General features: G+C 44.9%; 52 protein-coding genes and 1 pseudogene (1 of these 53 running past the window's edge). 18 read left to right on the top strand and 35 right to left on the bottom strand.

Annotated features, from left to right (window positions below):
* The 6 genes from JC606_RS12545 to lrp all read right to left on the bottom strand — a co-directional run.
* On the bottom strand, positions 1-145 hold part of the coding region annotated (locus tag JC606_RS12545) for an IS4 family transposase (RefSeq protein WP_198778680.1) (this coding region is incomplete at its 3' end). 798 nt of the annotated region lie to the left of the window's left edge; 145 of 943 annotated nt are visible.
* A 155-nt stretch (positions 146-300) separates the two neighbouring features.
* Positions 301-1,608, bottom strand: a complete 1,308-nt coding sequence (serS, locus tag JC606_RS12540; protein ID WP_137409009.1) for a serine--tRNA ligase — start codon at positions 1,606-1,608, stop codon at positions 301-303.
* A 143-nt stretch (positions 1,609-1,751) separates the two neighbouring features.
* Positions 1,752-3,101 (bottom strand): replication-associated recombination protein A, encoded by a 1,350-nt coding sequence (locus JC606_RS12535; RefSeq protein WP_137409010.1) that lies wholly within the window; start codon positions 3,099-3,101, stop codon positions 1,752-1,754.
* A 70-nt stretch (positions 3,102-3,171) separates the two neighbouring features.
* Positions 3,172-3,768, bottom strand: a complete 597-nt coding sequence (lolA, locus tag JC606_RS12530) for an outer membrane lipoprotein chaperone LolA (RefSeq protein WP_004741992.1) — start codon at positions 3,766-3,768, stop codon at positions 3,172-3,174.
* Between the two features lie 83 nt (positions 3,769-3,851).
* Complete coding sequence (locus tag JC606_RS12525; RefSeq protein ID WP_137409011.1) at positions 3,852-7,022, bottom strand: DNA translocase FtsK 4TM domain-containing protein; 3,171 nt, start codon at positions 7,020-7,022, stop codon at positions 3,852-3,854.
* Between the two features lie 163 nt (positions 7,023-7,185).
* Positions 7,186-7,680, bottom strand: coding sequence for a leucine-responsive transcriptional regulator Lrp (gene lrp, locus JC606_RS12520; protein WP_004734558.1), 495 nt, complete (start codon positions 7,678-7,680; stop codon positions 7,186-7,188).
* Positions 7,681-7,836: 156 nt separating this feature from the next.
* Between lrp and ald the strand changes: the two genes are divergently transcribed.
* Positions 7,837-8,961 carry an alanine dehydrogenase gene (gene ald, locus JC606_RS12515; RefSeq protein WP_008224299.1) on the top strand — a complete coding sequence of 375 codons (1,125 nt, stop codon included), beginning with the start codon at positions 7,837-7,839 and terminating at the stop codon, positions 8,959-8,961.
* A gap of 164 nt (positions 8,962-9,125) precedes the next feature.
* Here the strand turns inward: ald and JC606_RS12510 are convergent, their stop codons facing one another.
* Together JC606_RS12510 and cysB are read right to left on the bottom strand one after the other, a co-directional pair.
* Positions 9,126-10,325: a methyltransferase gene (locus tag JC606_RS12510; protein WP_198778679.1), complete on the bottom strand. Its 1,200-nt coding sequence runs from the start codon at positions 10,323-10,325 to the stop codon at positions 9,126-9,128.
* A 149-nt stretch (positions 10,326-10,474) separates the two neighbouring features.
* Positions 10,475-11,449 carry an HTH-type transcriptional regulator CysB gene (cysB, locus tag JC606_RS12505; RefSeq protein ID WP_004741986.1) on the bottom strand — a complete coding sequence of 325 codons (975 nt, stop codon included), beginning with the start codon at positions 11,447-11,449 and terminating at the stop codon, positions 10,475-10,477.
* A 320-nt stretch (positions 11,450-11,769) separates the two neighbouring features.
* Here cysB and JC606_RS12500 point away from each other — a divergent pair, with 320 nt between their 5' ends.
* Both JC606_RS12500 and miaE read left to right on the top strand, forming a co-directional pair.
* Positions 11,770-12,537, top strand: coding sequence for a hypothetical protein (locus tag JC606_RS12500; RefSeq protein WP_008224295.1), 768 nt, complete (start codon positions 11,770-11,772; stop codon positions 12,535-12,537).
* Between the two features lie 101 nt (positions 12,538-12,638).
* Complete coding sequence (miaE, locus tag JC606_RS12495; protein ID WP_275245645.1) at positions 12,639-13,433, top strand: tRNA isopentenyl-2-thiomethyl-A-37 hydroxylase MiaE; 795 nt, start codon at positions 12,639-12,641, stop codon at positions 13,431-13,433.
* Between the two features lie 89 nt (positions 13,434-13,522).
* Here the strand turns inward: miaE and pyrF are convergent, their stop codons facing one another.
* The 11 genes from pyrF to JC606_RS12440 form a co-directional block, all read right to left on the bottom strand.
* Positions 13,523-14,218, bottom strand: a complete 696-nt coding sequence (gene pyrF / locus JC606_RS12490) for an orotidine-5'-phosphate decarboxylase (protein ID WP_198778678.1) — start codon at positions 14,216-14,218, stop codon at positions 13,523-13,525.
* 126 nt (positions 14,219-14,344) lie between these two features.
* Positions 14,345-15,520, bottom strand: coding sequence for a lipopolysaccharide assembly protein LapB (gene lapB / locus JC606_RS12485; protein WP_198778677.1), 1,176 nt, complete (start codon positions 15,518-15,520; stop codon positions 14,345-14,347).
* Between the two features lie 12 nt (positions 15,521-15,532).
* Entirely contained in the window at positions 15,533-15,805 is a 273-nt protein-coding gene (locus tag JC606_RS12480; RefSeq protein ID WP_004741981.1) for a LapA family protein, read from the bottom strand.
* 129 nt (positions 15,806-15,934) lie between these two features.
* A complete protein-coding gene (gene ihfB, locus JC606_RS12475; RefSeq protein ID WP_004741980.1) occupies positions 15,935-16,219 on the bottom strand; it encodes an integration host factor subunit beta in 285 nt (94 codons plus the stop codon).
* Between the two features lie 121 nt (positions 16,220-16,340).
* A complete protein-coding gene (rpsA, locus tag JC606_RS12470) occupies positions 16,341-18,011 on the bottom strand; it encodes a 30S ribosomal protein S1 (protein ID WP_061031784.1) in 1,671 nt (556 codons plus the stop codon).
* A 106-nt stretch (positions 18,012-18,117) separates the two neighbouring features.
* Complete coding sequence (gene cmk / locus JC606_RS12465; protein ID WP_004741977.1) at positions 18,118-18,798, bottom strand: (d)CMP kinase; 681 nt, start codon at positions 18,796-18,798, stop codon at positions 18,118-18,120.
* 255 nt (positions 18,799-19,053) lie between these two features.
* Positions 19,054-19,800 (bottom strand): 3-deoxy-manno-octulosonate cytidylyltransferase, encoded by a 747-nt coding sequence (gene kdsB, locus JC606_RS12460; RefSeq protein WP_198778676.1) that lies wholly within the window; start codon positions 19,798-19,800, stop codon positions 19,054-19,056.
* Positions 19,800-19,979, bottom strand: coding sequence for a Trm112 family protein (locus tag JC606_RS12455; protein WP_137406940.1), 180 nt, complete (start codon positions 19,977-19,979; stop codon positions 19,800-19,802). Before JC606_RS12455 ends, kdsB begins: the two co-directional genes overlap by 1 nt.
* Positions 19,960-20,967 carry a tetraacyldisaccharide 4'-kinase gene (gene lpxK, locus JC606_RS12450; protein ID WP_137406941.1) on the bottom strand — a complete coding sequence of 336 codons (1,008 nt, stop codon included), beginning with the start codon at positions 20,965-20,967 and terminating at the stop codon, positions 19,960-19,962. Before lpxK ends, JC606_RS12455 begins: the two co-directional genes overlap by 20 nt.
* 15 nt (positions 20,968-20,982) lie before the next feature.
* Positions 20,983-22,731, bottom strand: a complete 1,749-nt coding sequence (gene msbA, locus JC606_RS12445; RefSeq protein ID WP_061031786.1) for a lipid A ABC transporter ATP-binding protein/permease MsbA — start codon at positions 22,729-22,731, stop codon at positions 20,983-20,985.
* 31 nt (positions 22,732-22,762) lie between these two features.
* Positions 22,763-25,066: a DNA internalization-related competence protein ComEC/Rec2 gene (locus JC606_RS12440; protein ID WP_198778675.1), complete on the bottom strand. Its 2,304-nt coding sequence runs from the start codon at positions 25,064-25,066 to the stop codon at positions 22,763-22,765.
* A 17-nt stretch (positions 25,067-25,083) separates the two neighbouring features.
* Here JC606_RS12440 and JC606_RS12435 point away from each other — a divergent pair, with 17 nt between their 5' ends.
* Positions 25,084-25,593 (top strand): DUF2062 domain-containing protein, encoded by a 510-nt coding sequence (locus JC606_RS12435; RefSeq protein ID WP_198778674.1) that lies wholly within the window; start codon positions 25,084-25,086, stop codon positions 25,591-25,593.
* A gap of 172 nt (positions 25,594-25,765) precedes the next feature.
* Here the strand turns inward: JC606_RS12435 and lolE are convergent, their stop codons facing one another.
* From lolE to lolC, 3 genes are read right to left on the bottom strand one after another with little or no spacing between them, the layout of a single operon-like run.
* Positions 25,766-27,010: a lipoprotein-releasing ABC transporter permease subunit LolE gene (gene lolE / locus JC606_RS12430; protein ID WP_137406943.1), complete on the bottom strand. Its 1,245-nt coding sequence runs from the start codon at positions 27,008-27,010 to the stop codon at positions 25,766-25,768.
* Positions 27,011-27,703 (bottom strand): lipoprotein-releasing ABC transporter ATP-binding protein LolD, encoded by a 693-nt coding sequence (gene lolD / locus JC606_RS12425; RefSeq protein WP_061031789.1) that lies wholly within the window; start codon positions 27,701-27,703, stop codon positions 27,011-27,013.
* Positions 27,696-28,904, bottom strand: coding sequence for a lipoprotein-releasing ABC transporter permease subunit LolC (gene lolC, locus JC606_RS12420; RefSeq protein ID WP_198778673.1), 1,209 nt, complete (start codon positions 28,902-28,904; stop codon positions 27,696-27,698). Before lolC ends, lolD begins: the two co-directional genes overlap by 8 nt.
* Before the next feature lie 227 nt (positions 28,905-29,131).
* Here lolC and JC606_RS12415 point away from each other — a divergent pair, with 227 nt between their 5' ends.
* The 4 genes from JC606_RS12415 (at position 29,132) to JC606_RS12400 (ending at position 34,695) form a co-directional block, all read left to right on the top strand.
* Positions 29,132-29,701, top strand: a complete 570-nt coding sequence (locus JC606_RS12415; RefSeq protein WP_008223874.1) for a hypothetical protein — start codon at positions 29,132-29,134, stop codon at positions 29,699-29,701.
* Between the two features lie 6 nt (positions 29,702-29,707).
* Positions 29,708-33,169, top strand: a complete 3,462-nt coding sequence (mfd, locus tag JC606_RS12410) for a transcription-repair coupling factor (RefSeq protein WP_198778672.1) — start codon at positions 29,708-29,710, stop codon at positions 33,167-33,169.
* 63 nt (positions 33,170-33,232) lie between these two features.
* Positions 33,233-33,997: a peptidoglycan binding protein CsiV gene (locus JC606_RS12405; protein ID WP_137406947.1), complete on the top strand. Its 765-nt coding sequence runs from the start codon at positions 33,233-33,235 to the stop codon at positions 33,995-33,997.
* A 152-nt stretch (positions 33,998-34,149) separates the two neighbouring features.
* Positions 34,150-34,695, top strand: a complete 546-nt coding sequence (locus JC606_RS12400) for a GNAT family N-acetyltransferase (protein WP_008223879.1) — start codon at positions 34,150-34,152, stop codon at positions 34,693-34,695.
* A gap of 119 nt (positions 34,696-34,814) precedes the next feature.
* Here JC606_RS12400 and JC606_RS12395 read toward each other — a convergent pair whose 3' ends face one another.
* The 7 genes from JC606_RS12395 to hinT form a co-directional block, all read right to left on the bottom strand.
* Entirely contained in the window at positions 34,815-36,104 is a 1,290-nt protein-coding gene (locus JC606_RS12395; RefSeq protein WP_004741956.1) for an NAD(P)/FAD-dependent oxidoreductase, read from the bottom strand.
* Between the two features lie 486 nt (positions 36,105-36,590).
* Positions 36,591-37,130: an alpha/beta hydrolase YcfP gene (gene ycfP, locus JC606_RS12390; RefSeq protein WP_137406948.1), complete on the bottom strand. Its 540-nt coding sequence runs from the start codon at positions 37,128-37,130 to the stop codon at positions 36,591-36,593.
* A gap of 108 nt (positions 37,131-37,238) precedes the next feature.
* Positions 37,239-38,093, bottom strand: coding sequence for a phosphotransferase (locus JC606_RS12385; protein ID WP_137406949.1), 855 nt, complete (start codon positions 38,091-38,093; stop codon positions 37,239-37,241).
* A gap of 153 nt (positions 38,094-38,246) precedes the next feature.
* Complete coding sequence (gene lpoB / locus JC606_RS12380) at positions 38,247-38,837, bottom strand: penicillin-binding protein activator LpoB (RefSeq protein WP_004741952.1); 591 nt, start codon at positions 38,835-38,837, stop codon at positions 38,247-38,249.
* Between the two features lie 125 nt (positions 38,838-38,962).
* Positions 38,963-39,346, bottom strand: coding sequence for a YcfL family protein (locus JC606_RS12375; RefSeq protein ID WP_004741950.1), 384 nt, complete (start codon positions 39,344-39,346; stop codon positions 38,963-38,965).
* Positions 39,346-40,737 (bottom strand): COG3014 family protein, encoded by a 1,392-nt coding sequence (locus JC606_RS12370; RefSeq protein WP_137406951.1) that lies wholly within the window; start codon positions 40,735-40,737, stop codon positions 39,346-39,348. The genes JC606_RS12375 and JC606_RS12370 overlap by 1 nt, the downstream gene beginning before the upstream one ends.
* Positions 40,738-41,047: 310 nt before the next feature.
* A complete protein-coding gene (hinT, locus tag JC606_RS12365) occupies positions 41,048-41,398 on the bottom strand; it encodes a purine nucleoside phosphoramidase (protein WP_004736268.1) in 351 nt (116 codons plus the stop codon).
* Positions 41,399-41,674: 276 nt separating this feature from the next.
* Between hinT and JC606_RS12360 the strand changes: the two genes are divergently transcribed.
* Both JC606_RS12360 and JC606_RS12355 read left to right on the top strand, forming a co-directional pair.
* Entirely contained in the window at positions 41,675-43,666 is a 1,992-nt protein-coding gene (locus JC606_RS12360; protein WP_137406952.1) for a methyl-accepting chemotaxis protein, read from the top strand.
* A gap of 196 nt (positions 43,667-43,862) precedes the next feature.
* A complete protein-coding gene (locus tag JC606_RS12355; protein WP_061031798.1) occupies positions 43,863-45,029 on the top strand; it encodes a DUF1887 family protein in 1,167 nt (388 codons plus the stop codon).
* A 187-nt stretch (positions 45,030-45,216) separates the two neighbouring features.
* Here JC606_RS12355 and udp read toward each other — a convergent pair whose 3' ends face one another.
* The 4 genes from udp to JC606_RS12335 all read right to left on the bottom strand — a co-directional run bounded on the left by udp (position 45,217) and on the right by JC606_RS12335 (position 50,792).
* Positions 45,217-45,975 (bottom strand): uridine phosphorylase, encoded by a 759-nt coding sequence (gene udp, locus JC606_RS12350; RefSeq protein ID WP_008221668.1) that lies wholly within the window; start codon positions 45,973-45,975, stop codon positions 45,217-45,219.
* A gap of 281 nt (positions 45,976-46,256) precedes the next feature.
* Complete coding sequence (locus JC606_RS12345) at positions 46,257-48,602, bottom strand: zinc/cadmium/mercury/lead-transporting ATPase (RefSeq protein WP_137406953.1); 2,346 nt, start codon at positions 48,600-48,602, stop codon at positions 46,257-46,259.
* A 165-nt stretch (positions 48,603-48,767) separates the two neighbouring features.
* Entirely contained in the window at positions 48,768-50,231 is a 1,464-nt protein-coding gene (locus JC606_RS12340) for an MATE family efflux transporter (protein WP_198778671.1), read from the bottom strand.
* Positions 50,232-50,375: 144 nt separating this feature from the next.
* Entirely contained in the window at positions 50,376-50,792 is a 417-nt protein-coding gene (locus JC606_RS12335) for a CBS domain-containing protein (protein ID WP_008221675.1), read from the bottom strand.
* A gap of 304 nt (positions 50,793-51,096) precedes the next feature.
* Here JC606_RS12335 and JC606_RS12330 point away from each other — a divergent pair, with 304 nt between their 5' ends.
* Together JC606_RS12330 and JC606_RS12325 are read left to right on the top strand one after the other, a co-directional pair.
* Positions 51,097-51,330: a hypothetical protein gene (locus JC606_RS12330; protein ID WP_137406956.1), complete on the top strand. Its 234-nt coding sequence runs from the start codon at positions 51,097-51,099 to the stop codon at positions 51,328-51,330.
* A gap of 128 nt (positions 51,331-51,458) precedes the next feature.
* A complete protein-coding gene (locus tag JC606_RS12325) occupies positions 51,459-51,731 on the top strand; it encodes a hypothetical protein (protein WP_137406957.1) in 273 nt (90 codons plus the stop codon).
* 91 nt (positions 51,732-51,822) lie between these two features.
* Here JC606_RS12325 and JC606_RS12320 read toward each other — a convergent pair whose 3' ends face one another.
* Positions 51,823-52,809, bottom strand: coding sequence for a glycosyl transferase family protein (locus tag JC606_RS12320; protein ID WP_137406958.1), 987 nt, complete (start codon positions 52,807-52,809; stop codon positions 51,823-51,825).
* A gap of 167 nt (positions 52,810-52,976) precedes the next feature.
* Between JC606_RS12320 and JC606_RS12315 the strand changes: the two genes are divergently transcribed.
* The 5 genes from JC606_RS12315 to JC606_RS12295 all read left to right on the top strand — a co-directional run bounded on the left by JC606_RS12315 (position 52,977) and on the right by JC606_RS12295 (position 56,807).
* On the top strand, positions 52,977-53,588 hold the full coding sequence (locus JC606_RS12315) for a TetR/AcrR family transcriptional regulator (protein WP_137406959.1): 612 nt from the start codon (positions 52,977-52,979) through the stop codon (positions 53,586-53,588).
* A gap of 148 nt (positions 53,589-53,736) precedes the next feature.
* Positions 53,737-54,069, top strand: a complete 333-nt coding sequence (locus JC606_RS12310) for a hypothetical protein (RefSeq protein ID WP_137406960.1) — start codon at positions 53,737-53,739, stop codon at positions 54,067-54,069.
* Positions 54,070-54,155: 86 nt separating this feature from the next.
* Positions 54,156-54,755: a thiol:disulfide interchange protein DsbA/DsbL gene (locus JC606_RS12305; RefSeq protein ID WP_137406961.1), complete on the top strand. Its 600-nt coding sequence runs from the start codon at positions 54,156-54,158 to the stop codon at positions 54,753-54,755.
* A 210-nt stretch (positions 54,756-54,965) separates the two neighbouring features.
* Positions 54,966-55,460 (top strand): peptidylprolyl isomerase, encoded by a 495-nt coding sequence (locus JC606_RS12300; RefSeq protein ID WP_137406962.1) that lies wholly within the window; start codon positions 54,966-54,968, stop codon positions 55,458-55,460.
* A gap of 327 nt (positions 55,461-55,787) precedes the next feature.
* Positions 55,788-56,807 carry a BamA/TamA family outer membrane protein gene (locus JC606_RS12295; RefSeq protein WP_332873236.1) on the top strand — a complete coding sequence of 340 codons (1,020 nt, stop codon included), beginning with the start codon at positions 55,788-55,790 and terminating at the stop codon, positions 56,805-56,807.
* A gap of 107 nt (positions 56,808-56,914) precedes the next feature.
* On the opposite strand, the gene JC606_RS12290 is transcribed toward JC606_RS12295, so the two are convergent.
* Positions 56,915-57,337 (bottom strand): c-type cytochrome, encoded by a 423-nt coding sequence (locus tag JC606_RS12290; protein WP_137406964.1) that lies wholly within the window; start codon positions 57,335-57,337, stop codon positions 56,915-56,917.
* Positions 57,338-57,486: 149 nt separating this feature from the next.
* On the opposite strand from JC606_RS12290, the pseudogene JC606_RS12285 reads away from it, so the two are divergent.
* Positions 57,487-57,618, top strand: a pseudogene (locus JC606_RS12285) (cytochrome b/b6 domain-containing protein); the annotation flags it as partial.
* Positions 57,619-57,671: the final 53 nt, after the last annotated feature.

The raw sequence follows: 57,671 nt of genomic DNA, 5'->3' as shown, positions 1-57,671 counted from the left end.
AAATGATGAGCTTCGAGATTGACACGCCTGGCTGCTCGGCAAGTGAAGCCGCTAGAGCGACGAGTCTTTGAGTTCGTCTAGGATCATTGAGGTCGGCTTGGCCGAATTGTTTTTGTGCCCAGAGGGTTGGCTCTATATAAGTCATAATCATCATCCTTGTCGTATATGGATGATCAGATCACGAAACATAAAATTAGTTCAAAAAAAATCCCTAAGCTGTAGCTTAGGGATTTCTGTATAAGAGACAGGCCAATAGGCTGGGTTTTCAATATTTTACGGACTCATTAAATCGTAAAACGATTAGCCGATGTGCGTTACGCCGCCCATGTATGGCTGAAGTACTGCTGGGATAGCAATACGGCCATCTGCTTCTTGGTTGTTCTCAAGAATCGCAACCATAGTACGACCAACAGCAAGACCAGAACCGTTTAGTGTGTGCACAAGTTCAGGTTTCTTCTCGCCTTTACGACGGAAACGAGCCTGCATACGACGAGCTTGGAAATCCCACATGTTTGAACAAGAAGAGATTTCGCGGTAAGTCTCTTGTGCTGGAACCCATACTTCTAAGTCGTAAGTTTTCGCAGCGCCGAAGCCCATGTCACCAGTACATAGAACCACTTTACGGTAAGGAAGCTCTAGAAGTTGAAGTACTTTTTCAGCGTGACCTGTTAGCTCTTCAAGAGCAGCCATAGAGTCTTCTGGCTTAGTAATTTGTACTAGTTCAACTTTGTCGAATTGGTGCATACGGATAAGACCACGAGTGTCACGACCGTAAGAACCTGCTTCAGAACGGAAACATGGTGTGTGAGCTGTCATCTTAAGTGGCAGTTCAGCTTCGTCTGTAATGGTATCGCGAACCATGTTCGTTACCGGTACTTCCGCAGTAGGGATAAGTGATAGCGTCTTAAGAGGAACATCACTTACTTGCTCAGTTAGCGGGCTTGTGTGGAACAAGTCTTCGCCAAACTTAGGAAGTTGACCCGTGCCGTATAGGCTATCGTGGTTCACTAGGTACGGTACGTACATTTCTGTGTAGCCGTGCTCATCAGTGTGAAGGTCCAACATGAACTGAGCAATCGCACGGTGTAGACGTGCAAATTTGCCTTTCATCACGATGAAACGAGAACCTGAGATTTTTACTGCGCTAGCAAAATCAAGACCGCCAGACATTTCGCCAAGATCAACGTGATCTTTCACTTCGAAGTCGTATGTCTTAGGTTGACCCCAACGAGAAACTTCAACGTTATCATCTTCGTCTTTACCTTCTGGCACAGACTCGTCTGGCAGGTTTGGAATAGACATAGTGATCGTTTCTAGATCAGATTGAAGCTCAGCCAATGCTGCTTTAGCTTGGTCTAGTTCTGCGCCTAAGTTGCCTACTTCAGCAAGGATACGCTCAGCTTCTTCATGGTCGCCTTTTGCTTTCGCTTGACCAATGGACTTCGATCGAGAGTTACGTAACGCTTGTAGCTCTTCAGTTTTCATCTGAAGGGACTTACGCTTTTCTTCAAGTTCACGAATTGTCTCTACATCAAGGTCAAAGCCTCGACGTGCTAATTTTGCCGCTGTTTCATCCAGCTCAGCTCGAAGTAATTTAGAATCCAGCATTGCTAATCCTATGCTTTAGTTATTTGAATATTCAGTAGCTTGGCTACCGAATCACCACTAAACCCCTAAAACTGGTGCTATTTCAACCAATTTGTAACGATTTAATCTGAATTTTATGACTAGGTAAAGATATCCAAAAAAGACTACTTTTCATAGCGTTTTTGTGGGCTTTTTGCGTCCAAATCCGCCAGATAATCTAGCTTCTCGCCAATTTTGGTCTCTAAGCCTCGTTTTGTTGGGAAATAGTATTGTTTCTCGCCCATCTCAGGAGGCAGATACTTTTCACCCGCCGCGTAGGCACCTGGTTCGTCGTGAGCATAACGGTATTCTTGCCCATAGCCCATGTCCTTCATCAAACTTGTCGGTGCATTTCGTAAATGATGAGGCACTTCATACTCAGGAAGATTATGAGCATCGGTTAAGGCTTGCTTCCAAGCTGTATAAACCGCATTACTCTTTGGTGCACACGCTAAATAGACAACCGCCTGTGCGATCGCACGTTCACCTTCTGCAGGGCCAATGCGTGTAAAGCAATCCCAAGCAGACATAGCAACCTGCATAGCACGAGGGTCCGCGTTACCAATATCTTCAGAAGCTATCGCCAATAAGCGCCTAACGATATAAAGCGGATCACAGCCTGCTGCAATCATTCGAGCCGACCAGTACATGGCTGCATCAGGTTTTGAACCACGAATCGATTTATGAACAGCTGATATTAGGTCGTACCAAATATCACCCTTGTTATCAAAGCGAGCCACTTTCTCACCCGCCACTTCAGCAAGCAGTTGTAAGGTGATCGCTTTCTCGCCTTTGTCGTTGTCTTCTGCCATGTCGTACAGCAGCTCAAGGTAGTTGAGCGACATACGCGCATCACCGTTCACTAACTCAGCTAAGCGATCCAAAACATTATCAGCAAAGTGTGCAGGTACATCACCAAGGCCACGCTGCTTATCTTCAATCGCTTGACGTATTACCGTCGCAATATCATCGGTATTGAGAGATGTCAGCTTGTACACTCGCGCACGAGATAACAGAGCATTGTTTAACTCGAAGGAAGGGTTTTCTGTGGTTGCACCAATGAAGGTAACCGTGCCGTCCTCTATATGAGGCAGAAAAGCATCTTGCTGGCTTTTATTAAAGCGATGGACCTCATCCACAAACAAGATGGTTCTGCGCCCTGCTTGCTTGTTTTCACGCGCTTTTTCAATAGCGATGCGAATGTCTTTCACACCCGATGTCACGGCGGACACACGCTCCACTTCTGCATTGGCATAATTGGCGGCAACTTCTGCGAGCGTGGTTTTACCAGTACCAGGAGGCCCCCACAAAATCATCGAGTGGATATGCCCCGCTTCCAGAGCTCTACGAAGGGGTTTACCTGGACATAATATATGCTGCTGACCAATATACTGCTCTACAGTTTCTGGTCTCATACGAGCAGCAAGGGGACGAAAATCTTCGTCCCCTGCAAAATCTAAGCTGTAATTACTCAATTGCAATCTCTTGATTCGTTGATGGCATTAATGCCTATCGACGTACTACCAAATGATCGACTTGATTCGATCAGTTTCTTTGGTCGTCGACCTCGACACCTTCCGGTGCCACAAAAGTAAAGCGGTCTGCCGCTGGTTTACCCAAATTCACATTACTGAAAGTAAACTCGCCTTTTTGACCGTCTTGTTCAATCACATTAAAGCCCTGAACAATGCCTTTTTCATTGATATTAATCTGGAAGTCACCCTGATTAGAGTCAACCGCCGTTGGTGTCAGCGTAAATTGGTTACCCGATTGCGCTACATTGTAGTTATCCCAATCGCTCTCTTGGTTGCGTGTCAGCAGCACAAAAGGCGTTTGCGATGTCGCTTGTTCTTGCCAGTAAATACTGACTTGCTCAATGAACGGGCTGTAATACCACAAACTCTGACCATCAGAGACCAATAGGTTCTCATCCGGGAACGTGGTTTCCCAGCGGAATAAGCTTGGGCGTGCAATTTCAACCGTGCCTTCACCTTCCATTACAACATCGCCATCAGGGCTTGTGACCACTTGTTTAAAGTCAGCGCTAAACCCTGCGTTTAATGCCAAGCGGCTACTCAACTCTTCTTTCGGAGAAGCAAACACTGAGAAGCTCATAAATAAAAGTGCGAATACTTTTTTCATTAATAATCCTGTTACGAGGTAAATCGGTCATAAAGCTATGACCGATTATTAAGGGTTGAGTTCCTATCTACACAATTAAGCGATTACTCTTTCGGTGGCGCTGGTGCTAAGACTTCTCGGTTACCGTTATGGCCTGGAGCACTTACAATGCCTTGCGCCTCAAGCTGTTCCACAATTCGTGCCGCTCGGTTGTAACCGATCTTGAATCGACGTTGTACACCAGAAACTGAACCGCGACGTGAATGAACAACGTGCTCGACTACTTGATCAAACAGTGGGTCAACCTCTTCATCACCTTCCATCTTCTCACCCGGAAGCAAGGTTTCAGGCGTTTGCTCACCATTAGTAATTTCATCAATGTAGTTTGGCTTACCACGTGCTTTCCAGTTGTTTACCACTGCGTGTACATCATCATCTGACGCAAACGCACCATGAACACGGATTGTATGGCTAGAACCTGGCGGTAAGTAAAGCATATCACCCATACCAAGCAGTGATTCTGCACCACCTTGGTCAAGAATCGTTCGAGAGTCAGTCTTAGTTGATACCGTAAAGGCAACACGCGTTGGAATGTTAGCTTTAATCAGACCTGTAATCACATCTACAGATGGGCGCTGAGTTGCAAGAATCAAGTGAACACCAGCTGCACGCGCTTTTTGTGCCAAGCGTGCAATCAGTTCTTCAACCTTCTTACCTACCACCATGATTAAGTCGGCAAATTCATCGACGATAACCACAATGTATGGCAGCTTCTCTAACAATGGCGCTTCTTGGTCCATGCTATCGCCCGGTTTCCACAATGGGTCGTGGATTGGGTGACCTGCATCGGCAGCCATCTTAAGCTTGTCGTTGTAGCCTTTGATGTTACGAACACCGAGTGCTGACATCAGCTTGTAACGACGTTCCATTTCGCCAACACACCAACGAAGTGCATTCGACGCATCTTTCATGTCGGTAACGACTTCAGATAGTAGATGAGGAATACCCTCATATACTGAAAGCTCTAGCATTTTCGGGTCGATCATAATGAAACGAACGTCTTCAGGCGATGCTTTATACAGCATACTCAAAATCATTACGTTCACACCAACCGACTTACCAGAACCCGTAGTACCCGCAACTAGGACGTGTGGCATCTTAGCTAGGTCAGCAATCACAGCTTCACCTGCAATATCTTGTCCTAACACCACCGTTGTTGGTGATTTCGCTTCTTGGAACTGCTCGCTGCCCACTACGTCTGAGAAGAATACGGTTTGACGGCTCATGTTTGGCAACTCCAAACCAACATAAGGTTTGCCCGGAATTACTTCAACTACACGTACCGCCAACGCAGACAATGAGCGAGCCAAGTCCATAGATAGGCCAGAAATACGGCTTACTTTCACACCAGGTGCCAAATCCAACTCAAATCGAGTGATGACTGGACCAGGGAAAATATCAACAACGTCCGCTTTAATCTTGTAGTCCGCTAGCTTGGATTCAACCAGACGCGCAATTGCTTCTAGTGCATCACGGTCGATAAATGTTTCACGTTTCTCAGGGTGGAACAAAAGCTCAAGTGTCGGTAGTGGCTCCGCCGGTTTCGGCAAATTAACTTCCTGCTGAACCAAGAATGGGTTTTGTGCAGCTGCCATGTTTGCTTGCGCTTCAGAAACAATGTTCTGGAAAGCCGCAACGTCTTTATCCTGATTCAGGTCTTCATCTTCCGAGACTTCTTCCCAAGGCAGATCAATCGCAGGCTCTTCATCCACAACGGCAGGTTGTGCAGCTTGCTCTTGCTGATATGAGAATGGTTCGTGTTGTTCTTCGATATCACTCTCTACTGTTTCAGAATCAAACTCAGAAGGCTGCTCGTAGCCTTGCTCTTCAGGCGCATCAAATGGTGCACGGTGCGCTGAGAAATCATCTTGAGTATCAGCATCTGGCTCGCCCATAGGGGAGACATACAAAGATTCAGGCTGAACGTCATCAGCATCAAACTCTGTAGACTCGTGAGCTTCACAATCAACCTCTGGTTGTGCATATTGATCATCAAGAGCTGTTTCTGTTGTCGCATCCACAATAGGTTCAGTAGGACGAACAGGCTCCTGTTCTTGCTGCATGTATTGCTGATAAGCCGCTTGAGATTCATGTGCATCTGTCTGATCTTGCTCAGCAAGATCATCTTCATACATTGCAGCACTTTCTAGCTGCTCTATGGTCGCATTTAACTGCTTAGAACGCTCAACGCCCTCTTCCAATGGCTCTTGTGGCGCTTGATAAACCGGAGCGACAGCAATTGGCTGCTCTGGTTGAGGAGCAACAGGCGGTTGAGTCACTCGATAAACTGGATCTTGAGAAACAGGCGCTTGCTGCTTAACCGGCGCTTCTGTTGGCATATGAATATTGTAATGACGCTTCTCTGCAACACTCTCTTTAGATGTGTTTGTTGCAATACCAGAAGGCTCATTGGTCGCTGAGAAGCTCATTGCAGGATCGAGAGCTTCTTCTCGCTCAGCATATTGCTCTTTCACTTCGTCATCGCGGTACGTTGGCTGTTGACGTAGCTCTTGCTGTGGAGCTCGGTCTGCTGACTCTTTCAGTTCTGGCTCAAGCAATTCTTGGTCTTGACCACGAGCTTTGTTAACCGTTGAAGTAAAGAGTTTGATTGCGCCTTCACCCAACCATTCAACAATTCTTAACCAAGAAATACCAGTAAGAAGCGTAAAACCTGCCCCCCAAAGGAAAAGAAGCACAAGCGTACTGCCTAAAATGTTCAACGTTGGAAGTGCGAGGCTCGTTAAAACGTCACCAACCACACCACCTGACGAGAAGTACCAAATATCATCAAAGTTAATGTCTGCCAAACCACAGCTGGTCAGAATGAGCACTGTCAAACCAAGTAAACGAGTACCCCACAACATAAAGTCGATCTGCTCATCTTCATTACGCTTACGGAATAAGACCCATGCGGCAACGGTCACTAAGATCGGCAGTGGATAAGCCAGAGAGCCAAACACAAAGAAAAGCGTATCTGCTAGCCATGCTCCTAGATAGCCTCCCGCGTTTTGAATGTCACCACCCCACGCCGTTTGCGACCATGATGGATCGGCTGGACTAAAGGTTAATAACGCAACGGCAAGTAGAATAGAGAAAAGAACGCCCAGTATCAGGCTGCACTCTTTAAGGCGTTGAGAACCATTTAAACGAGAAGACTGGGGCTCTTCACTCGTTTTAATGATTGTTTCTACTTTATTACTGCTCTGCTTGAACATAAACCAACTTAATAATTAAACGAGATAAAAACATAGCGAGCGGCACAGGCCGCCCGTTTCAATGAAACTACTGTTGATTTAACCATATCAAACCAAAAAACCCAATTCCAGAAAGCAAGAAAGCGGAACAAATGTCCGCTTTCTTTCATTTCACCAATTATGACTAACGAGTTTTAATCACAAGTTGGTTGGTTTGTTTCACTTCTTCCATTACTACGTAAGTTCGAGTGTCGTTTACGCCCGGTAGACGAAGTAACGTATCACCCAGTAGCTTACGGTAAGCACCCATATCAGATACACGTGTTTTTAGAAGATAGTCAAAGTCACCCGACACTAAATGACACTCTTGGATGTCATCCAGTTTCTGCACAGCGGTATTGAATTGTTCGAACACATCTGGCGCACCACGGTTCAACGTAATTTCAACAAACACTAAAAGTGAAGCATCAAGGTACTGTGGGTTCAGCAACGCTGTGTACCCAGTAATGTAACCTTGACGTTCTAAACGACGAACACGCTCAAGACACGGAGTCGGAGAAAGTCCTACTCGTTTTGAGAGTTCAACGTTCGAGATACGACCGTCTTTTTGCAACTCATTAAGAATGTTGCGGTCAATACGATCTAGTTCCTTGGACGGCTTCTTATAATTGTCTGCCATTTTTTATTCCACCTTATTACTTCCTTGCAAAAAAATATACTACAACTTTTTAATATTCAGTATCAAATTTTATCTGAACATATCTATACTAGATATTAATTCGACAGAATTACCCTACACATAGATAAAACAACCAAAATAAAATAAGGAGTCAGGATGATCATTGGCGTACCTAAGGAAATCAAAAACCACGAATACCGCGTTGGTATGACCCCAGCTAGCGTGAGAGAACTAATCTCACACGGCCACCAAGTTTTTGTTGAAACCAATGCCGGTACTGGTATCGGTTTTTCAGACGATGATTACATCGCTGTAGGCGCATCCATTCTTCCTACTGCTGCTGACGTTTTCGCGAAAGCAGAGATGATTGTAAAGGTTAAAGAACCTCAAGCTGTCGAGCGAGCTATGCTTCGCGAAGGGCAAATATTATTTACTTATTTACACCTTGCACCAGATTTTCCACAAACTGAAGAGCTTATCAAGAGCAAAGCTGTCTGCGTAGCCTATGAGACTGTAACAGATAATATGGGTCGCTTGCCACTATTAGCACCAATGTCTGAAGTAGCTGGTCGCATGTCTATTCAAGCAGGTGCACAAACATTAGAGAAATCTAACGGTGGTTGTGGTCTTCTTCTAGGCGGCGTTCCTGGTGTTGAACCAGCGAAAGTTGTTGTTGTTGGCGGCGGTGTTGTAGGTGCTAACGCAGCACGTATGGCTGTTGGCCTTCGCGCTGATGTAACGATTCTTGACCGTAACGTGGACACGCTTCGTCGCCTTGATGAAGAATTCCAAGGTCGCGCAAAAGTAGTTTATTCTACTGAAGACGCTATCGAGAAGCATGTTCTAGAAGCAGACCTAGTGATTGGTGCAGTACTGATCCCTGGTGCAGCAGCACCTAAACTGGTTACAAAAGAGCACATCGCTAAGATGAAACCAGGTTCAGCGGTTGTTGACGTTGCAATCGACCAAGGTGGTTGTTTCGAAACTTCGCACGCGACGACACACGCAGATCCAACTTACATCGTTGACGACGTAGTTCACTACTGTGTTGCAAACATGCCTGGTGCTGTTGCTCGCACTTCAACCTACGCACTAAACAATGCAACACTTCCTTACATTGTTAAGCTAGCGAACAAAGGTTACCGCGAAGCACTTCTATCAGACAAAGGCTTCCTAGAAGGTCTTAACGTGATTCACGGTAAAGTGACTTGTAAAGAAGTTGCAGAGAGCTTTGACCTAGAATACGTAGATCCAGCTGAAGCTATCGCGATGTTCAACTAATGATGTCATGAGTCACTGAGCGTCAAATTTTCTCGTTGAGGCGCTCAGTTGAATCATACGCATCAAAAAAGCCAGTCCGATTATGTCGAACTGGCTTTTTTGTCTCTGTAACACTAACGTTCGAAAGCTGTGAGGAGCATGCTTTCTACTAGACGCATCGTCTATCAGTCGTTCTTAACGCCATGTATCAACAGGTTTCTAGGCGTAACACTGCGCTCACAAAACTCTTCGATGCTTGCCTCATAGCCTTGCTCTTGTAGGTAAATCGCTCTATCTAAAGCTAACCATATCTCCAATGGTCGTCTGAAAACTTGTTGAACCAAACTCAGCTTCTCCATTTCCCAGAAAAGTTTCTCGCCTTGAGCAAAATAGGATTCAAAATCGATATCCAAACCAAGTGTTATCTCTTTCACTTCAGAAGCCCACTGACAAAACGATTCAAACCCTTCAGATAATTCTGACTTTTTGATGCTCGGTACTGGGATGTATTCATCAATCCCCATTTCAGTCTTAAGTAACCGGCTGAAGCCTAGGCGATAACTCATCTCCAATTGACGGTGTCGCTTTACCCTTTCACCACCAGTAACCGTTTCCTGGAGTGGGATTCGTAAATCACTCTTGCTTAATGTTAACGCTGAGGCTTTTGCCACTGAAGACATAGCTTGGTAGCTGTCGTCTCGAATAAGGTGGTAACAACAAGGGGATATAGTCACCGCAGAAAGCCCATGCGATACGGACTTTTTAACTAACTCAACATGGAGATCGCCACAAGCATGCAGTGCTACCGCATGTTGATTGGCATTAAACACCTTGTCAGCACTCTCAGAAAAAGCGTCACCTTGCACAAAGGTCATTTCTAGATGTTGTGCATCCGCTATTTTTTGGCCACTCTCACACAGTGATTGCTGCCATTCGAAACTGGTCACCTTTTGGTTAGATTGCTGAGACAAAATTCGCCCTAAGAATCCTTTACCAGAACACCACTCCAACCACTCTTCACCCTGGTGATGTTCAAGCGCCGCTTCACCCATCGATATGATTTGCTGCAACTTTCTTCCAGGAATACCGTCTTCAGTTCCTCTAGGAAGCTGCAATCCTTTGAGATTTGTATTCGTAAATTGAGTGCTTTGGTGAGCGTCCGCAAGCTGAGGCATAAAATAGCTGAGTTCAGTAAGCAGCAGATCAGGCAGTTCTTTCAGCGTCTGAATATTTTCAATCGTTAAGCTATTTAACCAGTCCACAAGGGGTGGGTTAACTTCTTTCCATGGCTGCTGTTGTGTTTGGCATAGGTGAAAAGGCTCAGAGCGCCAATAAACTTGGTGCTCAAGCAGAAATGAGTCGAGTATTTTAAATCGTGAATGCATGCTTCCCCCTATGATGCGTGGATTGTAGGGGTAACCGGCGTAAATGAAAAGGTGGGAGACAAAGAGAGCTTAGAGGTGAAAGTTAAAAAGCTGATAAAAAACGGCCTGTCACTACAGGCCGATTAAGAATCTTGTTTTTCGAGATAGAATTAACGAACTGGCAGCTCGATATCTTTAAACATCTCTTCGATTTCTTCATTCGATTTCAGAGAGATAGCTTGCTCTACCACTGGGCGAGTTAAGTGAGGTGCAAAACGTTCCATGAAATCAAACATGTAAGAACGCAGGAACGTACCTTTTCTAAAACCAATACTGGTTGTGCTCGCACCAAATAGATGGCTCGCATCAATGGCAACCAAGTCGGTATCTTGTTCATGGTCAATCGCCATACTCGCAATCACACCAACACCGATGCCCATACGAACGTAAGTTTTGATTACATCGGCATCTGTAGCAGTAAACACAACACGTGGTGTTAGACCTACTTTATTGAAGGCCGTATCCAGCTCAGATCGGCCAGTAAAGCCAAAGACGTAAGTCACCAGAGAATAAGCAGCCAGATCTTCGATGGTGATATTTTGCTTTTGAGCCAGCGGGTGATCTTTTGTTACCACGATAGAACGGTTCCAATGGTAACAAGGCAGCATTATCGCATCTTGGTAAAGGTGAAGTGCTTCTGTCGCAATCGCGAAGTTTGCTGTGCCCTTAGCTACTGCCTCAGACATTTGGCTCGGTGTACCTTGGTGCATGTGAAGCGACACTTTAGGGTAACGCGCGGTAAAGCCTTTGATGACATCTGGCAATGCGTAACGAGCTTGCGTGTGAGTCGTTGAAATATTCAATGTACCCATCTCAGGGTGAGTATGTTCGCCAGCGACCGCTTTAATGCTTTCAACACGAGCAAGGATCTCCTGAGAGATACGAATAATATCTTCACCAGCTTGAGTAACTTGAGTCAAATGCTTGCCGCTTCGCTCAAATATCTGAATACCCAATTCATCTTCAAGCAGTCTAACCTGTTTACTGATGCCTGGCTGAGATGTGTATAAACTCTCTGCTGTTGCAGAAACATTTAGGTTATGGTTTACAACCTCAACAATGTACTTCAGTTGCTGTAACTTCATATCTAACCTCGTAATCCTTTACTCATTTCTGTGCTAACTTATTTGCAAAGAGAGCATTCTAGTCTCGTGTAATATAATTATTAGTTATAACGCTTCAAGCGCTAAAAAGACAGAAAAATTGAGTTTTTCTCGATGAACAAATAAAAATGCCACGATGGCTTTGCAAGCTAGTCCTCATTCCCATAAATTAGTTGATAGTTTTGATTGCTGATTACGCTCAATAAGAGATAATCAGAAATTGCATTTTACGAGTGCCGATACACAATGGAATCGTGTATCCTCTCTAGCTAGCTCAAGAAAACATAAGCAGACATAAATATATGAATAACCCTGGTTTAATTATTGCCTTAGTTGCGATTCTTTTGGTGTTGGTATTAGGTTACAACATCATGCTTCAGTACAAAGTTAAGGTAGAAACAGCGAAGAAACAGGAAGCTTCTCGTTATTTGACCATTATTGATGGAACCGAAGAGCTTATTGGCAACGCGCACCACATGCCGTTTAGCCAAGATCTTCTTGTATGCTTAAATAATCGAATTCTTGATGCATTAGAAAACATGTATCAGCTCGACCCCAAAAATAAGCAACTTGCCCAGCGCATTGAAAGCGTAAAACAGCAAATCACCCAGCTTAAAGAGAACTACCAAGGTGGCGAAAGCACGGCCTTTAGAGTTCCTAGCAGCGATAAACAAGCAATCATGATGCTCAAACTGGTTAAGCGCCTACGCGATACGGTACGTAACGAACACAATAAAGGCCGTTTTGAAACCCAAGCTTATGTGGTAGAAAACGCACGTTTAGAGACTATTCAGATTCGAATCAACATTGAGAACGTGATTAAACGTGCTAACGATTCAATTTCACGCGGCCAACCAGGTACCGCTATTCAATTGCTTCGTAAAGGTATTGATGCACTGGCAACCAAGAATGACGCATACTCAATGAGAGCAAAAGAAAAGCTTCAACAGATGCTGAACGAGCTTGACCAAAAACGCCAAGACAAAAACGCGCAAGATTTACAGCAAATGGAATCTAAAGAACGCGATGACGATATGGATGCCCTATTCGGTCAGAAGAAGAAGTGGTAACCACTTAATCAAGTCACCGAGAAGGCCACCTCAGTTCGCTAAGGTGGCCTTTTTTGTCACTAATGAATTTCCTTCCTCCGTATAGGGAGATCTCATTAGCTGTGATAAAATCCCGCATTATCAACAAACCTGCTCCGACCATGTATCAAGAATTACTCGCTCCAATCCACTCTTTTCTTAAAGCTGAAACGCCAGATTCATGGATCGATGAAGCCAAAAAGCCTGAAAACCTCCACATCATTTTGCGCGACCACATGTTGTGTGAACTCAAGGCTGCTCAAAGTGCTTTATTCCTTATCCGTAAATACGCGGTAGATAAAGAAAGTGCCAAGCAATTAAACGAATGGATCTTGCCATACGAGCAATTTGCTTACCGTCGCATTGGTGATTTAGAGTCACTTCGTGGCAAGAGCAACGTTTCAAAACAGATCACAGCAAAAGAAGGCTGTAATTACGGCGCTGACCTTATCGATAAGATGGTGCTGTTGATTAAAGAGGAACTCCACCACTTCTATCAAGTAATGGAATTAATGGAGAAGAAAGGCGTGACTTACCAGCCGATCGAAGCCGGTCGTTACGCGAAAGGATTGATCAAACAAGTAAAGACATACGAGCCTGATGCTCTGGTCGACAAACTGATCATCGGCGCCTTTATTGAAGCACGCTCTTGTGAACGTTTTGCGAAACTGGCCCCTTTCTTAGAAGAAGACATGGAGAAGTTTTACGTATCCCTACTTCGTTCAGAAGCTCGTCACTACCAAGATTACCTCGAATTAGCAGAGCAAATCGCAGGTAAAGATATCTCGGAACGTATCGCCCACTTCGCTCAAGTAGAAGCAGATCTGATCACCTCAGACGACAGCGACTTTAAATTCCATAGTGGCGCACCAGTATAATCCCGCTAAGAAAGCAGCTCCAATCCAAACAAAGAAGGCCAGCTAACTGCTGGCCTTCTTATTTGTTTCACGCTAGCTATAAGAGAAAGTTAAGCTAGTGTGCCGTTGATTTCAGCAAGCACAGCTGCAGGGTCTACAGCCTGAGTAATTGGACGACCAATAACCAAGTAGTCAGAACCAGATTCAATCGCTTTAGAAGGCGTCATGATACGCTTTTGGTCACCAACATCAGCGCCAACAGGGCGGATACCTGGAGTCACCAGTTTAAACTCTTGGCCAAGCGCACCTTTCAATAAAGAAGCTTCTTGCGCTGAACACACCACACCATCAAGACCAGAGTTTTTTGTAAGAGAAGCTAAACGCATCACTTGTTGCTGTGGTTCTAGATCCAATCCGATACCCGCTAGATCCGAATGCTCCATGCTCGTCAGTACTGTTACGCCAATCAGCAATGGACGATCTTTACCGTAAGGCTCCAAAATTTCGCGAGAAGCCGTCATCATACGCTCACCGCCACTTGCGTGTACGTTTACCATCCATACGCCTAGTTCAGCGGCTGCACGAACGGCTTTTGAACATGTGTTCGGGATATCGTGGAACTTAAGGTCCAAGAATACTGAAAAACCACGCTTGTGTAATTCACGAACAAACTCAGGACCAAATAGGGTGAACATCTCTTTACCCACCTTAAGGCGGCAAGATGCAGGGTCAATACGATCAACAAAGGCTAACGCATCCGCTTGGTTGTCATAATCCAAAGCTACAATGATTTTTTGGTCGTTCATTTCATCTCCTAACGCAGTTAACTTTCTTAAAAAATATCTATCTACCCTTGCAGGCGATATATAACAGTCATAAAAATGCAGCCCGAAAGCTGCAATTAATAATTTGGTCTTTTAATGACCACAAATCTATTCACCATCCAACCCACGAATAGGCTTGATCGTTCCCCACCCCTTACATGAAGGGCAGTGCCAATACATTGAATGTGTTGAGAATCCACACTGACGGCAACGGTAATGAGGCTTAACCTTAAGCTGTTCACCAACCATAGATTGAAGCGTGGTTAAGCTTTCTTTTGCTCGGCCTTCTTCTGCTTCTGCTAGGTGGTAATCGATCAGTCGATAAAAACCTTTCATGGTTGGGTTTTTAACAAGTTGCTTGGTCAGGAGCTCTTGCGCAGAGCCAACATCTTCATGGTGAGCAACCAGCTGAGCCAGCATCAATTCTGCAGACACACCAGCCTTCTTCTGGATACATGCTTTAAGGAACTCAACCAACTGTGCTTCGTGCCCGAGCTTGTGATAACACTCAGAAAGAGTTGGTAACACTTCACTGATAAAATCGATATCTTGCTCAAGAACACCCTCAAGGCAGTCGATCGTCTTCTGGTAATCTTCGTTCGCTAAGTGGAATTTACCCAAAGCGATACTGGCACGCACACATTTAGGGTCTTCAGATAACGCTTTCTTAAAATGCGTTAATGCTTTTGAACGATTACCATCAGCTTGTTCTTGCATAGCGAGCTCACACCAAAAATGCGCGACCGTAGCACGCATCTTCATCTTCTTCTTACCAAGCTTTACTAGAATATTGCCGTAATGAATCGCCTTGTTCCATTCTCGAGTCTGCTGATAAATTGCAACTAACTGCTGCAGAGCACCCTCTTTGTGGTCAGGTTCATCAACCAGCTGTTCAAAGATTTTTTCAGCGCGATCAAGAAAGCCAGAGACCATATAGTCTTTCGCTAGTTGTTGCAGTGCGAGGTTTTTCTGATCGAGAGTCAGCCCAGAACGGGAGATAAGATTTTGGTGAATGCGAATAGCGCGGTCGACTTCGCCTCTTGATCGGAATAGGTTACCCAAGGCCAAGTGAGTATCGATGGTTTCATTGTCTACTTGAAGCAGCTCAATGAAGTGATCAACCGCTTTGTCAGATTGGTCTGACAGTAATAGGTTCAAACCCGTCACGTATTGACGGGAGATCTGGTGTGATTGCTTTTGTTTTTCTTGCTGAGCATTACGATTACCCATATACCAACCATAAGCGGCTGCAATAGGTAAAAGTAAGAACAGTAACTCTAACATCAAATATAGCCTTTAAGCTTTAGTATCAGCAGCTACCTGCTTTGATTGCTTATTGAGTTGCTTCTTCAAGCGATGAATTTTCAGCTGAGATCGCATATGCATGTTACCAAAGACTAACCAAGCAAGAGCAAAGCCTGAAATGAAGACAATACCTAATAGGCTTGAAAGGTGGAAATCACCTTGTGCTAGCAGGTAATTAAAATTCACGATAGTTTGGTTTTGAGAGCCTAAAGCCAGTGCAATTAGGAAAAGTGCGATAACGGCGACTATTTTTATAATTTTCATAGTTCATCACTCATTGGTTGGTTAGCTGTACGATTATGCAGGAAAATTACTAATCAGACCACCATATTATGGTCATAAAAAAGCGGCATACATTATAGTATGCCGCTTTTCATAATTCCGATAAGTAGACTACATTCCTGTATTTACTCGTTCACGTAGCTCTTTACCTGGTTTGAAGTGAGGAACGTATTTACCTTCTAACTCTACCTTGTCACCAGTCTTTGGGTTACGTCCAACACGAGGCTCACGATAATGCAGAGAAAAGCTGCCAAAACCGCGAATTTCGATTCGATCACCACTTTCTAGTGTTGAAGCCATATGCTCTAAAATGTCTTTTACAGCGTCTTCAATTTCTTTTGCAGAAAGATGCGTTTGCTCAGCGCACAGTCTTTCAATCAATTCAGACTTAGTCATAGTTACCCTCGTTGGTTTTCTTTTTAGAAATTATAGACCTATCGGAAAAATAAGCAAAAAAAAAGGAGCCTTACGGCTCCTTTCTTGGCTATATAGCTATATTTCTCTTAATGAGAAGCTATTATTCGCCTTTAGCAGCTTTGAATGCGTCTGCCATTGCGTTACCGAACGCGCCTTCTTCAGACTTGTTCAGTGAAGCCATTGCTTCTTGCTCATCAGCTTCATCTTTAGCTTTGATAGATAGGTTGATTACGCGGTTCTTACGGTCTACACCTGTGAACTTAGCTTCAACGCTGTCACCAACGCTTAGGATTAGAGATGCATCTTCGATACGATCGCGAGATACCTCAGAAGCGCGGATGTAACCTTCAACGCCTTCGATTAGCTCGATAGTAGCGCCTTTCGCGTCAACTGCAGTAACAGTACCGTTTACAAGAACACCTTTCTTGTTGTCAGCAACGTATGCGTTGAACGGGTCGTTTTCCATTTGCTTAACGCCAAGAGAAATACGCTCACGCTCTGCATCTACTGCTAGAACAACTGCTGAGATTTCGTCGCCTTTCTTGTACTCACGTACAGCGTCTTCGCCAGCAACATTCCAAGAAATGTCAGATAGGTGTACTAGACCGTCGATACCGCCTTCTAGACCGATGAAGATACCAAAGTCAGTGATAGACTTGATCTTACCAGTAACTTTGTCGCCCTTAGCTTGCATTTCTGCAAATGACTGCCATGGGTTAGCTTTACACTGTTTCAGACCTAGAGAGATACGACGACGTTCTTCGTCGATATCAAGAACCATAACCTCAACTTCGTCGCCAACATTAACAACTTTAGAAGGGTGGATGTTCTTGTTAGTCCAATCCATTTCAGAAACGTGTACTAGACCTTCAACGCCTTCTTCGATTTCAACGAAGCAGCCGTAGTCAGTTAGGTTAGTAACACGACCAGAAAGCTTGTGACCTTCTGGGTAACGCTTAGCGATTGCTACCCATGGATCTTCGCCTAGTTGCTTAAGACCTAGTGAAACACGAGTGCGCTCACGGTCGAACTTAAGAACTTTAACTAGGATTTCGTCACCAACGTTAACGATCTCTGATGGGTGCTTAACGCGCTTCCAAGCCATATCTGTGATATGTAGAAGACCGTCAACACCGCCAAGGTCAACGAATGCACCGTAGTCAGTAAGGTTCTTAACGATACCTTTAACTTCAGTACCTTCTTGTAGAGTTTCAAGAAGTTCGTCACGCTCAACACTGTTTTCAGATTCGATAACAGCACGACGAGAAACAACAACGTTGTTACGCTTCTGGTCTAGCTTGATTACTTTGAACTCTAGCTCTTTGTTTTCTAGGTGAGCAGTGTCACGGATAGGACGTACGTCTACTAGAGAACCTGGAAGGAAAGCACGGATACCGTTTAGTTCAACAGTGAAACCGCCTTTAACTTTACCGTTGATGATACCAACAACAGTTTCAGCTTCTTCGCAAGCTTTCTCAAGAACGATCCAAGCTTCGTGACGCTTAGCTTTCTCACGAGAAAGTTGAGTCTCACCGAAACCATCTTCAACAGCGTCTAGAGCTACGTCTACTTCAGCGCCAACTTCAACTTCAAGTTCGCCAGCAGCGTTCTTGAACTGTTCAGCAGGGATAGCAGATTCAGACTTAAGACCAGCGTCAACAAGAACGAAACCGTTCTCGATAGCTACTACAGTACCTTTAACGATGCTGCCTTGTTGGAATTCTGTTTCGTTTAGAAACTCTTCAAAGAGTTGAGCAAAAGATTCAGTCATTATTTAATCTTCAATAATTAAACGTCCATGGGTATCCTACCGCATGGGGTTGATAAATTCGCCGGTCATCATCCTTGCGACCAACGTTCTTGCCAGCCGGGCAGAATTACCCAGCTAGTTTCGATTCAATATAGTGTAGTGCTTTTTCTACTACCTGCTCAATATTCATTGAGGTGGAATCAAGCACTAGAGCATCCTCTGCAGGGCGAAGTGGCGCCACTGGGCGATTACGATCTCGGTCGTCTCGCTCTTGGATCTCGCTCAAAAGGTCGTCAAATTTAACATCTAACCCCTTCTGTTGCAACTGTTTAAGGCGGCGAGTCGCACGCTCTTCTGCACTTGCATCTAAAAATATTTTTGCTTCTGCTTCAGGGAAGACAACGGTTCCCATATCGCGGCCATCAGCCACCAAACCTGGCGCAGCGCTGAATGCGCGCTGACGACGAAGTAATGCTTCACGTACGCGAGGTAATGCAGCAACTTTTGAAGCCGCCATGCCGGTCTCTTCTTTACGAAGCTCGCCCGACACATCTTCACCTTCTAGGATAACCTTAACTAGATCGCCCTCAGCAATAAACTGAACGTCTAAGTGAGTTGCAAGAGGAACTAAAGCGTCTTCCGATTCAGTATCTACACCGTGATGAATTGCTGCTAAAGCCAGTACGCGATAGATCGCACCTGAGTCTAGAAGATGAAAGCCTAGCTTATCTGCTAGTAACATACACAGGGTACCTTTACCTGCACCACTTGGTCCATCAACCGTAATCACTGGGCTTTGAGAAGGCATCTTTTACTCCACGTTTAGTCGTAAGTTTTATTCTGTACTAGCGAGTCGCCACTACTTTATAGGCGGAATATTATAGAGAAAAATTGGAAGTCGAGCGAGGTAAATCTCAGATAATTCAATCTTGATGATGCATTCGATAATGCAACAGGCCTAATATCAATCACCTGATGCTAATAAGGCTTTCTATTGGCAACAAATCGGCATAAAAAAGCCTCGCATGAGCGAGGCTAAGTATATTTGTTGCTTCAAGCAGGTCTAACCGATGATGGCGCGTACCGCTTCCAAGTCTTCTGGAGTATCAACACCCGCAGCCGGCGCTTCAACAGCAACATCTACGTGAATCTTTTCACCATACCAAAGTACGCGAAGTTGCTCTAAGCACTCTATGCGCTCTAGGGTACTTGGTTCCCAGTTGATGTAGGTATTGATGAAACCAGCTCGGTAAGCGTAAACACCAATATGACGAAGCAACGGAGATTCTGCAGCAGTACCGTTATTAGCATAAGCATCACGATCCCAAGGAATCGTCGCACGGCTAAAATACAGCGCATAGCCGTCTTTATCCGTCACGACTTTTACAGCATTAGGGTTAAAAACTTCATCAAGGTGAGAGATTTCAACACCAAGTGTTGCCATTGGCGCAGTGCTGTTTGCTAAGTTGTTCGCCACCTGATTAATAATCGCCGGTGGAATAAGTGGCTCATCCCCTTGTACGTTGACAATAATGTGATCGTCAGGGATGTTCATGACATCAATCACTTCTGCTAGGCGTTCAGTACCTGACTCGTGATTCGGTGACGTCATACACACAGTCGCACCAAATGCTTTCGCAGCCTTCTCAACGCGGGCATCATCGGTAGCAATAATTACGTTATCAGCCCCTGCTTTCATTGACTGTTCGTATACCCATTGAATCATCGGCTTGCCGCCAATGTCAGCCAGAGGCTTACCTGGCAAACGGCTCGATTGGTATCTTGCTGGTATAACTACCGTGTAAGACATTACTTGCCCTCGTCCATTGAAAGAGTACGAGCTTCAGGTTCAAGAAGAACAGGAATACCCTCTTTAATTGGGTAAGCTAGGCGATCGATTTTACAAACAAGCTCTTGCTTATCCTTGTCAAGGGTTAGTTTACCTTTACATACAGGGCAAGCAACGATCTCAAGCAGACGGTGATCCATAGTATTCCATAACCTCTTTTATTCTTTTTAAAATTTGCTGTTGCGCTTCTTCTTCGAACTGCGCAGAAACTGGAAGATACCACCAGTTGTCTTGAGCATATTCTTCGCATTTTACAGCGTCTTTTTCTGTCATAATCATATTCATACCTTTCTTTGCTAAGGCATGAAGTTCATCTTTATCAAAATCCTGATGATCGGCGAAGCCTTGTGTGTAAACCACATCACCATCAAGATCGTCTAATGTTTTAAAAAAGCGTGGCGGGTGCCCTATTCCAGCAAAAGCCACAAGCTTTGGTAATTCTGCAACTGGCTTTTTTTGACCTGTCTTTAGGTTAACCGCTTTACTTGGTGCCAAAGACATTGAGAACTCTCGCCCTTGTGCCTCTCCACCATTGTTAATCAAGAAATCTACGTCAGCTAAACGCGATACAGGCTCTCGCAATGGGCCTAGTGGAATCAGACTCTCGTTACCAAAACGCCTTACACCGTCGATAACTGAAAACTCAATGTCGCGTTCAAGTGCATAATGCTGCAGGCCGTCATCAGTGATAATGACATCCACGCCTTGATTCAATAAAGCCTTTACCGCATTCGCTCTTACTGGGTCAACCGCTACCGGCGCGCCCGTTCGCTTTCGAATCAAGCGGGGTTCATCACCCGAGTGTTCAGCGGGCGTGCTCTCTTCTAAAACCAGTGGATAACTCGGCGCTTTCGCACCATAACCACGAGAAACCACACCTGGTTTAAAACCGTTGGCTTGAAGCATTTCAACCAACCAAATCACAACAGGGGTTTTACCATTGCCACCAGCGGTAATGTTACCAACAACGATTACAGGCAGAGGTGGTCGATAGGTTTCTTTCTTTCCAGAGAGATAAGCATTACGACGTTGACCACTGATCACTTTGAACAGCAGGCTCAATGGCCACAATAGTGGCCAAAGAAGATATTTTAACGGGTGATTGTTAAACCAAATCTTTTCGATCACAACAAAGACCTAATCTTATCCGCTGAACTGAATTCGATGCAGTTGAGCATAGGCACCATCATGAGCAATTAGCTCTGCGTGTGGGCCTCGCTCTACAATCTGACCATCATCAACAACTAAAATTTCATCAGCTTGTTCAATCGTCGATAGCCTGTGAGCAATCACCAACACAGTTTTATCTTTTTGTAACTCTTCTAGTGCTGATTGAATCGCTCTTTCTGACTCTGTGTCTAGTGCAGACGTCGCCTCATCAAGAATCAGAACTGGCGCGTCTCTCAATAGTGCTCGTGCGATCGCAATACGTTGTCTTTGACCGCCAGACAAGCTCGCACCGTTTTCACCCACGACAGTATCAATACCATTTTCCATACCTTCAATAAACTCAGTCGCATGAGCAAGTTTAGCGGCATGTTCGATCTGTTCGCGTGAATACTGTTCTTCTGCTGCGTAAGCGATGTTGTTAGCCACCGTATCGTTAAACAGATGCACATTTTGAGAAACCAGAGCAAAGTGCTCACGCAGATTTCTCAATTCGTAATCACGAATATCGTGACCATCAAGTTCAATAGAGCCAGAGTCTACGTCATAGAAACGAGTAAATAGGTTGGCAATGGTACTCTTACCTGAACCCGATCGCCCAACAAGCGCAACCGTCTTACCTTTCGGTATATTAAAACTCACATTATCCAATGCAGGCTTCTCGGCACCTTCGTAAGTAAAGGTCACATCTTTTACCGCAACATCACCACTTACCGTTTCAGGTTTCAAGGTACCTGTGTTCTGCTCTGTGTCTAAGTCCATCAAACCAAACAGTGTCGTACTTGCAGCCATACCACGTTGGAATTCAGACGTTACGTTAGTTAGTGCTTTTAGTGGACGCATTAGACCAAACATTGCTGAGAACACTACCGTAAACGTACCCGGAGTTAGTTCAGCCTTAATTGAATCAACGCTCGCCAAGACAAGTACAACAACAATAGCAACCGATGCAATCATCTGAATGATTGGGTTAGCGGCCGCTTGTGCTGTTACTAGCTTCATGCTCTGTTGACGCATCTGGTTACTTACTTTATCAAAGCGATGTTTTTCTAAATCCTGACCGCCATAAGTGAGCACCACTTTGTGCCCTTTCAGCATTTGTTCTGCTGACGAAGCAACGTGACCCATGCTGGTTTGCATGTTTTTAGAAATCTTTCTGAATCGCTTCGATACTATGCTGATTGCCCAAGCTACCAGTGGAGCAACCGCAAATAGAACCAAAGACAACTGCCAGCTGTTCCAAAACATCAAGGTCAATAAGCCAATGATGCTTGCGCCTTCACGAACAATACTCACCAGCGCTTTACTGGTTGCCGCAGAAACTTGCTCCGAATCGTAGGTAATACGAGACAGCAGCGCACCCGTCTGCTCTTTATCAAAGAAAGAGACTGGCATGTGCATAAAGTGACTGAATATTTTACGGCGGATTTCCATCACCACATTGCCAGAAACCCAGCTTAAGCAATAGGTGGATACGAAACCGCTGACACCACGAATGAACATCATGGCAAAGATAATAAGAGGAAGTGTGCGTAGGAAATCTGATTCCGCACTACCAAAGCCTTCATCTAGCAACGGCTTTAGCAAAGAAATCATGTAAGTATCAGAGACGGCATTAATAATAAGCGCAATAACCGCAACACCAAGGCCAGCCTTATATAGTCGAATATAAGTCCAAAGTCGTTTAAATGTGACCCAGGTAGTTTCATCTGTTTGTGTTGACATAAAATCGCTTAATTTTCTCACAATAATCTATCTATTCTACTCCCTTACGAAGCATCTGCCTATACCACTGCCGACCTTGTTCCTCTCTAATCGTATGATAATGCCAACCTTCTTGGTTGATAGTGATGGTTATTTGTCCACTTTCACCTGTATCAAGCCAAGCACTTCCACTTTGTAAGTAACGTTGAACGACTGATTCGCTTGGCATCCCCCATTGATTTCCCTTTGCCAACGAAGCAATCGCTAACTTTGGTGAAACCGCTTCTATGAAAGGGGCGATAGATGAGCTGTCACTACCATGATGAGGTACTAGCATGGCATCGCTTTGAAGCTGTTCAAGTTCCCGAGCAAGTAACCACTCACTTACGAGTTCAATATCACCCGTGAGCAACATCGAAAAGCCCGATTCTGGTTCAATTATCCGTACGACACAAGAGTGTGGGTTATACGCCCTATTCACTAGTTTTGGCGGCCACAACACCTCAAACTGCACGTTCTGCCATTCCCACACCTCACCTAACGTACATGCTTGAAAAACTGAGCTCATTTGATGATTCAAACTTTGGCTAGCTCTTATCCATTCAGGCTGATAGTTCTCAAGCAATGCAGGGTAACCACCAGCGTGATCAGAATCGAAATGGCTAATGATCACTCCTTGAATTTCATCTATACCTCTTTGAGATAAAGTAGGAATCAATAGTGACTCGACCATCGACCCTCCCGGCCACGCGTTACCTAAATCGTACACCACCACGTGATTGTTCTTTTCAAAAATGAGAGACAAGCCATGCCCTACGTCCAAAACATCAATAGTTAACCTGTCCTGTTTCACTTTGCCAAATTCCCACCACAACAGGAATACAGAAATGATGACAACGGCTACCCCATGTTTAAGGTATCGACCAATAAAACCGAAGAATAAGATAAGAAAAACGAGTAACACGGTTACGTGATTATCTACCTGAATCCAAAACTGTTCAGAGAAAGGCAAGCTAAACACCAACGGTTCAAGTGACAAATCAACCAGTTTCCATAACTCAGCAGAAAAACGAGCCATTGAGTCACTTCCCCAAAATAAAGACTCAGTGACCAAACTTAGAAACATCGACAAAAACAGCAAAGGTATCGTCACCATTGACACCCAAGGCAATAGCAACAAATTGTAGACGACCGAGATCAAGCTAACGCCTTTGAAAAACAACATCGAAAAGGGAGCAATTAACAAGGTCAGCATGACCTGTATTTTGATGAGCTTTAGCACTCGTTCAATAAAGGTAGAATTTGAAGAAGAAGCATCACTATTGAACGCAATGTAGAGAACCGCACCCAATGTACCAAAAGATAACCAGAAACTACTGGATAACGCAGAAAAAGGCCAAATAACGAGAACGATACACAAGCTGACTAGAACATAGCGAACCACACCGATACTTTGTCCACGCCACAGAAAGTAACTCGCCACCACACACATCACTAGCGCTCTTAGGGTCGGCAGGGTGAACCCAGCGAACCAGCTATAGAAATAAGCGAAACCTAAACCAAATAGTGTCGGAAGCCATAACAACTGAGGAGACAACAAACGCGCCAACTTCCCCAGCTGATAACCGATACCAAAGGCAATACCAATGTGAAGCCCAGAAATCGCCATCAAATGAATCAAGCCACTGCTCTTTAGTAAATCCCAACGCAAAGAAGGAATTAGATCTCGATAACCGAAACTCAAAGCGACTATTAAATCGTTATTTTTTAGCTGGCTAAGATTATCAAGACTGCGCTCGAACCACCGAGCACGTAGATGGTTGCTAGAGTGGATTCTATATTTAGTATTCGTTCGGTAATTCGCATTTGCCGTAACCCCAGTGCTAAACAGGTGCTTTTCCAAATCAAAGCCCGCTTCATTAAGCTTCCCAAAAACAGGCTTGATACTGACCGACAAATGAACTTCATCACCCAAAGTGAGCTTGAAAGGCGTAAACAATCGCAATTTTATCAATTGAGGAAAGATTAATTTTTCACCGTCAATTGATCTAACTACTACTACGCTTTCAAAACCATGGCTATTTTCACTAAAAAGACTAACTACTGAGGCATTTATGGTAGTATTCTGCCCTGATTGAAATAAGCGACTTGTTTGGATTTCAATCGCATTCCCTAGGCATGCAACGAGTGTCAACGCAGTAGCTAGACCTCTTGTACGTCGGAAAACGCTATACTTTATTGATGCGATTAGTAATAACAGCATCAATGGTGCCAAGACCCAATGTGGCATCACAGGCCAGAAGCTGGCAGACACAACTGTCGCAGCAAATGAAATCAAGAACCAAGTGTTAAACAAGAGAGTAGCTTCCTCCTATGCCAAGAAAGTTTATCAAACGATTTATGCCTGACCATGAGCTCATCAAGCGTCAGAAAGCATTAAAAGTTTTTGGCAATGTTTTGTACAACCCCAACTTATGGTGCCTTAATCGTCGCTCCGCGGCCGGCGCGTTCGCTGTTGGGTTATTCATGGCGTTTGTCCCTCTACCAAGCCAAATGATTATGTCTGCAGGCCTAGCCGTTGTATGCGGTGTTAACTTACCGCTGGCTGTCGCTCTCGTTTGGATCAGTAACCCCGTAACCATGCCAGTCTTGTTCTACTTTGCCTATAAAGTAGGTGCATTCGTTATGCATGTTCCGCCGCAAGCCTTCCACTTCGAACTGTCTTGGGACTTTATCTTGGCGCAAATGAGCACCATCGGGCCTCCGTTCCTGCTGGGCTGTATGATTTGTGGTGTGATTTCAGCAATGATTGGTTATTTCGGTATTCGTGGCTTATGGCGCTACTCAGTAGTAAGAAGCTGGAACAAACGACAAGCAAGATAGTGAATCTATACTGACGCGCTCTCCACTTTAAGAGATAGCTGTGAAAATAAGACGAGTTATAAGCCATTAGATGATAGGCATGTAATGAAAGTCTTAGATAATACAGTTTGAATTCAATAAAAAAGGATCCCACAAGGGATCCTTTTTTGTATCTGTCGAAACAGTCGGTTGGTTATTTGGAGCTCAGCACAGAAGCTGGATTTAACTTCGCTGCTCGAGATGCTGGGTACCATGTCGCCAGCAGACTTAAAGCGATTGCAGTACCTGATACTACAACGACATCCATCATATTCAGCTGTGATGGCAAGAAGTCGACAAAGTAGATATCACCAGACAGGAATTGGTGATCGATCAGCTTCTCAAGACCCTTAATTAGAGTGGTAAGATTGAGTGCAACCAAAACACCTATCGCACTGCCGACTAAGCTACCTAATACGCCTGAGAACACGCCCTGCCAAACAAAAATACGTTTAACTAAACCATCGGAAGCGCCCATGGTTCTTAAGATTGCGATCTCCGAAGCCCTATCTTTTACTGCCATCATCAAGGTAGAGACAATATTGAAACACGCAACACCAATCACTAGCACCATGACTAAGTACATAATGGTGCGAACCAATTGAATATCTCGATATAGGAAGCCGAACTTCTGTTGCCAACTGCGCAGGTAAACATACACATCAAGCTGGTTGCCAACCTCACGTACAATCTCGTTAGCGTTCAGTACATCGGTCACTTTCAAAGAGACACCTGTCACAGCCTCCCCCAAGTTCGCATAAACCTGAGCATCACCAATCGGAATGAGCGCTAAGCTATGGTCAATTTGTCCATTCAGCGTCAGTAAGCCGGCAACTTTTACTCGTACCCGCTTTGGCGCCTGAACCTTAACCGAGCCGTTCACTGTTGGGATCATCAAAGTCAAGTAATCACCCACTTGCGCGCCAAGCACATTGGCGACACCAGAGCCTAAGATGATCTGCTGCTGCCCTGCTTTGAAATTGCTCCATACTTGCTTATTAATGAAGCTTGATAGACTCGATACCTGTTGCTCAAGCTGTGGGTCAACACCACGCACCTCAATCGCTTTAAGTTCTTTGCCCTTTTCAGCGAGCGCTGTGATTTTCACATAAGGCGCAGCGGCAACGACTTTGTCATTTTTTTCGGACTGCTCTACCACATGCTGCCAGCGAGTTACAGGTTCATTGACCCCTTCAAACTCACCATGGGGAATCACAGATAGAACGCGCGATTCTAGCTCACGCTCAAAACCATTCATGGCTGACAGACCGATAATGATCACCGCCACACCAACCGCAATACCAATCGTCGAAGACAAAGAGATGAAAGACACCATCTTGTCTCGCTGTTTAGCACGGCTGAAGCGGCCGCCTATCAAAAGAGATAAAGAAGAAAACACTTAGCTCTCCTCTTTTTCTACGTTAACCAACAAACCATCTTGCATGTGCAGTTGACGATCCATTTTGCCAGCGAGTTCGCCATCATGGGTCACCACTAAAAAGGCGGTATCGTATTCGCGATTCAACTCTCGCATTAAGTCATAAATGGAAAGCGCAGTATTGTGGTCTAGGTTACCCGTCGGCTCATCCGCTAGCACAAGAGCAGGCTTATTTACTAATGCACGAGCGATCGCCACACGTTGCCTTTCACCACCAGAAAGCTCTGAAGGACGGTGATCAACTCGATGACTTAGTCCCACTTTATCAAGTAACAACTGTGCTTCTTGTTTGGCTTTCGCAGGCTTTTCACCACCTATCAACAGCGGCATAGCGACGTTTTCTAATGCTGAAAAGTCAGACAATAGATGGTGGAATTGATAAACAAAACCAAGGTGCTGGTTGCGAAGCTTAGCCTGCTTGTTCGAGCTCAGTTTAGCTAAGTCTTGACCCAGAAAGCTCACGCTCCCCGCAGAAGCATCATCAAGCGCTCCTAAAATATGCAGTAACGTACTCTTACCTGAACCAGAAGTACCTATGATAGAAACCAGTTCACCTTTTTCGATCTCAAAGCTCACCCCTTTAAGGACCTCAGTATCCAACGAGCCTTCACGGTACGTTTTACGGATATCATTACATTGAAGAAAATTACTCATAACGAAGGGCCTCAGCAGGTTTCACAGAAGATGCACGGTAAGAAGGGAAAATAGTAGCAATCAAGCTAAGTGCAATAGCAAGTACCACAACAACGGCGATTTGAATTGGGTTAATCAAAATAGGTAACTGACCACCAAACGAGAATAGAGCAACACCCATCGCTTCTAAAATCGGGTTAAGGTTCATTGCCAGAACAACGCCTAATGCGCCGCCGGATAGTGCGCCAATAACGCCACTACTTGCACCTTGAACCATAAAGATGCCCATCACTTGACCATCGGTCATGCCTTGGGTTTTAAGTATCGCGACCTCAGATTGCTTCTCCATCACCACCATAATCAACGCAGAGATAATATTAAATGCGGCAACCCCGATGATCAGCCCAAGCATTAGGCCCATCATGTTTTTCTCCATACGAACCGCTTGGAACAGCTCGCCACGTTGGTCCCGCCAATCGCTCCATAACCAACCATCTGGTAAGGGTTGACTCGATAGCTCTGCGACTTCAAATGGGTCTTCAAAAAACAGTCGCCAACCTGAAATAGTGTCCGACTTGTAGCGCATCAAACGCCCTGCATCTTGGATATCCGTCACCATAAGTTGAGCATCAATGTCCGAGCCCGTATTAAAGATACCGGCTACGGTGAAATTACGTTGGCTAGGAATACGGCCAAGTGGTGTGTATTGGCTTGCGCTAGTCACCATTAGGCGAACCTTGTCGCCCATCGATACCTTTAGGTTTCTCGCCAGTGTATGACCAAGGAACAGCTGATATTGCCCAGCTTTTAGTGAAGACAGTCTACCCGCAATGAGGTGGTCTTGAAGTGGATCATCAGAATTGGGTTGGATGCCAATCAAAAGGCCCGCTGACAGTTGCGCAGGGCTCTGAATCACCGCCTCACTGCGAACGATCGGTTCAACATGACCATTAAGCGAAATTTGCTTAGCAAAACCAGGGGCTTGTTCAGAGAGTAGCGTCTTACCACCTTGCTCATAAACCACTGCCTGAGGAAGAACGCCGAGAATTCGGTCTTTTAATTGCGCTTCGAATCCATTCATTACCGATAAAACAGTAATCAAAGACAGCACACCAATGGTGATACCCGCTGTCGACATATAAGAAACAAAACGGCTAAAGCGATCACCTGAACGGCCTTTCAAATAACGCAGGCCAACAAACATTGAAATAGGATGAAACATACTTTGAACCATCAAAAAGGGATGCGGGTTAATGTAACGGGTATTGCTGTTACTGTGTAGGGGTTAATTGAAAATATAGAGTGAATTAACTCAATTAGTTAAGCCCGAAAAACAGAACCCTGTCAAAACACCAAATTTCAAACAACTATTTGATAGTTTCAATTAACTGACCTTGATTACTGCCGCCACATAGCGATAATCAATAGATCACTTCAAGGAACTAACGCATGACAGAACAAGAGTTTTTCACTGTTCACCACAGTCTTACCGCTAATATAGAACCGATGGAAAGTAACTTCACTTTACCCTCTCAAATTCAGTTCGAATCCGAGATCCCTGCCCCTTTTGTTGTGGCGAGTGAATTTAGCCAACTGGACCTATTAGCCGACAGCGCTCGCGCTGAACTGAAAAACAGCGACTTGAAGAATGTCACCAGTTTATTGGATGCACAGAACTCTAAATTAAACCTGCTGTTGAGCTTTATGTTATCGCAGCAAGATGATGAGAAGTTTCGAACTCACACCTACTCATTCGGTGCGAGCCAATTTTCCTGTTTTTCTAAGACAGACATCGAGCCAGGTCGCTTGGTAAAGGCGAAGCTGTTCTTGGAACACCCTGCCGCAGCGATTTACTGCTATGCGGAAGTGTTTGCAAGCCAACCTAAAGATTCAGGTTTCGAAATTAACTTCAAATACGCTCATCTTCGTGATACTGACCAAGACCTGCTGATCAAAGCGGCACTTCATCAACAACAGAAACTTTTGCGTCAACGCTCTCTAGACCGAGATAACAAGTAAATTAACATGACCAAACAATCTATTTTTACCCTACCTACCCTCAAAGGAGCCGGTGACAAGAAGCACATTGGTAACCTTGTTGGTTCGTCTCTCGCTCTTGCTATCGCTAAACTCGCAGAGCAACACAACAGTCATACTGTACTTGCTGTACCAGATCCACAAATCGCACTCAAGCTGCAATCTGAAATTGAACAGTTTACGGCGAGCGAAGTTGCACTATTCCCAGACTGGGAAACTTTGCCTTACGACAGCTTCTCACCACACCAAGAGATCATTTCAGATCGTATCGCGCGCCTTTATGCATTGCCGACGCTAAAAGACGGCATCACGATCGTACCGATCAGCACGCTACTCCAGCGCCAATCACCACGTGACTTCTTGCTACAGCACACTCTAATGGTGAAAACTGGTGATCTTTACTCACTAGAGAAACTGCGCCTGCAACTTGAAAAATCTGGCTATCGTTACGTTGACCAAGTATTTGGCCCCGGTGAATACGCGAGCCGTGGTTCTATTCTTGACCTGTTCCCGATGGGCAGTAAAGATCCTTATCGTATCGACTTCTTTGATGACGAGATCGACACCATCCGAACCTTCGATCCAGAGAACCAACGTTCTATCGAAGACATCTCTGAAATTCGACTCTTACCAGCGCACGAGTTTCCAACTTCGGAAACAGCGATAGAAGATTTCCGCATTCGTTGGCGTCAACAATTCGATGCACGACGTGAACCAGAATCGGTTTACATGCAGGTATCTAAAGGCACATGGCCTGCTGGTATTGAGTATTGGCAGCCTCTATTCTTCGATCACACAGAAACACTGTTTGACTATGTCGCTGACGAAGCACAGATTCTGGTATTAGGTGATGTCGAAACCGCCGTTGACTCTTTCCTTGCTGATGTCGCTCATCGATACGACCAACGTGGGGTCGACCCATTACGTCCTCTATTAGCGCCAGAACAGCTTTGGCTGAAAAAAGACGAACTGTTCGCACACTTCAAGCAAAAGCCACAGGTCAACCTGAGCTTAGAATCTATTGAAGAGAAAGCTGGACGCATCAACCTTCCGGTTACGTCACTGCCTGATCTCAGTGTTCAACACCAAAACAAAGAGCCTTTAGCAAACCTAAGAAAATTCACTGAAGCCTTCGATGGCAAGGTTGTTTTTTCGGTTGAGTCAGAAGGTCGTCGTGAAGCATTGAGCGAACTACTTCGCGGTATCAAAATACGACCAAACGAAGTTGAAAACCTCGATGCAGCCGTTAAGGCTAAAGACAAGTTCAGTCTGATCCTAGGTTCTGCTGAACACGGTTTTGTTCACGAAGAGAAAAACCTCGCGCTTATCTGCGAAAGCGACTTACTTGGTGACCGCGTTGTTCAACGCCGTAAGAAAGATAAGAAAAGCGTTAATAGCGACACGGTTATCCGCCACCTGGCAGAGTTAAAACCAGGTCAACCTGTTGTGCACATTGACCACGGTATTGGTCGTTACATCGGCCTGCAAACCCTCGAAGCCGGCGGCATGAAAACCGAATACGTGACACTTGAGTACCAAAACGATGCCAAGTTATACGTGCCAGTAGCTTCTTTGAACCTTATTGGACGATACTCTGGTGGCGCCGAAGAATCTGCACCACTGCACAAGCTAGGTAGTGAGGCTTGGCAAAAAGCGCGTAAGCGTGCCGCTGAAAAAGTACGTGACGTTGCTGCAGATCTGCTGGATGTTTACGCCAAGCGTGAGCTTAAACCTGGCTATAAATTTGTTTTAGATCGCGAGCAATACGCAACCTTCAAATCTGGCTTCCCATTTGAAGAAACCGATGACCAAGCGATGGCAATCAATGCGGTGATGTCTGACATGTGCCAAGCAAAAGCCATGGACCGCTTAGTGTGTGGTGATGTTGGTTTTGGTAAAACAGAAGTCGCAATGCGCGCGGCATTCGTTTGTACGGATAACAGTAAACAAGTGGCGGTTCTGGTTCCGACAACCCTACTTGCTCAGCAACATTTCGAAAACTTCCGAGACCGTTTCGCAAATTTACCAATTCGTGTTGAAGTACTGTCTCGATTCAAGTCCGCGAAAGAGCAAAAAGCGATCATGCAAGATGTCGCGGACGGTAAAGTGGATATCCTAGTCGGTACTCACAAACTGCTCTCTAGTGATATCAAATTCAAAGACCTTGGCTTACTGATCGTCGATGAAGAACACCGCTTTGGTGTCCGCCAGAAAGAGAAAGTAAAAGCGATGCGTGCCGATGTCGACATTCTAACGCTGACTGCAACGCCAATCCCAAGAACGCTCAACATGGCGATGAGTGGGATGCGTGACCTATCGATCATTGCAACGCCACCAGCACGACGCTTGGCTATCAAAACCTTTGTTCGTCAAAGTGACGATGCCGTAGTGAGAGAAGCAGTACTTCGTGAGATCATGCGTGGTGGTCAGGTTTACTTCCTGCACAATCAAGTCGATACCATTGAGAAAACCGCAGAGTCACTACAAAAACTGATTCCGGAAGCGCGAGTAACCGTCGCTCACGGTCAAATGCGAGAGCGCGAACTAGAACGCATCATGAACGACTTCTACCACCAACGCTTTAACTTGTTGGTGTGTACAACCATCATCGAAACCGGTATCGATGTTCCGACAGCCAATACCATCTTGATGGACAGAGCCGATAATCTTGGTCTAGCACAGCTTCACCAATTGCGTGGCCGTGTGGGTCGTTCTCACCACCAAGCTTACGCGTACCTACTGACGCCGCATCCGAAAGCGATGACCAAAGATGCCATTAAACGACTAGACGCGATTGCATCTCTGGAAGACTTAGGCGCAGGCTTTACCCTCGCAACACACGATTTAGAGATCCGTGGTGCCGGTGAACTGTTGGGTGATGAACAGAGCGGTCAGATCCAATCTGTCGGCTTCACGCTGTATATGGAGATGCTAGAGCAAGCGGTTGAGGCCTTGAAAGAAGGTCGAGAGCCGTCACTTGATGATCTGTTACGTGAGCAAACTGAGATTGAGATGCGCATTCCTGCTCTATTGCCAGACGACTACATTCCAGACATCAACACGCGCTTATCAACATACAAACGCATTGCGAGCGTGAGTGACACGGATGAACTTGCAGAGCTAAAAGTCGAGCTTATCGACCGCTTTGGTATTCTTCCCGATGCAACCAAAAACTTGTTATCGGTTTCCGAGCTTAAGTTGGCTGCTGCCTCTATCAAGGCGAAGAAAATTGAAGCGCACGATAAAGGCGGATTTATCGAATTCTACCCGGATGCTGACATAAACCCTAACTACCTCGTTAAACTGTTGCAATCTCAACCGCAAAAGTTTTCAATGGAAGGACCAACTAAGTTCAAGTTTACGATACCATTGGTCGACAGACGGAAACGAATTCAATTTGTTAGTGATTTACTAGGCGAATTCAGACAGAACTTGCTGCCTTCAGCGTAAAGCCTAATCCACTTGCACATATAATTTATCCAGCCGGTAGTGCGGCTGGAAAACGGAGTAAAAATGAAAAGACTGATCCCACTGCTACTATTGTTCGTCTCACTGCCAAGTTTGGCACAGAGACAATTTGATATAGAAGTGATCATTTTTAAGCGCGCAGTTGATGCTGAGAAGGTGAATGAGTCTTGGCCAAACACGCAGCCAAAGATTTCACTTGAGCGCGTTGGTTCATTTCAGGACACCCAGTACCGAGCAAGTAAAGGGGTAAAAATGCTCCCTTACTCGGAGTACAAACTGACGCCTCAGAAAGATAAGCTAAAGCAGCACGCTGGCTTTGAAGTACTGATGCATACGGCTTGGCGTCAAGGCGATCAAGGTAAGAGCTCAGCACCTGTTTTCCACATTCAAGCAGGTAAAGACTTCTCTAAACAGTTCAATGCTGACGGATCTGAAAAAGGCGCGGTTACCGCAAGTGCTGATGGCTTCCAAGAAGAGACCATCGACAAACCGCTTTATGAACTAGACGGCAAGCTACAAATCTATGTTCAGCACTACCTATACGCTGAAACCACTCTAGATTTGAAAGCACCAAGCGTTCGTGAAGTCACGCTGCAAGAACAGCAAATTGAACTCGATTCTCCAGTAAGCGGTGCAGAGAGCAATGTTCAGGTGGGCAACCTAACCGAGATTTCACCGACCGTTCAAGTAGAAGAGTTCCTTAAGAGCTACCGTATGGACCAAAAACGTCGTATGCGTAGTACAGAAACTCACTACCTTGACCACCCGCTTCTTGGCATGGTGATTCAAGTCCGTCGTGTTGCTCAATAAGCGGCTCTAGTGATATAGCGACTAAGCTGGTTACTCTACTCGCGATCTCGCTATACTCATATTAATCACTCCAAACGCCCTCCATTGTGAGGGCGTTTTATTAAGTGCTGGCTACTTTCAGCAGGTACTTACAAATTTAATTGGTACGCCCTATGAGCCCCGACTTCCAGATCAATACTCAAAACCTTAGCCTAAGAATTATTGAGCCTTCTGACGCACAAGAGTTTTCTCAACTGATCAAGTCTTCCCCTAGCTTACTGCCTTGGGTCGATTGGTGTCACGATCAGTTCTCTATCGTAGAGGCAGAGAAGTTCATTCTGGCAACTCGCCTAAACTGGGTGAAAGCCGATGCGTTTGGCTTTGGTATTTTTGAGCGAAAAAGCGATAAGCTGGTCGGCATGGTAGCCATCAATGAGCTTTACCACACCTTTAACATGGCGAGTTTAGGATATTGGGTTGGCGACCAATTTCAGAGAAAAGGCATTGCAAAAGAAGCGATGTTGGCTCTGTTTGAATTTTGCTTTGCGCAGCTCAAACTAACGCGTTTAGAGATTGTTTGTGATACCGAAAACCTACCGAGCCAAAAGCTCATAGAGAAGTGCGGCGCAGAGCGAGAAACCATTGCCAAAAATCGATTCATCTTCAACGGTAAACCAAAAGATGGGGTCGTTTACTCAGTACTGCCACCGGTGGCTTAGCAATAACCAACAAGGCTACCACTTAACTGACACGATCAAAAAAGAGCTCCGAAGAGCTCTTTTTTACTATCAGCGTTAAGCATTTTGAAAGCTTAACTCTTCTTCGAAAAGCTAGCTAATTAGTGAAGCTTTAGATTTGGACGTAGAACACGGTTGATACGGCCAACCAACATCATTAGTGACGTCTTGATGATTCCGTGAAGCGCCATCTGGTGCATGCGGTACAAAGAGATGTAAACCACGCGAGCAATACGACCTTCAACCATCATCGAACCTTTAGTCAGGTTACCCATCAAGCTACCTACCGTAGAGAAACGGCTTAGTGATACTAGTGAGCCTTTATCTTTGTAGATGTAATCTTTCAGGTCACGACCGTTCAGCTTAGCAATGATGTTACTGAATGCGCAGCTTGCCATTTGGTGAGCCGCTTGAGCACGAGGTGGAACAAAAGAACCATCCGCTTGTGTACATTGCGCCAAGTCACCGATAGCAAAGATGTTGTCATCAAGCGTCGTTTGCAGCGTGTTTTTCACAACCAGTTGGTTGATACGGTTAGTTTCAAGACCACCAATATCTTTCATGAAATCCGGCGCTTTAATACCTGCTGCCCATACCATGATTTGAGCTGGGATTTTGTCGCCATCTTTCGTTGTTAGGCCATCAGCATCGGCTTGCGTTACCATAGTATTGGTACGAACGTTCACACCAAGCTTAGTTAGCTCAGAGTGCGCAGCGCTCGAAATACGAGGAGGAAGAGCAGGAAGAATACGCTCGCCCGCTTCCACTAGGTTTACGTTTAGCTTGCTTGAATCTAGGTCACCAAAACCGTATGTACGAAGCTCTTTTACAGCGTTGTGGAGCTCAGCCGACAGTTCAACACCAGTAGCACCCGCACCAACAATCGCGATGTCTACCGTACCTTGACCATTCTTAGCGTGCAGCTTTAAGAACTGGTTGTTCATTTCAGTACGGAAACGGTGAGCTTGTTCTGGGCTATCAAGGAAAATACAGTTATCACGAACGCCTGGAGTGTTGAAATCATTAGACGTTGAACCTAGTGCCATAACCAGAATGTCGTATTCTAGCTCACGGCTTGGCATCAGCAATTCACCGTGCTCATCTCTCAGCTCGCTAAGTGCAATCACTTTACGCTCACGATCGATGTCGTTCAGGCTGCCCATTTGGAAATCGAAGTAATGGTTTTTTGCGTGCGCGCGGTAGCTTAACGCATCCACACCTTCATCTAGAGAGCCAGTCGCTACTTCATGAAGTAATGGCTTCCATAGGTGGCTTGCTTTACGGTCTACCAGTGTAATCTGGGCACGTTTCTTACGACCTAAAGTGCGGCCAAGCTTAGTTGCTAGTTCTAAACCACCAGCACCGCCGCCTACTACGATAATTTTTGTCACAATGACAATCCTCTACAAAATGAATAAATAGGGTTCGGCTCGATCACTCCAACCGATAAATTCTATGTATCTACCCGGCCTTTACATAAGGCTGTGACATATTGGATAACCGCGAAAAAGAATAACGACAGCTCACCGAGTAGTTAGAGGGGCTACAAGCAACAAACATCCGTTTATCGCCTTACTCACATGGATAAAAAAGGTGACAACCTTAGAGGTAGTACACAAATAATGGGCAAGTTTTATCACTCGCTCTCAATTTTTTTTGATATTTATCAAAATATTTTGCTTTGGAACATTATATATAGCAAACCGATGACCGCAACTAAAATCCTTACCCTCAATGAGGATTCGCCGCCAAATAGTTAACGTTTGCGCAAACTTATCAACATAGCAGCTACGACAGCATCATCAATAGTAACGTTACATTCAAAATAAAAAAATCGGCACTCATTGAGTGCCGCTTTTTATAAAATACTTAGTATGTTAAGCGTCTTTGAAAGCTTTCATTGCTTGAAGATGTTGAGAGATTTTTTTGAATTTATGGCTCTCTTTCTCATCCCAAATCACATCGTAGTAATCTTCGAGTACAGCTGCAGTTTTGCTATTGTCGTGAATTTCATCTTCACGAGAAAGCACCACTAGGCAGCGACCTTTGTTTTTCATGCGGTACTGTTCCACACACTTAGTCGCAATATCTTCGTACTCTTCAGGACGATCGATTCGGCCCACCATGTTGTTTTCAGGTTGCAGGTTCGGGTTGAAAATTACCTGCTTAATACCACACAAGAAACCAATACGCTCAGACCAAAAACCACCTAAGCCAACACCACAAATAATTGGATGTGGATCATCTGATTGCTCTATCACTTTGTGCACCTCTTTCAGTAGGTGCTGCATGTCATGCTTTGGATGCAAAGTACTGTAGTTGATGAAACGAACGTCATCATCAATGAATTGCAACTGCAGTATTTTTTCGTGATTGCCCGGGCTTGTTGAGTCAAAGCCGTGAAGATAGATAATCATTGTACCTCCCCCATTGAATATTGGTACGTTTTGATCAATCTAACAAGAAAAACAAGGTTTTAAAGGGAAGACCATCGAAATTATATTTTTCACTTCCTAAACGTGATCCTAGCTACAGAAAGTGTGACTGAGAGCCTCAGCTTCACGCAGATAACTTTCATCTCCCCACAGTTGATGGGCGAGCAAATACCACAACATTGCCATCATTCGACTTCGTGGTAACCACGCTTCTACACCATCCAACCAAGGCTGAACATCGTGAATACCACGCAGCTGACAGTACTTTTCAACCGTTTCTTGCACCGGGGCATCTGCGACTGAAATGGTTAAGGTTAGATCTAATCTAGGGTCAGCAATTGCCGCGTATTCCCAATCGATGATTTTAATAACGTCACTGTTCTTGACTAGGTTATAACCGCCGAGATCAAAGTGACATAAGGAGAGGTCAACACTCGGGATACTTGGCGTTGTACGCCACTCTTTATAAATGGTGCTGTAGATTTCTGTCTTATGAACAGCATCAAGCTGAAGCCAATAATGGTCCACTCGCGCTGTAAAACTAAACGGCTTAAGTGGTAATCGTGCTGTGTTAACCAAATGCACAGAGATAAGCGTTTTCAAAAGGTCATCAATATCTAAACCTTCATAAAGCGTATCCCCAGCAACCCATTCAACCAATAATCCCTGCTCATTCACCACTATCGGACTTGGTCCAATACCAAGACGCTCGATGGCAGACAACACTTGGTACTCTTCATGGCGGGAAATAAAGAAGGCCTTGGTAATTGGTGTGATCGGACGCCACACGTATTCAGCGCCATCAGCAGAAACCAGCTTCCAACATCGGTTAGTCAGACCACCGGTGAGTGTCTGGGCCTTCACTGGCGGCTGCGAAAAATAGCCATCAAGCGAACTCAAACTGGTATCAAGAAGCTTAGCCTCAGACCAAGAAAAAATTGCCATTGCTCATTCCCTATAAACGTCTTCGTTTCCCTACAAAAAAGACACTGACCAGAGCCAGTGTCTTCGAATATCAGCACATCATGTACTGAATTGGCGTGTGACCAACCTATCCACTTTCAAACGTAAGTGTTCATACTTGGCAGTTAAGCGAAATTAAAGACCTAGTAGGCTCTTAGATTGTTGCTTACGGATTTCAGTCTCGTCAGCCCACTCGATCAAGCCAGACTCAAGGTCCATCAGGCGCATAGTCATTTTGTAGTACACGTCTTCGTCGCTGCCCGCTTTTTTAACGATGCTTGATAGGTTGCCATACAGCATGTACTGAGCACCAACCATCTTACCGAACTGAATCGCAGAGCTTTGGTTCACTAGCTCATCGTTGTTTTGGAAGTTTAGTTGGTCACGAACAGACTCTACACGGTCCATGTCAACGAAACGGAACTTACCAGAGTTCAGCATTTTAGTACTGATTGTGTCAGTGATTGACTCAGTATCGATGTGCTCGCTTGTTTTGTTCTTGATTCGCTCTACGAACACGATTGGACGCTGATCACGAGTAATGTACGACACTGAACCAGAAGCCATCATGCTATCAACCATCTCACCAGCAATAGTTTGAAGGTCAGTTGAACCGAAATCGATTGTTGTGGTTTCTACTGCTTGTGCATCACCGTAGCTTACCTTGTTCGAACAACCGCCTAAAATAACCGCTAAGCCTAGTAGCGCAATGACACTCTTTTTCATGATGTTTCCTCAACTTATCATTGAGTGGGGTTACCCACACTCTTAAATTTTTATCTGTGCGAATCAATTCGCTTTCTTAAGTGCTAGTCCACGTTGACTAGCACCGGTTATAACTAAATCTGTTCTTACTGCTCTCGGAACTGCACTCGGAACTGAGTTGCTTTCGGATTTACCGATACTTCCGACAACGAAATGCTTTCAAAGCCACGCACAATCGCTTGCTTCCAAGGCCCTTGCTTCAAGTTGACCTCAAGCCCTGCATCGTCATACCAATAGAAACGATAAAGGATATGTTGGTCACCTTTATAGTTACTGTTTAAGCGGACAATACCTCGAGTGTGACCATCAATCTGATCGGTACGAATATCTTCAACTTGTAAACGGCTGCCCAATACATTGTCGCCAAAGAATACGTTCTGAGTCAGACTATCAACCCTTACGCCAGCTGTATTATCAGCACAACCAGCCAGAGCCATAACCGCTGCTAAGCTCACTAACCACTTTTTCATTACAGCCTCCCTAGCTGTTTATGCCACATTGTTGCGTTGTTTCCTTGTCGAGAAATCCATACCAAAGTGGTCTGCCCTTCTCGAATATCAAAATCGTAGGTTTTAGCACCCGCTTCCAAAGTATATTGACCGCTGTTTGCTACAAACGTACTGCTCTTAATCTCAGCTGGTAATGATTGCCAACTGCGAGTGTCTGGTTGCTCTGTCAGCGTGTTCCACACATTGAACAAAATGTTTCCAACATCATCACCCTTTGTTGCCTCTTTTCGAATGCGGTCCTTTGCGACCACACGTAGCGCTTGGCGAATAACAATGCTCGTCATACGCTCAGAGAGATCGTTCTGAGCCATGGCGTTTACGTCGGTAATCAAATGCTCTTGCAGCGGCTGCCCACTGATTCGTAACGGAGAAAAACGCTCTACGTTCTGACTTGGGTAATATGGCAGCGCAAGAGAGTATATTGCTCCCTGATCGCGACTGTCATAAACAGGTAAATCCAATCGCCAACTGTCCATTGCTTGAACAGCACTCTGCTCTTGAAGAACAATCACGCGCCCTTGCCCGCTACTTAGCTTAGATGACTGCTTGTAACGCTTCTCGAGTGTCGCTAAATCCTGTCGCATACCTAAGCGTGCCGCCGTTGCCATGGTTCTGTCGATAATCTCTTGGTTATCAGGCATCACCGCCAACGCACGTCGATAATCAACATAAGCACTGTTTAAGTCGTTTGAAGCTTCATAAAGCAGGCCCGATAAAAACATCAGATAAGCATTTTGTACTGACTGCAGCTTTTTACCCGCATCTGGGTAACTCGCGAGAATACTGCCAACATTGGCAGACAGCCCCTGCTTCTTCGCATCGTTGGCGGCTCTTTCTAGCTCGGCCTCACGCTGCTTTTTCGCTTGCTCTTGAACTTGATTGGCGCGACGCATTTCGATCACCGCACCTTCTAAATCGTTTTTCTTTAAATAGTTTAAGCCGAGATAAAGGTGAAGAAAGCCTAACTCGTAATCCGGCGGCACATACTCGGTAATGTTGTCATTCACAGCCAATGCACCCACACTGGTTGCACTGTCTGAGATAGAGATGACGGCTTTTCTCTGCTGCTCGGTAACAGCCTGATCCGCCGCTTCAAACGAAGACTTACTCTCTGGGTACTTTTGATCCAACAGATTGATTCTGCCTCTCTCAAAATTATCGAGAATATCGCCTGCTGCGTAATCTGGTAACTCTTGTTGAGCCTCTGAATAATCTCCAGATTTAACAGCTTGGTAGATACTTTTATTTTGTGCGCTGTAATGACTGAACAGGTTACCTGCAGACATACTCGCGCATCCCGCGGTCAGCGCCGATAGTAGGGCAATGGAAGCGAATCTAAACTGTTGCTTCACTTATCGTCTCCGTGCATGTTTAAAATGCCAACTTTATTATGGTCTGCTGACCTTTCGTGGTGAAATCAGCTCAAAAGCTCAACAGCCCCTAGTCTCATTATCAAAACGAAACGTGCTGTAAAAAGGATCTCAAGCAAGTAAATGCTTGCTTCATCGGGCTCTGGCTAAGCAAAGCCGATATTCAGACAACAGATAACAATTAAAGTTGGCATACAAACAACAAATTTTCCAACTTGTTGTTTGTTTTAATTAACTCATTAACTTTCTAGCTCGTTCATTAACTATTTTGTTAATTCGTTAACTTATTTGATTAGCTCATCAGTAAAGGGCCAAGCGGACGGCCACCAACTAAGTGCATGTGGATGTGGTAAACCTCTTGGCCACCATGAGAGTTACAGTTCACGATAAGACGGTAACCATCCTCTGCGATACCCTCTTCTTTTGCTAGCTTACGAGCAACTGTAAACATGCGCCCCATCATTGCTTCGTCTTCCACTTCAACATCGTTGGTCGTTGGAATAAGCTTATTAGGGATAATTAGGATGTGGCTAGGCGCACGTGGGTTGATGTCACGAAACGCTGTCACTAAATCGTCTTGGTATAGCAGATCTGCTGGAATTTCTTTGTTAATAATCTTACTAAAGATGGTTTCTTCAGCCATGTTTTTCTCCGATAAAACATTTACTTTTTAGTGCTTTGAGTATGCGCTATGCCGCTACAAACCACAATAAACCTGCTTTAAAGCTTAATAAAAAACACCGTTCAAATCAAAGAAAACTGGTCTTAGCTCTCAAGAATGGCATGTTGATTATAACTGAGCGCTATTTTTGACGTGTGCGTCATAAAATGCGTAAGAGGAGCTCAATAGAATGCTGATAATTTTGTTATTTTTACTTTGACCTGACATTAGGTCTGCATTTAATTTAGGGAGAAAGCCATGAAGGGATCTGTGATCAAGCGTATGTACGCTGGTTTCGCACTGATCATCATCATGTTCGCAGTCACGATAACCATCATGATGAACAGCATGAATCAGATACACAGCAATTTTGAGAGTGTTTCAGAAACCTCATTACCGCTTGTTGCGCTTTCCAATCAAACAAGTGTCCAATTGCTTTCTGCTGATAAGTCATTCAAAGATTTCTTAACCACACAAAACACTGAACGCATGTCTGCAATGCGCACAGAGTTTGCTGCATCACAAAACGCTTTTTCAGAAGTCCTTGGTAATCTAGAAGCGGCAAGCCAAAACCACACCTCACTCATCGAACGCATTACTCAGCTAAGAGCCATGGAAGAACGCTATTTTGCTGAAGCGGATGAAGCGATGAACAACTACGTCGCGATGTTTGAAGCGCAAGAGCAAGTACAAAAAGCATCACGTGATTTCCAACGCCTACACTCAGAATTGACCGTTGGCATGAAAGAGTACGTTGCCGATCAGAAGAGCATCTCTGTGAAAGTCATGGCGAAAAGCTACTTCATCAAACTGCAAGATGCAGAAGTGATCACATCAGACGCACTCGCGAGCTCAGATGTGGCATTCGTACAAAAAGCCGTAAACCAAAACAAGAAAGCCGTTACTCACCTAAACTACGCCTATCGTGGTTTGGCAACACAGCTACCTGCTCTTAAGAATGTATTCGATGAATCGGTTCAGAAATTCACCAAAGACGTAGGCCAAAAAGGCGGTGTTCTTGATAAGCACAACAACTACCTACAAGCGAAGCAAGCCCTGTATGTAAACATCGCCAATCTAGCGGTTGAAGTAGACCAAGCGATGGCCGTATTAGACTCATTCAACGTAACAGCCGAAGAACAACTCAACTCTTCATTAGCAGACGCGAGCAGCATTTACGATAAAGGCCTATTCAACGCGATTGCCATCGGTGTGGTTGTAACACTATTTGCGGCAGCGATTGGCTACCACATTGCTCACAGTGTAAGAGAGCCACTAACGCGCATCCTTAAGACACTAGAAGGCCTGACAGAAGGCGACATGACACAGCGCATCGACATTCGTTACAACAACGAATTCAGCCGCGTGAGTGGTCACATCAACACCTTAGCCGATAACCTGCACAATATTCTTGTAAAGCTTAACGATGCGTCAGACGACCTAACCAAAACAGCAAGCGTCAACCAGAAGACCTCTTCAGAAACTCAGGCTCAACTGAACAGCCAGCGTGAACAAACTGCGACAGTAGCGACTGCGATGACAGAGATGTCTCACTCTGTACAAGAAGTTGCTAATAGCGCACAAAGCTCTTTGACTATGGTTCAACAAGTCGAGACGGCTTCTGAATCGGGTCGTCAGATCATGAACACCAACATCAGCACCATCAACCAACTGGAAACTCGCCTAACTGAGTCGGTAAGTGCGGTGGGTGAACTGCAGCAGATGAGTAGCCAAATTGGCTCAATCCTAGACGTAATTCGCGGCATTGCAGAACAGACGAACCTACTCGCACTGAATGCAGCAATTGAAGCGGCGCGTGCCGGTGAGCAAGGTCGTGGTTTTGCGGTCGTTGCCGATGAGGTTCGTGTGTTAGCGCAGAAAACAACGCAATCTACAGCTGAAATCGAAACCATGATCAGCAACCTACAGTCCAGCTCGAAAACCGCAAGTAACGTTATCGAAAGCTGTATGAGTGATATGGACATGTCGGTACAACAAGCATCGAATGCCAATAGTGCAATGGAAGAGATTCAAGCCTTGATTCTAGAAATCAGCCATATGAGTACTCACATCTCTCAAGCTGCTGCTGAACAGAGTGAAACCTCGGGTGATATTGCGCGTAATATTGAAGACATTAACCACATCGCCGATGCCAGTTACCAAGCGATGTCATCAATAGCTGAAGCGAGCCAAAACCTAACGATTCTCGCAAATCAACAAGGGGATTTGGTTCATCAATTTAAGCTATAGATAAATGATGAAACCATAGATATTTGGTGAGATTGTTGGGACTTCTTACCCAATAGTGGTAACTATTTGAACAAGGGCAACTTTTATCAAGAGTTGCCCTTGTTTTTTATGAGCTTTGTCATTATATGATTATTAAGGCTTGCTGCTTCCCGTTTTTCTTTCACCTTTATGAGCGAGCCGCTATTAAGGAATTTATATGGCTGTTCATGTTGGCATTATCGATCAAGACCCCATTCGCTTGCTTACCCCACTGCTTGATAACCGTACGGTCAGCACGCACATCGTGTTCATTGGCGACAAAAATCAAGTCGATATGTATCAGCGCTTAGACAGCGTTTTGCAAAAGCGCGACATTACCAGTGAGTTTTTTGAAATTCCTACGATCGTAAACACGTCCGTGATTAAAGAATCCATTCAAAACCTCGCCGAAGATTTAAAAGCACGTGGGCAAGAAGTGAAACTCAACGCAAGTTGTGGTCTACGTCACCGTCTACTTTCAGTCTACGAAGTGTTCCGAACTTACCACTGGCCTATCTTCGTTGTAGAACCAAATAGTGACAAACTATGCTGGCTTTACCCGAACGGCAAAGAAGACGCGCAAGTTCAAGACCGCATCACTATCGACGATTACCTCACGGTATTTGGCGCTCGTGGTGAATTCAGCGACGTGCAATTGCCTCCGCAATTAGACCAAAAGCTTTATGAGCTAGGTGAACGTTGGGCAAGTAACGCACTTGAATTAGGTCCTGGCCTAGCGACACTGAACTACCTTGCAACCACTTGTCGTAAAGAGCAGAAGCTGGATGTTGAGTTATCCGAAAAACAGCAAGGCTATCGTGAACTAAACATGCTATTGAGTGATTTAGTTGAAGCTAAGATCGCCACTTACGACAATGGTATTTTAACTTTCGCTAATGAAGACGCACGACGCTTCTCAAATGGTGAATGGCTTGAAACTCTGGTTCACAGCACCGTCAAACAAATCCAAGACGACATGCCAACCATTCAAGACCGCTCTTTGAATGTTCAGGTATACCGCCAGCTCGGCGAGCGTGAAGTTCGAAATGAACTAGATGTGGCATCTGTGGTGAACAATAAACTGCACATCATCGAATGTAAGACGAAAGGCATGCGTGATGACGGTGATGACACGCTATACAAACTGGAATCACTAAGAGACCTATTAGGTGGCCTACAAGCCCGCGCTATGCTAGTGAGCTTCCGTCCACTTCGTCATAACGACATAACACGCGCAGAAGATCTTGGCCTTGCTCTGATCGGCCCAGATGAATTGAAAGATCTTAAAACGCACCTAACCGCTTGGTTTACGGCTGCTGGCGGTAACGAAGACCAAGAGTGCTAAAAAGAAACATTTAAGAGCAAGCTTCTCTTAAACCAAAATAACAAAGGCGAGTCGCTATTTAGTGACTCGCCTTTTTCTTATCTATTTTCACTCTGTCACTTAACCAGTAAATAAAAAATGGCCGCATCAGTCGATACGGCCATTTCAAAATTTGCTGTCCGATTAAGACTTAAAGCACTTTTTCAACTTAAAGCATTTTACGAGCAGCTTCTACAACCACTTTGATAGAGCGTGCTTCTGTTACTTTTAGTGTGTCGTGATCAGGCGTCTCTTTTTGAGTACGGTTGATGATTACACCAGCAACACAACCCGCTTTCAGACCAGAACTTGCACACATGGTTAGCAGCGTTGCAGATTCCATTTCGAAGTTTAGAACGCCCATGTCTTGCCACTCTTGCATAGAACCTTGGAAACGCTTAACTACACGACCAGAGAACGTGTCGTAACGCTCTTGACCTGGGTAGAAAGTATCACTTGAAGCCGTTACACCCATGTGAACTGTTGCGCCAGCCTCTTCAACTGCTGCTTTCATTGCTGTCGCTACTTCGAAGTCAGCAACTGCTGGGAACTCCATTGGAGCAAAGTGTAGGCTAGCACCGTCTAAACGAACAGAACCAGTAGAAACAATCATGTCACCCACGTTTACGTGAGGTTGGATAGCACCAGTAGTACCAACACGTAGGAAAGTGCGAACACCCAGTTGAGCTAGCTCTTCTACAGCGATAGAGGTAGATGGACCACCGATACCTGTTGAACATACAACCACTGGCTTACCGTCTAGTTCTGCGCGGTAAAGTGTGTATTCACGATGGCTAGCAAGAAATACTGGGTTCTCCATCTCTTCTGCAATTTTTTGTACACGAGCAGGGTCACCTGGAATGATCGCAAGAGTAGCACCGTTAAGATCTGCTTCAGTAACACCTAAATGGAAAACAGCTTGAGACATAGTTCGCTCCTTTTGGCTTATTGGGCTTTTTACCCTTATTTAAGCTCATAGTAAATTCGTGGGGTACGAACACACTCTAACTAAGCTTATTATAAAATGAAGTGACACAGCTCACATCAATGATAGCAACAAGATTTCAAGTTTCACAAAAAACCGATTGGCATCACAAAAATAAGCAATCTCAGTACCTTCGTTGCATACTAATGAGACAAAAAACGCCTTTAACGTATTACCGTTAAAGGCGCTTATATAGTATGCAATTTTGTATAAGAGCGTTGGATTTAGTCTGCTTTAGACTTGAATCGTAGCAGGCGCAATGCGTTCAATGTCACCAATGCTGTTGCACCACTGTCCGCCAGAACCGCTACCCACAAGCCCGTAATACCAAATAAGCTCGTCACTAAGAACACACCTTTCAAGCCAAGAGCCAGAGCGACGTTTTGACGGATATTATTGATAGTAGCTTGCGACAGCTCAATCATTGCTGGTAATTCAGTTAGACGGTTATGAGTCAGTGCTGAATCAGCAGTTTCCAGAGCAACGTCTGTGCCCCCACCCATTGCGATACCGACATGAGCGGTTTTCATCGCGGGCGCATCGTTAATGCCATCTCCAACCATCGCCACATGCGACTGTTGAGACAACTCTTGTACGTAAGACACCTTATCACTTGGAAGCAGGCTCGCTTTGTACTGCATACCAACCTTGTCACTGATCGCAGCAGCACTGCGCGGGTTGTCCCCTGTCAGCATAATCGATTGAATACCAAGACCATTAAGGCGCTCAATCGCTAACTTCGCATCACTACGTAATGTGTCTTGCCATGCAATCAAGCCAATCGCGTTGGCTGCCTGAGCAGAGTCTTTAACCTCTAATGCAACAACAACGGTTTTACCCTCATCTTCTAGCGATTCGATTTGCTTAGATACCTGTGCATCCAAAGCGAAATCAAGTTTAGATGGCGCAAGTACTCGATATTTCACACCATCGACGTCACCTTCCACGCCACTACCAATCAGCGCTTTCTTGTTGTGTGACTCAGGAATATCGATGCCTAATTCTTCAACTTTTGCCACCAGCGATTTTGCTAGCGGGTGAGTAGAGCCAACTTCAATAGCACCAACCACACGAAGCATCGCATCTTTCTGCCAACCTGACAGTGGCTCAATATCAGTCACCTGAGGCTTGCCTTCGGTCAGTGTGCCTGTTTTATCGAAAGCAATAGTTTCGATCTTGCCAAGCTGCTCAAGTGCTGCACCGCCTTTGATTAGCGCGCCGCGTTTTGCTGCCGCAGCCAAACCAGAAGTGATCGCTGCAGGTGTTGAAATAACAAGTGCACAAGGACATGCGATTAGCAGTAGTGCTAGACCACGGTACACCCATGTTTCCCAAGGTTGAGCAAACAATAATGGTGGCGTGATGATGACGAGCAAAGCCACTACCATCATCAATGGTGTGTACCAACGACTGAACTTATCAAGGAAACGTTCTAGCGGTGCTTTACGTGATTCCGCTTCTTCAATCAGGTGAAGAATACGGTCAATGGCGTTCTCACCTTGTTTAGAGGTAATCGTAATGCGTACCACTTTATCGACCACTACAGCACCAGCCATGATGCTATTACCTTGGATATGCTCCACAGGCACAGACTCGCCAGTCAACGCACTTTCGTCAAAACTCGCAGCATCGGTAATCAACTGGCCGTCTGCTGGCAAACGAGAACCCGCAGCCACTTCAATCACATCGCCAGGCACCAACTCGCTTACCGCTACTTCAACACGTTCACCATTGATAATCTTGGTCGCATTATCAGGCACTAAGGCCATTAACGCTTGAACGCCGCTTCTCGCTCTAGAAGAAGCAAAAGCCTCTAAACGTTCACCAATTAAGAAAAGAAGTAATACCATTGCCGCTTCTGCGGTCTCACCTAGGTATAGTGCACCCAGTGCAGCCACACTCATTAAGGTTTCTATCGCGAAAGGAGTTCCCGAGCGAGCGAGCTGAACGGCTTTCTTAGCGACCGGATACAATCCAAGTAGACAGGTCGCGATGAATAAACCTTCACTTAATTGAGGCGCTGAGCTTTTCAGTAACGCCGCGAACAGCATCGCAGCGGCTATCGCTATGATCTGTAAATTAGGTTGGATATACGCTTGCCAAAATGTCTCTGGTTGTTGTTTTTCTTTCTTAGAACCCACTTCCGTTAACGGGAAACCAGTGTTGATAGAGACTTGTTCGATGGTGTCAGCAAGACTTTCATTGTTATATTTCACAACCAGTTTTTCGGTAGCAAAGAGCACCTTCGCTTGAATTACACCGTCGATATTGCTGATCGCTTTTTCTATTTTTCTGGCACAAGCTGGACAGTCCATTCCGGAAACCAACCAACTTTGAGAAAATTGGGCTTCGTTCGTTATCGTTAAGGACTGACTGTCTTCTTCTCCACTGTCTGAACTACAACAGCCATCACCCGATGACGCGACTGTCGTTGAAGAAGAGCGGCAACATGCTGATGATGTACCAGCTGCAGTAATGCTTGAAGTTTTAGGGCTAGAGCAGCTCGTTGCGGCTGCTTGTGGTTGAACGTCCACTTTTACTGAGCGGCACGCTGCGTGTTTTGCGCACATAATGTATCTCCTTAATATTCCAATACCCTTGGAGTGGCTACTCAGTCATTAAAGTAACCAACCCCAACTTCATCGAAAGTATAAACCTTGGAGGTAGCTCCAAGGTCAAGAAGAAGTTTTCGGTTAATACAATTTATTTAACAGGCTCGACCAAGTAAATCACTATTATTGAGGCTTAAGTTCGGCACACTCTTCTCTGTTCGCTGAAACATCATCAATCAGCACTGCATCATGAGAACAGAAAGGCTGTGTATTCAAACTTACGATAGACACGTCATCTTCAACTGGCTCGACATTCGATCCCTGCATCAATTCAGAGATGTGGTAACGAAGTACTAAAACACCCAACAAGCCAAACAGAATATTACCCAGCGCTTGTCCGTAAAGAACGCCTAACGCGCCATACCATTGAGAACCTAAATATACGAAAGGCAAGGTACCAAGTGTCGCTTTACCTAAGTTCAGAGCGGTGGAATACAGCGGCTTACCTAGGTTATTGAACGAGGTGTTCGCGACAAACAGTGCACCGTTAAAGATGAAAGTAATGGCCACATAGGTACAGAAAGCAGCAACAATGATCGCCGCATCCCCTTGCAGACTAAAGCCATGAATCACGAGATCTTGTAGGAAGTACAACAGGACACAAACCACAATGGTGTACACAGTGGTTACAAATAGAGAGTTATTGAGCGTCTCTTTTACTCTGTCCATTCTCTCGGCACCAAAGTTCTGACCAATAATTGGCCCTACCGCGCCAGACAAAGCAAAAATCACAGCAAAACACACCGGCGTTAAACGACCAATAACCGCAAAGCCCGCAACGAAGTCTTCACCATATTGTGCAATACCTGTCGTGACAATGGCATTGCCGATAGGTGTCGCAATGTTAGTAATGATCGCGGGGATCGCAATTGCTAAGATTGGACGGATATTGATGCGCCACTGCACAAATGATGGTGGAGCCACCAGCTCGTGACTGCGAATCAAAGGATAAAGTGAGAAGAACAGAACCGAAAAACGCGCCACCACAGAGGCGATAGCCGCCCCTTCAATGTTCCAACCAAAGCCAAAAATAAACAGAGGGTCTAAGATTGCATTTACGATCCCTCCCGATAATGTCGCCCACATAGAGCGTTTGGCATCACCCGCAGCTCTTAGACCAGCACCGGCCGCCATCGCAAGCGCTAAAAACGGGCCACTCGGTAACAAAATCTGCAAATACGCCTGTGCGCGCTCAGCGGCTAAGCCTTTCGCACCAATGGCTGCCAATAACTCTGGGATATAAGCGTACATCACAGCAGTGACGGTTGAGCTAATGACAAACGCGGTTAGCATAATGCTGGTGCTGAGGTTTCTAGCTTGGTCTCTATTTTTTGAGCCTATCGCTTTTGATACCAAGGCGCCCATCGCAATGGAAGTACCAATCGACACAGAAGTAGAAAAGAAAGTGAGTGTGCCAGCAAAACCAACCGCAGCAGCCAGTGCAACCTGACCTAGCATACTGATAAACAGCATATCGAGCAGGTCGACCACAAACAATGCCATCAAGCCGACTGAGCCTGCTCCCGACATCACCAAAATGTGGCGCATCGTTGAACCTTCTACAAACTTTGCAGTTTGGTTTGACATGAAACCTCCAAAAACTGAAACACCACAGGCTAAACCTATAGACCGACAAACAGGTCTAATTAGAAAAACTCCACGAAGAAAAAGGCGCTAGTGCGCCTTTTTTATTTCAGGGTGTTGAGAAAAATACTCGTTCTTAACACGCTACTATACAGGATGTTGGAAACATTCATCTAAGTTCTTGCCGATTGCTCTTAAAACATCGGTTCGAGTGATAATGCCGACCAGTTTCTGATTGTCGATGACAGGGTAAGCTTTCGGTTTGCCTACTTGCATCATATCTGCCAATTCGATAATGGATAAGTCTGGTGCGACTGATAGCACCTCTTGGTACATACAATCACCAACAATATGTGTGTCTTGGCAGAAATAGCTAACCTTAACTAGCTTCTCTAATAAATCTTGCTCAGAAAGGAAACCAATCACTTGTTCATTGTCATCAATAACTGGTCCACCCATGTGATGACTGCTCATCACTTTGTCTAACGCTAGACTTAACGGCATATCAGGAGTGAATGTCACAACCTGCTGCGTCATGTAATCTTTCACTTTAATTGAATGCATAGCGTTCTCCCTAAATACTTTGCGTCATGTTTTTATCTGCTTCTTTCATTTAATTGTTGTCTAAAATCTTGATTTTACTAAATGGATTTCAGCAATTTTATTGATAGGCAAAACCTAACAAGACAAAAAAGCGAGGCAGATAAAGGGTTGAGCGCATTTTCAAACATCCAAAAAAAGTAAAAAAAGAGCCCTTACAAAGCCTTACTTTCTCTTGCTTAACCTTACTCAGCCATAGTGGCTTGAATAGATAAACCCTGTAACCTTCATCACACTAATAATTAGAAAAGCCCGATTTAGGACGTTTATGCAACACGACAAAACCATCTACGCGTATGTTTATACTCATCACGACGGTACAGAAACCACACTGATAGCAACGGTTGATAACCAACAGAAGCCACTCGTTTCTCGCTGTGTACAAGAGATAAAAAGCATGTCGAGCTTAGCGATTGATATGGCGGCGCAACACAACTTGAGAGTGAAGCTCGTCAAATACCAGAAAGAGCAAGAAATCGATTTCGGCATGTTCCTCAAGTAACAACTCACACACTACCCCTTCGCTATACGGCAGCCATGTTCGAATGGTTGCCGGATTCAGACTGACAAGCTTGAGCAACAAACGGTATACTTGATAAACAACACGTTCTCCTCTTTATTCGGTCTCGTATGTCTTTATCCACCGCCACCTCCAAGATCAAAACTTACTTCAGTGCATTGCTGGATTTTCAGTCCCGTATTTGGGTGGTTCATATCTTTGAAAATTCGATTACTGACCAATCATTTGTCATAAATGAGGATGGCTTTAAAGAGCCACTAGAGTGGATGAAAAAACGCGACTATCAAACCAAGATGCTCAATCGTGTTGATAAAATGAAGATATCGCAGGTAATTGAAATTCAATTCGAAAACAAAATGCACCGGCTGATGCGAGTTAAGTAGTCGTTCTGTCCTGAGCATTTAACCGAAACACCCGATACAAAAAAAGGCCAGCAATCGCTGACCTTCTCTTACAAGCTCTATAGTCTTTCAACTAACGTGCACAGTACTCATGCCATAGGCGTACGGCTTTTTGGTAGGCCTCAGTTTTGTCATGCGTCTCCGCAAACAAAATTGCTGTCATACTATCGACCACTGTGTTCGCCATCAACGTCATCTCTTCAGCCGGCGTCCCGAGTACACATTCACTCGGCAGTGGTAGATCTGAGTTCATCATCTCTTCCCAATAAAAAGACTCAACTTTATCAGGAGAGCTCATCCATACCGTTTGACTCACTTTAGGATTGTATTCCGACTCACCGTTCATTCCTTTGAAAGAGATAACCGAATGAGATTTGTTGCCAATCACATGTTCAACTTCAGCATGAAGCTGTGGGAAGCCAGGGTGGAAGCTACCACGTAAACCTAAACGGCCACCACCAGGGTTCAGTGCTCGAACCACTGTATTGATCGGCGTTCTCAACCCATAACGATGCTTCCAACCAATCATGGTTTGCGCTTCAGGAGCAAAATTAGCCAACGGCAAATAAGCAATGCCATCTTGCTCAAGGATCGACTTAGCATGTTCAGGGTTATCAGCACATTGCACACCGACATCTTGCAAATGGCTTTCTACGTGCGTTCTACCGCTCGGCTTATCCATGTAACCGTGCATTAATACCTTGTAGCCGCTATCCGCCAAGATCTTAGCCGCCAGCAAGTTCCAAGGCTTACCACTAGCGCTTTCATTGCGCTTACCGGCATAACACGGCCAATCAATATCTGCCCCTAAATCGGGCACTCGAGATTGAAACGCTTTAACAAAGCCAGCAATTTCTTCATTGGTTTCGTTCTGCACACGAATTAACATCAGTAGCATAGCCATCTGGTCGTCACCGACCTGTCCGCTTAAATACTCATCCATGATGCGGTAGGCTTGTTCGAACGATAAAGGCTTACGCCCTCTTTCGCCTCGTCCAACTGTACGAATACACTCTAAAATACTACTCATTGATTGTTTATTCTCTTCCGTTGATATCAATAAAATTCGAATACGTCTTTGATTCTATGACACCCACGTTACATTGCATAGCGATTCAGTTGCTAACACTCCAATTACCAAAACCATAGTGGGAGTTCTAAAAGTAAACTTCGTGGTGTAAAATTAACGTATGCAATGCTAACCGCGACATATTGAGTAGTACCCAAATGACTGTAAAGAAAACACTGAGCCAAAGAAAACGAGAATCGATCGTTGCCGCTGCTATCGCAGAATTTACTGAGCACGGTTATAAGGCCACCAGTATGGATAAAATATCGAGCCGAGCAGAAGTATCTAAACGCACCGTCTACAACCACTTTGCCGGTAAAGAGCTGCTTCTCGAGGAAATACTAGACAGTATTTGGAGTAAAACGCTCGCCGCCACACACTTCCCTTATCAAGCTGAGCTGCCTCTTGAACAACAACTCGCATCAATCGCGAATCAAGAACTAGAGCTGTTAGAGTCTGAAGGCTTTATCGACTTATCTCGCGTGCTCTTCTCTGAGTACTTCCATAATGCGGAACTTGCGAGCCAAGCAATGGAGAAATACTCTCAAGCAGAGAGTGGGCTGACGACTTGGATAAAAGCAGCGCAAGCCGATGGTCGCTTAGTCGAGCTCGACCCTCTGTTTGCTTCAACTCAATTCATTGCACTCATTAAGTCGTTCGCTTTTTGGCCGCAGATCATTGGTCATGCCCCTTCTCCCGACACACAGCACAAGCACATCATCGTGAACTCAACGGTTGAGATGTTTCTCAAACAGTACCAGGCCAAATAAAAGTTGAGCCCTGCTAAGTTTTGCCGGGTTTTAATTAGAGATAGACAAACGAGTGAGGTATGATTTGCTCGTTTTGTGGCTGAGCGATTTGCCAGTTGCAGAATCTGATTTATTTCAGCCGTTGTTCAGATACAAAGACCACTATTTCATGCCAAAGTTGATAAGCAAAATTTGGGTACACGTTTTTATGCTGCTTGCGATGTTAATGGCCACCATCAGTGTGGATAGCATTGCGGGTAACAATATCGTGGCATCTCAACATCTATCAACGCCGTCAAACAGTATCTCGCCTTCACAGCCAATCGTCCAAGCTAACATTGAACATCATTGTTGTGGCTCAGTCTGCTTGTTGAAAATGCCACCATTGATTGTTTCTGAGTCCTTCGATACTCAAATTGCCTCTTTGGCTCTCATTGAAAAAGAGCCTTCACACAAAGCGATTATTGCACCTCAAGCACCTTATCGCCCCCCTATTTCTTAATCGTTTGTCCCAAACTGGCAATCCATGCCACCCAAAAACAGCAGTTTTGCTGTGCTTAACGACATCCAAATTTAGGAAATAAACACATGAAAAAACTATTTAGCCTTTTTGCTGCTTTAATTATGAGCGCTTCAGTCAACGCCGCTCAGTTTGAAGAAGGCACTCACTACAAGGTCCTTGATGTAGCAAAAGCAGACAAGCCAGTTGTGACTGAATTTTTCTCTTTCTACTGCCCACACTGTTACAAGTTCGAAGGAGTAATTAAGTACCTAAAAGAAGACCTACCGGAAACAGCAAGCTTCCAAAAAGTTCACGTCGCTTTTATGGGTAACAATATGGCAGTGCCGATGGCCAAAGCTTACGCAACAATGATTGCGCTGGATGCTGAAGAAAGCATGGTTCCTGCTATGTTTGCTCAGATCCATGAGAAACAAAAGACACCACGCGACGAGGCTGAACTACGCCAAGTATTCATTGATAACGGTGTCGATGCTAAGAAGTTTGACGCGGCATACAACAGCTTTGCGGTTAACTCGATGCAGAAACGCTTTGATCAGCAATTTGATGCGAGCACGCTAACCGGCGTTCCTGGTGTACTGGTCAATAACAAGTACATCGTAAAGCCGGACCAAATCAAAAGCTACGAAGAGTACAACCAGCTCGTTAACTATCTGCTAACGCTCTAAGTCACGTTTCATCTCCAAGCCAGTGAACTCATCACTGGCTTTTTTATCTCTATCGGCGCTCAGAGCGCATGTAAATTAAAGACTCGCGCTATTGTTCACTGGCATCCGCAGCAATTTTTCATATACTGCACCTTATTAAGTCATCGACTATGTTGTTGTACTGAAAATACTCGTACTCCAAACCCTTAGCACTCAAATATTGGGACCTTTATGATCACTCTGACTACCAACTTTGGCGACATTGAAATTGAACTGAACCTTGAAAAAGCACCAGTAACGTCGAAAAACTTCCTTAAATACTGCCAAGACGGTTTCTACGAAGGCACGACATTTCACCGTGTTATTGAAGGTTTCATGATTCAAGGTGGTGGTCACACTATCGACATGACAGAAAAACCAACACGTGCGCCTATCGTGAATGAAGCAAACCGTGGCCTAAAGAACGTGATTGGTTCTGTGGCGATGGCACGTACTGATGCACCACATTCTGCTACGGCACAGTTCTTTATCAACCTTGATGACAACGACTTCCTGGATCACACCTCGACTACGAACGCAGGTTGGGGTTACGCAGTATTCGGTAAAGTATCGGCAGGTATGGATGTAGTAAATAAGATTGCAGCTGAGCCAACGACAATTCGCTGGGGTCACGAAGATGTACCTTGTGGAGATATTGTGATTACAAAAGTCACGATCAACGAATAAGTCGCACCGAAAACTGCAACAAATGGTGAGACTCAGTCTCGCCATTTATAACCATCAATATTATCAACTGTACTTATTGGTGTACGGTATATTTATATAATCAACCCTATCCTCGCTATTCATCAGTCTAAATGACGTGTTATGCTCCTGATCTGCAAGCTTCTCCAGCATTGCGATCAACTTACATTGGATGTAACTCTAACCATGACTCGACTCTCTTTGTGGACAACAGCGCTCTTTTCTTCTGTTGCCAGTTTCTCAAGTTCAGCTTTCGAAGTTGATACGCGAGAATCACAAGAACCTGAACTGGATGACTAATTTCGTGTCATTGCCATTCCCTTTTACGATCCAAGTGTAGATACAGGCATTTCTGTCGTTCCTATCTATAACTTCTATGCTGACGGCGAGTCAAAGAACGCATCAACGTTATCTGCGACGCTGACTTACACGCAAAATGATAGCTATTACATCAAAGGGAATGCTGAGCTCTTATTGAAAGGCGATTCAATTCGGTTTAGCGGTGAAATGGGCTTATCTAGTACCAACATTACCTTGGTCGATCTGGTTGATACTAACCACCAAGAGTACACGTTCGATGGTGATTTCTATTTCAAAGTTTACGACAACATCTATCTCGGGATGGGTTTAGACTACTCCACCGCGCGTTATCTTGCCGATACACCGCGAGACAAACTTTTACTCAAACTCACCGGGTTTAGTGAAGAATACGAAGCCGACACAGGAGCAAAGCTCTCTTTCTTGTGGGATGAACGAGAGCACTACTACTACCCTTATCATGGCTTTTTATTCGAGCTGACCTATGAAGACCATGGAGAATGGCTTGGTAATGACAAAGATGCGACCTACTCTTCGCTCTTTTCAGATTACCGACTGTTTTACAGCTTAACGCAGGATGACAATCACATCATCGCAAGCCGCTGGGTGACTCGTTATCTACTGGATGCTGAAAATGCCCCAAGTAGTGCATACAGCACCTATGGTCGACAAGGACGAAATGTTCAACGTGGTTTCGTCGCGGGTGATCACATTGCTTCGCACATGACCAATCTTGAAATGGAATATCGCTACTCGATTTCAGGCTCGTCCATTAACTTTTTGAACAACGTTGCGGTGGTAGGTTTAACGGGTGTAGGCAAGGTATTTGGTGAAAGGCTGAATCCAACTGACCCTTATCATAGCTTTGACGATGGTGACCGACTTACTATGGTTGGTCTCGGGCTACGCTATCGTTTAATGCGCCAGGAACGCATCAATGTGCGAATGGATTTCACCTATAACAACGAAAATGAAGTGCTAGCCTACTTTAGCTTAGGTGAAAATATCTAGCCCAAGCTGTAGCATTTTTAAAGCCATTATATCTAACCGATGATTCCCCCAAGCCTGTCACGACTCTATTCGTACAGGCGTTCTGTTTGTAGAGCCTCAAGTAAAACCTACCAACGAGAGCGATAAGTACGATGACAAGCTCGGCATGTATTATTGGCCGAGTCTAAACCACGCTCAGCTTTACTTTTGTCCTGTTCTAGACTGGCTTGCTGTAACTCAATAAAACCTTGATTCATCTGTAACATCAGTTGATTGAATTTCTCAGGCTTACTCCATACCGCATCTTTCGCTTTACCGCCTTTATCACTCACAGCAAAACTGTTGGTGAGAATAAGTCCGTGCTCTACCAAGTTATCACTTAATCCCTCAACCTTTTGCCAATCTGTATTACGATTCCCTAATTCTGAAGATACTTGCTTGTTGAGTTTTTCTATTGAGCTAAAAGCTTGTTGGCGATTGTCGACCGCTTCAGTTGCGGCAATAGTGCTCATTGGCACTGCGATAAGTAAAGCGATAGTCAGTTTTTTCATAGTGTCACTCCTGTTTATTGGTTGATTTATTTGCTGATCTTTCAATTCCAATCGATGAGAGGTATTTAATTTACATAACAACAGTTGTGCATGCAACTATTGTTATGTAAATTAATATCACTTCGTAAACGACAACTGGGAAATGAACTATGAAAATTTGGGATCTACCAACACGACTGTATCACTGGTTACAAGCACTACTATTCATTGGCCTAGCGGCATCAGGTTTTAGTGGCAATGGCCCACATGTTTATCTTGGGCTCGCACTGTTTAGCCTAATTTTTGGTTCATCGCGGATTAGCGGGAACTAAAAACAAAAACGGTAGTAAGTGAT

Source organism: Vibrio sp. IB15 (genome assembly GCF_016406055.1).
Taxonomy (GTDB): domain Bacteria; phylum Pseudomonadota; class Gammaproteobacteria; order Enterobacterales; family Vibrionaceae; genus Vibrio; species Vibrio chagasii.
Note: the sequence above shows the minus strand (reverse complement) of the source record. Positions and strands in the feature narration are given on the sequence as shown.

Coding starts and splice junctions, on each gene's coding strand:
- JC606_RS12435 (WP_198778674.1), top strand. CDS start 25,084: ATGCCAAGAAAGTTTATCAAACGATTTATGCCTGACCATGAGCTCATC.
- hinT (WP_004736268.1), bottom strand. CDS start 41,398: ATGGCTGAAGAAACCATCTTTAGTAAGATTATTAACAAAGAAATTCCA.
- cysB (WP_004741986.1), bottom strand. CDS start 11,449: ATGAAGTTACAGCAACTGAAGTACATTGTTGAGGTTGTAAACCATAAC.
- JC606_RS12305 (WP_137406961.1), top strand. CDS start 54,156: ATGAAAAAACTATTTAGCCTTTTTGCTGCTTTAATTATGAGCGCTTCA.
- lolC (WP_198778673.1), bottom strand. CDS start 28,904: ATGTTTCATCCTATTTCAATGTTTGTTGGCCTGCGTTATTTGAAAGGC.
- JC606_RS12340 (WP_198778671.1), bottom strand. CDS start 50,231: ATGTCAAACCAAACTGCAAAGTTTGTAGAAGGTTCAACGATGCGCCAC.
- msbA (WP_061031786.1), bottom strand. CDS start 22,731: ATGTCAACACAAACAGATGAAACTACCTGGGTCACATTTAAACGACTT.
- udp (WP_008221668.1), bottom strand. CDS start 45,975: ATGTCTCAAGCTGTTTTCCATTTAGGTGTTACTGAAGCAGATCTTAAC.
- JC606_RS12355 (WP_061031798.1), top strand. CDS start 43,863: ATGGCTGTTCATGTTGGCATTATCGATCAAGACCCCATTCGCTTGCTT.
- JC606_RS12345 (WP_137406953.1), bottom strand. CDS start 48,602: ATGTGCGCAAAACACGCAGCGTGCCGCTCAGTAAAAGTGGACGTTCAA.
- lapB (WP_198778677.1), bottom strand. CDS start 15,520: ATGTTAGAGTTACTGTTCTTACTTTTACCTATTGCAGCCGCTTATGGT.
- JC606_RS12325 (WP_137406957.1), top strand. CDS start 51,459: ATGTCTTTATCCACCGCCACCTCCAAGATCAAAACTTACTTCAGTGCA.
- JC606_RS12310 (WP_137406960.1), top strand. CDS start 53,737: ATGCCAAAGTTGATAAGCAAAATTTGGGTACACGTTTTTATGCTGCTT.
- JC606_RS12385 (WP_137406949.1), bottom strand. CDS start 38,093: ATGGCAATTTTTTCTTGGTCTGAGGCTAAGCTTCTTGATACCAGTTTG.
- ycfP (WP_137406948.1), bottom strand. CDS start 37,130: ATGATTATCTATCTTCACGGCTTTGACTCAACAAGCCCGGGCAATCAC.
- JC606_RS12510 (WP_198778679.1), bottom strand. CDS start 10,325: ATGCATTCACGATTTAAAATACTCGACTCATTTCTGCTTGAGCACCAA.
- serS (WP_137409009.1), bottom strand. CDS start 1,608: ATGCTGGATTCTAAATTACTTCGAGCTGAGCTGGATGAAACAGCGGCA.
- JC606_RS12400 (WP_008223879.1), top strand. CDS start 34,150: ATGAGCCCCGACTTCCAGATCAATACTCAAAACCTTAGCCTAAGAATT.
- JC606_RS12290 (WP_137406964.1), bottom strand. CDS start 57,337: ATGAAAAAACTGACTATCGCTTTACTTATCGCAGTGCCAATGAGCACT.
- pyrF (WP_198778678.1), bottom strand. CDS start 14,218: ATGAACGACCAAAAAATCATTGTAGCTTTGGATTATGACAACCAAGCG.
- lolD (WP_061031789.1), bottom strand. CDS start 27,703: ATGAGTAATTTTCTTCAATGTAATGATATCCGTAAAACGTACCGTGAA.
- rpsA (WP_061031784.1), bottom strand. CDS start 18,011: ATGACTGAATCTTTTGCTCAACTCTTTGAAGAGTTTCTAAACGAAACA.
- JC606_RS12480 (WP_004741981.1), bottom strand. CDS start 15,805: ATGAAAATTATAAAAATAGTCGCCGTTATCGCACTTTTCCTAATTGCA.
- lpoB (WP_004741952.1), bottom strand. CDS start 38,837: ATGAAAAAGAGTGTCATTGCGCTACTAGGCTTAGCGGTTATTTTAGGC.
- ald (WP_008224299.1), top strand. CDS start 7,837: ATGATCATTGGCGTACCTAAGGAAATCAAAAACCACGAATACCGCGTT.
- lrp (WP_004734558.1), bottom strand. CDS start 7,680: ATGGCAGACAATTATAAGAAGCCGTCCAAGGAACTAGATCGTATTGAC.
- JC606_RS12405 (WP_137406947.1), top strand. CDS start 33,233: ATGAAAAGACTGATCCCACTGCTACTATTGTTCGTCTCACTGCCAAGT.
- JC606_RS12360 (WP_137406952.1), top strand. CDS start 41,675: ATGAAGGGATCTGTGATCAAGCGTATGTACGCTGGTTTCGCACTGATC.
- ihfB (WP_004741980.1), bottom strand. CDS start 16,219: ATGACTAAGTCTGAATTGATTGAAAGACTGTGCGCTGAGCAAACGCAT.
- JC606_RS12335 (WP_008221675.1), bottom strand. CDS start 50,792: ATGCATTCAATTAAAGTGAAAGATTACATGACGCAGCAGGTTGTGACA.
- JC606_RS12415 (WP_008223874.1), top strand. CDS start 29,132: ATGACAGAACAAGAGTTTTTCACTGTTCACCACAGTCTTACCGCTAAT.
- cmk (WP_004741977.1), bottom strand. CDS start 18,798: ATGCCTTCTCAAAGCCCAGTGATTACGGTTGATGGACCAAGTGGTGCA.
- kdsB (WP_198778676.1), bottom strand. CDS start 19,800: ATGTCTTACACGGTAGTTATACCAGCAAGATACCAATCGAGCCGTTTG.
- JC606_RS12300 (WP_137406962.1), top strand. CDS start 54,966: ATGATCACTCTGACTACCAACTTTGGCGACATTGAAATTGAACTGAAC.
- JC606_RS12455 (WP_137406940.1), bottom strand. CDS start 19,979: ATGGATCACCGTCTGCTTGAGATCGTTGCTTGCCCTGTATGTAAAGGT.
- JC606_RS12330 (WP_137406956.1), top strand. CDS start 51,097: ATGCAACACGACAAAACCATCTACGCGTATGTTTATACTCATCACGAC.
- mfd (WP_198778672.1), top strand. CDS start 29,708: ATGACCAAACAATCTATTTTTACCCTACCTACCCTCAAAGGAGCCGGT.
- lolA (WP_004741992.1), bottom strand. CDS start 3,768: ATGAAAAAAGTATTCGCACTTTTATTTATGAGCTTCTCAGTGTTTGCT.
- JC606_RS12525 (WP_137409011.1), bottom strand. CDS start 7,022: ATGTTCAAGCAGAGCAGTAATAAAGTAGAAACAATCATTAAAACGAGT.
- JC606_RS12375 (WP_004741950.1), bottom strand. CDS start 39,346: ATGAAAAAGTGGTTAGTGAGCTTAGCAGCGGTTATGGCTCTGGCTGGT.
- JC606_RS12500 (WP_008224295.1), top strand. CDS start 11,770: ATGAATAACCCTGGTTTAATTATTGCCTTAGTTGCGATTCTTTTGGTG.
- JC606_RS12315 (WP_137406959.1), top strand. CDS start 52,977: ATGACTGTAAAGAAAACACTGAGCCAAAGAAAACGAGAATCGATCGTT.